This is a genomic window from Pseudomonas sp. NPDC098740 (assembly GCF_044760065.1).
Classification (GTDB): Bacteria; Pseudomonadota; Gammaproteobacteria; order Pseudomonadales; family Pseudomonadaceae; genus Aquipseudomonas; species Aquipseudomonas rossensis.
In genome coordinates this window covers 65,542-121,775 of record NZ_JBIWAM010000012.1, presented here as the reverse complement: position 1 = coordinate 121,775, position 56,234 = coordinate 65,542, and the positions used below count along the sequence as shown (strand labels likewise).

53 protein-coding genes and 1 pseudogene (1 of these 54 running past the window's edge) are annotated in these 56,234 nt (G+C 59.0%); 31 read left to right on the top strand and 23 right to left on the bottom strand.

The annotated features are described in order from the left end of the window. Positions 1-2,494 carry the 3' portion of an RNA polymerase-associated protein RapA gene (rapA, locus tag ACIQU2_RS16760; RefSeq protein ID WP_403142638.1) on the top strand. 353 nt of this gene lie to the left of the window's left edge, so the window shows 2,494 of its 2,847 coding nt (coding positions 354-2,847); its start codon lies off the left edge, out of view; the stop codon is at positions 2,492-2,494. A gap of 165 nt (positions 2,495-2,659) precedes the next feature. Here the strand turns inward: rapA and ACIQU2_RS16755 are convergent, their stop codons facing one another. Then, positions 2,660-4,012: an MFS transporter gene (locus ACIQU2_RS16755; RefSeq protein ID WP_347802824.1), complete on the bottom strand. Its 1,353-nt coding sequence runs from the start codon at positions 4,010-4,012 to the stop codon at positions 2,660-2,662. A gap of 288 nt (positions 4,013-4,300) precedes the next feature. On the opposite strand from ACIQU2_RS16755, the gene ACIQU2_RS16750 reads away from it, so the two are divergent. After that, entirely contained in the window at positions 4,301-6,583 is a 2,283-nt protein-coding gene (locus tag ACIQU2_RS16750) for a putative bifunctional diguanylate cyclase/phosphodiesterase (protein ID WP_403142635.1), read from the top strand. Here the strand turns inward: ACIQU2_RS16750 and ACIQU2_RS16745 are convergent. After that, entirely contained in the window at positions 6,474-7,370 is an 897-nt protein-coding gene (locus tag ACIQU2_RS16745; protein WP_403142632.1) for an NAD(P)-dependent oxidoreductase, read from the bottom strand. The genes ACIQU2_RS16750 and ACIQU2_RS16745 overlap by 110 nt on opposite strands. 197 nt (positions 7,371-7,567) lie before the next feature. Here ACIQU2_RS16745 and ACIQU2_RS16740 point away from each other — a divergent pair, with 197 nt between their 5' ends. Continuing rightward, on the top strand, positions 7,568-9,763 hold the full coding sequence (locus tag ACIQU2_RS16740) for a hypothetical protein (RefSeq protein WP_403142631.1): 2,196 nt from the start codon (positions 7,568-7,570) through the stop codon (positions 9,761-9,763). 298 nt (positions 9,764-10,061) lie between these two features. Here ACIQU2_RS16740 and ACIQU2_RS16735 read toward each other — a convergent pair whose 3' ends face one another. Continuing rightward, positions 10,062-10,367 (bottom strand): DUF2288 domain-containing protein, encoded by a 306-nt coding sequence (locus tag ACIQU2_RS16735; protein ID WP_403142629.1) that lies wholly within the window; start codon positions 10,365-10,367, stop codon positions 10,062-10,064. Positions 10,368-10,705: 338 nt separating this feature from the next. Here ACIQU2_RS16735 and ACIQU2_RS16730 point away from each other — a divergent pair, with 338 nt between their 5' ends. From ACIQU2_RS16730 to ACIQU2_RS16705, 6 genes are all read left to right on the top strand, one after another. Then, positions 10,706-11,833, top strand: coding sequence for a branched-chain amino acid ABC transporter substrate-binding protein (locus ACIQU2_RS16730; RefSeq protein WP_347802820.1), 1,128 nt, complete (start codon positions 10,706-10,708; stop codon positions 11,831-11,833). Positions 11,834-12,065: 232 nt separating this feature from the next. Next, on the top strand, positions 12,066-12,989 hold the full coding sequence (gene livH / locus ACIQU2_RS16725) for a high-affinity branched-chain amino acid ABC transporter permease LivH (RefSeq protein ID WP_347802819.1): 924 nt from the start codon (positions 12,066-12,068) through the stop codon (positions 12,987-12,989). Continuing rightward, positions 12,986-14,242 carry a high-affinity branched-chain amino acid ABC transporter permease LivM gene (locus ACIQU2_RS16720; protein ID WP_064676188.1) on the top strand — a complete coding sequence of 419 codons (1,257 nt, stop codon included), beginning with the start codon at positions 12,986-12,988 and terminating at the stop codon, positions 14,240-14,242. Before livH ends, ACIQU2_RS16720 begins: the two co-directional genes overlap by 4 nt. Next, the gene (gene livG, locus ACIQU2_RS16715; protein WP_129441792.1) at positions 14,239-15,006 is read left to right on the top strand and encodes a high-affinity branched-chain amino acid ABC transporter ATP-binding protein LivG; all 768 of its coding nucleotides are present in this window, start codon (positions 14,239-14,241) and stop codon (positions 15,004-15,006) included. The genes ACIQU2_RS16720 and livG overlap by 4 nt, the downstream gene beginning before the upstream one ends. Further along, positions 15,007-15,708, top strand: a complete 702-nt coding sequence (locus ACIQU2_RS16710; protein ID WP_046046223.1) for an ABC transporter ATP-binding protein — start codon at positions 15,007-15,009, stop codon at positions 15,706-15,708. A 449-nt stretch (positions 15,709-16,157) separates the two neighbouring features. Continuing rightward, positions 16,158-16,409, top strand: a complete 252-nt coding sequence (locus tag ACIQU2_RS16705; RefSeq protein WP_347802817.1) for a DUF6124 family protein — start codon at positions 16,158-16,160, stop codon at positions 16,407-16,409. A 110-nt stretch (positions 16,410-16,519) separates the two neighbouring features. On the opposite strand, the gene ACIQU2_RS16700 is transcribed toward ACIQU2_RS16705, so the two are convergent. Next, entirely contained in the window at positions 16,520-17,440 is a 921-nt protein-coding gene (locus tag ACIQU2_RS16700; protein WP_403142622.1) for a LysR family transcriptional regulator, read from the bottom strand. 105 nt (positions 17,441-17,545) lie between these two features. Between ACIQU2_RS16700 and ACIQU2_RS16695 the strand changes: the two genes are divergently transcribed. The 3 genes from ACIQU2_RS16695 (at position 17,546) to ACIQU2_RS16685 (ending at position 20,567) form a co-directional block, all read left to right on the top strand. Continuing rightward, positions 17,546-18,145 carry a short chain dehydrogenase gene (locus ACIQU2_RS16695; protein WP_403142619.1) on the top strand — a complete coding sequence of 200 codons (600 nt, stop codon included), beginning with the start codon at positions 17,546-17,548 and terminating at the stop codon, positions 18,143-18,145. Positions 18,146-18,204: 59 nt separating this feature from the next. Beyond that, the gene (locus ACIQU2_RS16690) at positions 18,205-18,858 is read left to right on the top strand and encodes a COG3650 family protein (protein WP_403142617.1); all 654 of its coding nucleotides are present in this window, start codon (positions 18,205-18,207) and stop codon (positions 18,856-18,858) included. A gap of 95 nt (positions 18,859-18,953) precedes the next feature. Further along, the gene (locus ACIQU2_RS16685) at positions 18,954-20,567 is read left to right on the top strand and encodes an NAD(P)/FAD-dependent oxidoreductase (protein ID WP_347802814.1); all 1,614 of its coding nucleotides are present in this window, start codon (positions 18,954-18,956) and stop codon (positions 20,565-20,567) included. Between the two features lie 96 nt (positions 20,568-20,663). On the opposite strand, the gene ACIQU2_RS16680 is transcribed toward ACIQU2_RS16685, so the two are convergent. Beyond that, positions 20,664-21,758: a PLP-dependent cysteine synthase family protein gene (locus ACIQU2_RS16680; RefSeq protein ID WP_403142613.1), complete on the bottom strand. Its 1,095-nt coding sequence runs from the start codon at positions 21,756-21,758 to the stop codon at positions 20,664-20,666. 239 nt (positions 21,759-21,997) lie between these two features. On the opposite strand from ACIQU2_RS16680, the gene nhaA reads away from it, so the two are divergent. Together nhaA and ACIQU2_RS16670 are read left to right on the top strand one after the other, a co-directional pair. Beyond that, the gene (nhaA, locus tag ACIQU2_RS16675; RefSeq protein WP_403142611.1) at positions 21,998-23,185 is read left to right on the top strand and encodes a Na+/H+ antiporter NhaA; all 1,188 of its coding nucleotides are present in this window, start codon (positions 21,998-22,000) and stop codon (positions 23,183-23,185) included. A 228-nt stretch (positions 23,186-23,413) separates the two neighbouring features. Continuing rightward, positions 23,414-23,647: a pyocin S6 family toxin immunity protein gene (locus ACIQU2_RS16670; protein ID WP_347802811.1), complete on the top strand. Its 234-nt coding sequence runs from the start codon at positions 23,414-23,416 to the stop codon at positions 23,645-23,647. Between the two features lie 628 nt (positions 23,648-24,275). Here the strand turns inward: ACIQU2_RS16670 and ACIQU2_RS16665 are convergent. Together ACIQU2_RS16665 and ACIQU2_RS16660 are read right to left on the bottom strand one after the other, a co-directional pair. Further along, a pseudogene (locus ACIQU2_RS16665) lies at positions 24,276-24,563 on the bottom strand (transposase domain-containing protein); the annotation flags it as partial. Positions 24,564-24,685: 122 nt separating this feature from the next. Continuing rightward, complete coding sequence (locus tag ACIQU2_RS16660; RefSeq protein ID WP_347802810.1) at positions 24,686-25,654, bottom strand: helix-turn-helix domain-containing protein; 969 nt, start codon at positions 25,652-25,654, stop codon at positions 24,686-24,688. A gap of 87 nt (positions 25,655-25,741) precedes the next feature. Between ACIQU2_RS16660 and ACIQU2_RS16655 the strand changes: the two genes are divergently transcribed. Next, on the top strand, positions 25,742-26,527 hold the full coding sequence (locus ACIQU2_RS16655; protein WP_347802809.1) for an MBL fold metallo-hydrolase: 786 nt from the start codon (positions 25,742-25,744) through the stop codon (positions 26,525-26,527). A 66-nt stretch (positions 26,528-26,593) separates the two neighbouring features. On the opposite strand, the gene ACIQU2_RS16650 is transcribed toward ACIQU2_RS16655, so the two are convergent. The 3 genes from ACIQU2_RS16650 to ACIQU2_RS16640 are packed head-to-tail and all read right to left on the bottom strand — an operon-like array spanning position 26,594 to position 28,496. Beyond that, positions 26,594-27,418 carry a DUF3618 domain-containing protein gene (locus tag ACIQU2_RS16650; protein WP_403142608.1) on the bottom strand — a complete coding sequence of 275 codons (825 nt, stop codon included), beginning with the start codon at positions 27,416-27,418 and terminating at the stop codon, positions 26,594-26,596. Continuing rightward, positions 27,415-27,846, bottom strand: a complete 432-nt coding sequence (locus ACIQU2_RS16645; RefSeq protein ID WP_347802807.1) for a phage holin family protein — start codon at positions 27,844-27,846, stop codon at positions 27,415-27,417. Before ACIQU2_RS16645 ends, ACIQU2_RS16650 begins: the two co-directional genes overlap by 4 nt. Continuing rightward, positions 27,846-28,496, bottom strand: coding sequence for a hypothetical protein (locus tag ACIQU2_RS16640; protein WP_347802806.1), 651 nt, complete (start codon positions 28,494-28,496; stop codon positions 27,846-27,848). The genes ACIQU2_RS16645 and ACIQU2_RS16640 overlap by 1 nt, the downstream gene beginning before the upstream one ends. A gap of 398 nt (positions 28,497-28,894) precedes the next feature. Between ACIQU2_RS16640 and ACIQU2_RS16635 the strand changes: the two genes are divergently transcribed. Beyond that, positions 28,895-29,149, top strand: coding sequence for a DUF1652 domain-containing protein (locus ACIQU2_RS16635; protein WP_403142605.1), 255 nt, complete (start codon positions 28,895-28,897; stop codon positions 29,147-29,149). Positions 29,150-29,179: 30 nt separating this feature from the next. On the opposite strand, the gene ACIQU2_RS16630 is transcribed toward ACIQU2_RS16635, so the two are convergent. After that, positions 29,180-29,644 carry a glycine zipper 2TM domain-containing protein gene (locus ACIQU2_RS16630; protein ID WP_017336812.1) on the bottom strand — a complete coding sequence of 155 codons (465 nt, stop codon included), beginning with the start codon at positions 29,642-29,644 and terminating at the stop codon, positions 29,180-29,182. 169 nt (positions 29,645-29,813) lie between these two features. Between ACIQU2_RS16630 and ACIQU2_RS16625 the strand changes: the two genes are divergently transcribed. Next, a complete protein-coding gene (locus tag ACIQU2_RS16625) occupies positions 29,814-30,050 on the top strand; it encodes a hypothetical protein (protein WP_347802805.1) in 237 nt (78 codons plus the stop codon). Between the two features lie 5 nt (positions 30,051-30,055). Here the strand turns inward: ACIQU2_RS16625 and pdxH are convergent, their stop codons facing one another. The 5 genes from pdxH to dinG form a co-directional block, all read right to left on the bottom strand. Beyond that, positions 30,056-30,703 (bottom strand): pyridoxamine 5'-phosphate oxidase, encoded by a 648-nt coding sequence (gene pdxH, locus ACIQU2_RS16620; RefSeq protein WP_347802804.1) that lies wholly within the window; start codon positions 30,701-30,703, stop codon positions 30,056-30,058. Between the two features lie 24 nt (positions 30,704-30,727). Continuing rightward, positions 30,728-31,846 carry an OmpA family protein gene (locus ACIQU2_RS16615; protein ID WP_403142602.1) on the bottom strand — a complete coding sequence of 373 codons (1,119 nt, stop codon included), beginning with the start codon at positions 31,844-31,846 and terminating at the stop codon, positions 30,728-30,730. Between the two features lie 113 nt (positions 31,847-31,959). Continuing rightward, entirely contained in the window at positions 31,960-33,105 is a 1,146-nt protein-coding gene (locus ACIQU2_RS16610; protein WP_403142599.1) for a serine hydrolase domain-containing protein, read from the bottom strand. Positions 33,106-33,244: 139 nt separating this feature from the next. Beyond that, a complete protein-coding gene (locus tag ACIQU2_RS16605; RefSeq protein ID WP_403142597.1) occupies positions 33,245-35,773 on the bottom strand; it encodes a beta-galactosidase in 2,529 nt (842 codons plus the stop codon). 97 nt (positions 35,774-35,870) lie between these two features. Next, entirely contained in the window at positions 35,871-38,015 is a 2,145-nt protein-coding gene (gene dinG / locus ACIQU2_RS16600) for an ATP-dependent DNA helicase DinG (protein WP_347804926.1), read from the bottom strand. Positions 38,016-38,114: 99 nt separating this feature from the next. Between dinG and ACIQU2_RS16595 the strand changes: the two genes are divergently transcribed. After that, positions 38,115-38,579 carry a CopD family protein gene (locus tag ACIQU2_RS16595; protein ID WP_403142595.1) on the top strand — a complete coding sequence of 155 codons (465 nt, stop codon included), beginning with the start codon at positions 38,115-38,117 and terminating at the stop codon, positions 38,577-38,579. A 106-nt stretch (positions 38,580-38,685) separates the two neighbouring features. Here the strand turns inward: ACIQU2_RS16595 and ACIQU2_RS16590 are convergent, their stop codons facing one another. From ACIQU2_RS16590 to ACIQU2_RS16575, 4 genes are all read right to left on the bottom strand, one after another. Further along, positions 38,686-39,444, bottom strand: a complete 759-nt coding sequence (locus ACIQU2_RS16590) for a collagen-like protein (RefSeq protein ID WP_403142592.1) — start codon at positions 39,442-39,444, stop codon at positions 38,686-38,688. After that, entirely contained in the window at positions 39,437-39,715 is a 279-nt protein-coding gene (locus ACIQU2_RS16585) for a DUF1145 domain-containing protein (protein WP_283183272.1), read from the bottom strand. The genes ACIQU2_RS16590 and ACIQU2_RS16585 overlap by 8 nt, the downstream gene beginning before the upstream one ends. Before the next feature lie 148 nt (positions 39,716-39,863). Next, the gene (locus tag ACIQU2_RS16580; RefSeq protein WP_403142590.1) at positions 39,864-40,580 is read right to left on the bottom strand and encodes an OmpA family protein; all 717 of its coding nucleotides are present in this window, start codon (positions 40,578-40,580) and stop codon (positions 39,864-39,866) included. A gap of 90 nt (positions 40,581-40,670) precedes the next feature. Next, positions 40,671-41,366, bottom strand: coding sequence for an OmpA family protein (locus tag ACIQU2_RS16575; protein ID WP_347804921.1), 696 nt, complete (start codon positions 41,364-41,366; stop codon positions 40,671-40,673). Positions 41,367-41,558: 192 nt separating this feature from the next. Here ACIQU2_RS16575 and ACIQU2_RS16570 point away from each other — a divergent pair, with 192 nt between their 5' ends. The 4 genes from ACIQU2_RS16570 to ACIQU2_RS16555 all read left to right on the top strand — a co-directional run bounded on the left by ACIQU2_RS16570 (position 41,559) and on the right by ACIQU2_RS16555 (position 43,387). Next, positions 41,559-42,056: a DUF6231 family protein gene (locus ACIQU2_RS16570; RefSeq protein WP_403142586.1), complete on the top strand. Its 498-nt coding sequence runs from the start codon at positions 41,559-41,561 to the stop codon at positions 42,054-42,056. A 4-nt stretch (positions 42,057-42,060) separates the two neighbouring features. Further along, complete coding sequence (locus ACIQU2_RS16565) at positions 42,061-42,537, top strand: YchJ family protein (protein ID WP_347804919.1); 477 nt, start codon at positions 42,061-42,063, stop codon at positions 42,535-42,537. 149 nt (positions 42,538-42,686) lie between these two features. After that, entirely contained in the window at positions 42,687-43,181 is a 495-nt protein-coding gene (locus tag ACIQU2_RS16560) for an LEA type 2 family protein (RefSeq protein ID WP_347804918.1), read from the top strand. Further along, the gene (locus tag ACIQU2_RS16555) at positions 43,178-43,387 is read left to right on the top strand and encodes an SEC-C metal-binding domain-containing protein (RefSeq protein WP_007906737.1); all 210 of its coding nucleotides are present in this window, start codon (positions 43,178-43,180) and stop codon (positions 43,385-43,387) included. Before ACIQU2_RS16560 ends, ACIQU2_RS16555 begins: the two co-directional genes overlap by 4 nt. A gap of 138 nt (positions 43,388-43,525) precedes the next feature. Here ACIQU2_RS16555 and ACIQU2_RS16550 read toward each other — a convergent pair whose 3' ends face one another. Further along, positions 43,526-44,077, bottom strand: coding sequence for a cysteine hydrolase family protein (locus ACIQU2_RS16550; RefSeq protein WP_403142582.1), 552 nt, complete (start codon positions 44,075-44,077; stop codon positions 43,526-43,528). A 146-nt stretch (positions 44,078-44,223) separates the two neighbouring features. On the opposite strand from ACIQU2_RS16550, the gene ACIQU2_RS16545 reads away from it, so the two are divergent. From ACIQU2_RS16545 to ACIQU2_RS16505, 9 genes are all read left to right on the top strand, one after another. Next, complete coding sequence (locus ACIQU2_RS16545; protein ID WP_403142580.1) at positions 44,224-44,868, top strand: glutathione S-transferase N-terminal domain-containing protein; 645 nt, start codon at positions 44,224-44,226, stop codon at positions 44,866-44,868. Between the two features lie 208 nt (positions 44,869-45,076). Next, positions 45,077-47,527, top strand: a complete 2,451-nt coding sequence (locus tag ACIQU2_RS16540; protein ID WP_403142577.1) for a penicillin acylase family protein — start codon at positions 45,077-45,079, stop codon at positions 47,525-47,527. Between the two features lie 177 nt (positions 47,528-47,704). Beyond that, entirely contained in the window at positions 47,705-48,739 is a 1,035-nt protein-coding gene (locus ACIQU2_RS16535) for a ligase-associated DNA damage response exonuclease (RefSeq protein WP_403142575.1), read from the top strand. Next, positions 48,736-50,424, top strand: a complete 1,689-nt coding sequence (locus tag ACIQU2_RS16530) for an ATP-dependent DNA ligase (RefSeq protein WP_403142573.1) — start codon at positions 48,736-48,738, stop codon at positions 50,422-50,424. The genes ACIQU2_RS16535 and ACIQU2_RS16530 overlap by 4 nt, the downstream gene beginning before the upstream one ends. A gap of 245 nt (positions 50,425-50,669) precedes the next feature. Beyond that, positions 50,670-51,452, top strand: coding sequence for a transporter substrate-binding domain-containing protein (locus ACIQU2_RS16525; RefSeq protein ID WP_347804913.1), 783 nt, complete (start codon positions 50,670-50,672; stop codon positions 51,450-51,452). Positions 51,453-51,508: 56 nt separating this feature from the next. Further along, positions 51,509-52,237 carry an ABC transporter permease gene (locus ACIQU2_RS16520; RefSeq protein ID WP_008153927.1) on the top strand — a complete coding sequence of 243 codons (729 nt, stop codon included), beginning with the start codon at positions 51,509-51,511 and terminating at the stop codon, positions 52,235-52,237. Next, complete coding sequence (locus tag ACIQU2_RS16515) at positions 52,234-52,944, top strand: ABC transporter permease (protein ID WP_347804912.1); 711 nt, start codon at positions 52,234-52,236, stop codon at positions 52,942-52,944. The genes ACIQU2_RS16520 and ACIQU2_RS16515 overlap by 4 nt, the downstream gene beginning before the upstream one ends. A gap of 24 nt (positions 52,945-52,968) precedes the next feature. Next, positions 52,969-54,087 carry a succinylglutamate desuccinylase/aspartoacylase family protein gene (locus ACIQU2_RS16510; protein WP_403142569.1) on the top strand — a complete coding sequence of 373 codons (1,119 nt, stop codon included), beginning with the start codon at positions 52,969-52,971 and terminating at the stop codon, positions 54,085-54,087. 13 nt (positions 54,088-54,100) lie between these two features. Further along, on the top strand, positions 54,101-54,865 hold the full coding sequence (locus ACIQU2_RS16505) for an ATP-binding cassette domain-containing protein (protein ID WP_347804910.1): 765 nt from the start codon (positions 54,101-54,103) through the stop codon (positions 54,863-54,865). 110 nt (positions 54,866-54,975) lie between these two features. On the opposite strand, the gene ACIQU2_RS16500 is transcribed toward ACIQU2_RS16505, so the two are convergent. Together ACIQU2_RS16500 and dcd are read right to left on the bottom strand one after the other, a co-directional pair. Continuing rightward, on the bottom strand, positions 54,976-55,185 hold the full coding sequence (locus tag ACIQU2_RS16500; protein WP_403142566.1) for a hypothetical protein: 210 nt from the start codon (positions 55,183-55,185) through the stop codon (positions 54,976-54,978). A gap of 105 nt (positions 55,186-55,290) precedes the next feature. Next, complete coding sequence (gene dcd / locus ACIQU2_RS16495; protein WP_007904652.1) at positions 55,291-55,857, bottom strand: dCTP deaminase; 567 nt, start codon at positions 55,855-55,857, stop codon at positions 55,291-55,293. Between the last annotated feature and the right edge of the window lie 377 nt (positions 55,858-56,234).

Genomic DNA, 56,234 nt, shown 5'->3' with positions numbered 1-56,234 from the left:
GCAGATCGACCCTCTGGCCTGGTTCTCCCTGCGATACAACACCCTCGAACACACCAGCCGCCAGTTGCAGTCCGCGCTTTGGGGCCTCGGTGGCGTGCGTGCGCAACCGATCGCGCACCAGCTGCACATCGCCCGTGAAGTCGCCGACCGCATTGCACCGCGGGTTTTGCTGGCAGACGAAGTGGGCCTGGGCAAAACCATCGAAGCCGGTCTGGTGATCCATCGCCAACTGCTCTCGGGCCGCGCCAACCGCGTGCTGATCCTGGTTCCGGAGAACCTGCAGCACCAGTGGCTGGTGGAGATGCGCCGCCGCTTCAACCTGCAAGTCGCGCTGTTCGACGAAGAACGCTTCATCGAAAGCGATGCTGCCAACCCGTTTGAAGACACCCAGCTCGCGCTGGTTGCACTCGAGTGGCTGGTGGAAGACGAGAAGGCCCAGGACGCACTGTTCGCCGCCGGTTGGGACCTGATGGTCGTCGACGAAGCCCACCACCTGGTGTGGCACGAAGACAAGGCCAGCCCCGAATACTCGCTGGTCGAGCAACTGGCCGAAGTCATTCCCGGCGTCCTGCTGCTGACCGCGACCCCGGAACAACTGGGTCAGGACAGCCACTTTGCGCGTCTGCGCCTGCTCGACCCAAACCGTTTCCATGACCTGCACGCCTTCCGCGCCGAGAGCGAAAACTATCGCCCGGTGGCCGAAGCCGTTCAGGAGTTGCTGGACAAGGGGCGCCTGTCGCCTGAAGCGCACAAGACCATTCACGGTTTCCTCGGCAACGAAGGCGAAGCCTTGCTGGCTGCGGTCAACGATGGCGATATCGAAGCCAGCGCCCGTCTGGTCCGCGAACTGCTGGACCGCCACGGCACAGGCCGCGTGCTGTTTCGCAACACCCGCGCCGCCGTGCAAGGTTTCCCGGAGCGCAAACTGCACCCGTACCCGCTGCCGTGCCCGGACGAATACCTCGAACTGCCGTTGGGCGATCACGCCGAGCTGTACCCGGAAGTCAGCTTCCAGGCCCAGCCGGACGCCAACGAAGAAGAACGCTGGTGGACATTCGACCCGCGCGTCGAGTGGCTGATCGATCAGCTGAAGATGCTCAAGCGCACCAAAGTGCTGGTGATCTGCGCCCACGCCGAAACCGCCATGGACATGGAAGACGCCCTGCGCGTGCGCTCCGGCATCCCGGCCACGGTCTTCCACGAAGGCATGAACATCCTCGAGCGTGACCGCGCCGCTGCCTACTTCGCCGACGAAGAATTTGGCGCGCAAGTGTTGATCTGCTCGGAAATCGGCAGTGAAGGTCGTAACTTCCAGTTCTCGCACCACTTGGTGCTGTTTGATCTGCCGGCCCACCCGGACCTGCTGGAGCAGCGTATCGGTCGTCTGGACCGGATCGGCCAGAAGCACATCATCGAACTGCACGTGCCGTACCTGGAAACCAGCCCGCAAGAGCGCCTGTTCCAGTGGTACCACGAAGCGCTGAACGCGTTCCTCAACACCTGCCCGACCGGTAACGCCCTGCAGCATCAGTTCGGCCCGCGCCTGCTGCCGCTACTGGAAAATGCCGACGACGGCGAGTGGCAAGCGCTGATCGACGAAGCCCGCGCCGAGCGCGAACGTCTGGAAGCCGAGCTGCACACCGGCCGCGACCGCTTGCTGGAACTCAATTCCGGCGGTGCCGGCGAAGGTGATGCACTGGTCGAGGACATCCTTGAGCAAGACGACCAGTTCGCCCTGCCGATCTACATGGAAACCCTGTTCGACGCCTTCGGCATCGACAGCGAAGACCACTCGGAAAACGCGTTGATCCTCAAGCCGAGCGAAAAAATGCTCGACGCCAGCTTCCCGCTGGGCGACGACGAAGGCGTGACCATCACTTACGACCGCAACCAGGCGCTGTCTCGCGAAGACATGCAGTTCATTACCTGGGAACACCCGATGGTTCAGGGCGGCATGGACCTGGTCTTGTCCGGCTCCATGGGCAACACCGCCGTGGCGCTGATCAAGAACAAGGCGCTGAAACCTGGCACCGTGTTGCTCGAACTGCTCTACGTCAGCGAAGTGGTTGCCCCGCGCTCGCTGCAACTGGGCCGTTACCTGCCACCGGCCGCCCTGCGCTGCCTGCTCGATGCCAATGGCAACGACCTGTCGGCCCGCGTGTCGTTCGAAACCCTTAACGATCAGCTGGAAAGCGTGCCGCGTGCCAGCGCCAACAAGTTCATCCAGGCCCAGCGCGATCAGCTGACGCCACGGATCAACGCCGGCGAAGAGAAGATCTTCCCGCGTCACGCCGAGCGCGTGGCTGAGGCGCAGCGTCGTCTGGCCGCCGACACCGATGAAGAACTGGCGCGCCTGACCGCGTTGCAAGCGGTCAACCCGACCGTGCGTGACAGCGAACTGGTGGCCCTGCGCAAGCAACGCGAGCAAGGCCTGGCCATGCTCGACAAGGCTGCGCTGCGACTGGAAGCGATTCGGGTGTTGGTGGCGGGTTAACTCTCCTGCTCCACCGCTAAAACAAAAGGCCCGCAGTGATGCGGGCCTTTTTGCATTCTGTAGGTCTGTGGTTATACCGATGACGCCAAGATCGCAGCCTTCGGCAGCTCCTACGGGTGTACGCATTCCAAGGTAGGAGCTGCCGAAGGCTGCGATCTTTTGATCTTAAACCGCGGGCGCTACAGAAACCCCAGGCTCAACCACCGCCACCAACCCTTCCTTCATCCGCTTGGCATCGCGCACAAAACAACGCGAAGCCAGGAACAGAAACACCATGGTGAAAAACAGCGCCACCGGGATCAAATACATCGCGTCATGCAAGCCGACAGCCTTGAACGCCTCGGTCATCTGTCCAGCGCCGGCCGAGAGCATCGCCGTATGTGCAAAGTGGTCGGACAATGCGCCCACTACCACCGGCCCCAAACCACCACCCAGCAAATACAATCCGGCAAAGAACAGCGCCATGGCCGTAGCCCGCAAGCGCGGCTCGACTACGTCCTGAATGGCGGTATAAACGCAGGTGTAGAAGTTGTAGGCAAACAACCAGCCCACACTGAACACCGCCACAAATACCCCGATCTCGATCCGCCCGGAATGCAGCGCCCAAGCCGTGCACACCGTCGAGATGATCAAGCTGAACGCGGCAAACAGCAGTCGCCCATTGGCCACCCGCTGGTGAATCTTGTCCGCGACCCAACCGCCCAGTGTCAGGCCGAACAACCCGGTCACGCCGACGATCACCCCGGTCGCCACCGCCGCTTCCTGTAACGGCATCAGGAAATAGCGCTGCAGCATCGGCACCAGAAACGAGTTGCAGGCATACGTGGCGAAATTGAAGCACAGCCCCGCCATCACCAGCCACAGGAAAGTCGGCACCGCCAGCACCCGACGGATCGGCCGGTCTACGCGCTCCTGCGAGACTTGCACACTCTCTGCGGCGCCGCGTTTCGGTTCTTTGATGTAGAACATGAAGATCGCAAGGATCAGCCCCGGCACTGCCGCGATAAAGAACGGCGCGCGCCAGCTGTCGAAGGCCTTGACCATGGCACCGATGGTGAAGAACGCCAGCAGCAGCCCCAACGGCAGTCCCAGCATGAAGATACCCATCGCCCGTGCCCGGCGGTGGGCCGGGAACAGGTCGCCGATCAGCGAGTTGGCAGCCGGTGCGTAACTGGCTTCACCGATGCCGACGCCCATGCGCACGATCAGGAAAGCCCAGAAACTCCCCACCAGTCCGTTGACTGCTGTCAGCCCGCTCCATGCCGCCAGGCCCCAGCCCATCAATTTACTGCGCGAACCGGTATCGGCCATCCGTCCCAGAGGCAGGCCGGCAATGGCATAAACGAGGGTGAATGCGGTACCGATGATCCCCAGCTGAAAGTCACTGAGGTGCCATTCCATGCGGATCGGTTCGATGATGATGGCCGGAATGGTGCGGTCGAAGAAGTTGAACAGGTTGGCCAGGAACAGCAGGAACAGAATGCGCCAGGCATTCGCCGCTTGGGTCGAGTTCTGCATGGGTCCGTCTCTTTTATTGTTATTGGGGCTTCACTGCCTGCGCATCCGAGCCCGGAACCTGCAATCTAGTCAGGCGCGCCAGAGCTGTCTGTCATTATTTGTAAAGCTGATATCCGCCCATGGAGGATGTCGCAGCTGATACAACATTTATTTCCAAACGCTCTAACGCTAATTCAAAAATGGTTAGGGCCGATGTGCCACTATCGTTTGCACTCTAAACATGCCTTCTATACTCCAAAGCATTCGCCAGCGTTCATGGCGCCAGCCAGGATGACAATGGGGCATGCTATGGAGTGGCTTGGTTTGAATTTCATTACCGAGCTGACGGCGAACGGCCAGGTAATACTCAACTGCACACATGACCCTTTTCTGGTACTGCTGGCGTATTTGGTCGCCTGTGTCGGCAGCTTTGCCACATTGGACATGGCCGAACGGGTCGGTCACGTGGAAAAACCCGCCTCGCAGCGGCTCTGGCGCTGGGTCGGCGCCAGTTGCCTGGCGGGCGGTATCTGGGCCATGCACTTCATTGGCATGCTAGCGTTTCAGGCTCCGATCGACATTCAATATGAATTACCCATCACTCTCCTTTCTCTGTTGATCGCCCTGCTCGCCTCGTGGCTGACCATGCATACTCTCAGTCATCCCCACCTGAGTTTTTGGCAATATCTCCAGGCTTCGATCTGCATTGGCCTGGGCATCGCCACCATGCATTACGTGGGCATGACCGCCATGCGTTCGAGTGCGATGGCCTATTACCAACCCACGCTATTCGCCCTCTCCATTGTGATCGCCATCGGTGCCAGCCTTGCAGCCCTGCTGATATCAAGTCATCTGCGCGACGGCACCGGTCTGTTCCATCAACTGCTCAAATACAGCGCCAGTCTGGTGCTCGGGGCAGGCATCATCAGCATGCACTTCACCGGCATGGCCGCCTTCAATCTGGTGCTGCCCGCCGACAGCCTCCAGCCGCTGCCCGGCGTAAACAATCATCTGCAACTGGGTCTGACGGTGGCGATCATGACGCTGCTGATCATCGGCAGCAGCATCAGCGCGGCGATGGCGGACAAGAAGCTGCAAAACAAGGAACACGATCTGCAACGGGTCAACGCCCTGCTCAGTCAACTGGACCAGGCGAGAATGTCGTTACAACAGGTGGCGCACTACGACCCACTGACCAACCTGATCAACCGCCGTGGCTTCAACCAGATTTTTGCCGAGAAGCTCATGGAGAAAACCAACGAAGGCGGCATGCTGGCGGTGCTGTTCCTGGACATCGACCATTTCAAGCGGATCAACGACAGCCTCGGCCATGATGCCGGCGACGAATTGCTCAAAGTCCTGGCTGACCACATAAAGTGTTCGGTGCGCAGCCACGAAGATGTGGTTGCGCGCTTCGGAGGCGACGAGTTTTGCATCCTCATCGGCCTGCATGATCGTGATGAAGCGCGGCACATGGCCCAGCGCATCATGGCGAAAATGAAGGAGCCCATCGAGCTGTCCGGGCGGCGCATGGTCATGACCACCAGTATCGGCATCAGCTTGTTTCCGCAAGATGGCAAGACCTGTGAAGAGTTGCTGAAAAACGCTGACCTGGCGCTGTATCAGTCCAAGGACAGCGGGCGCAATGGCCTGAATTTCTTCAGCGAAGACCTGAAAACCCGCGCGACGCTGGAACTGCAACTGGAAGAAGAACTGCGCCACGCCCTGCGCGAAAACACCGGACTGATGCTCTATTACCAACCGATCTATGACCTGAAAACCGCTCAGGTCAGCAAGCTTGAAGCGCTGGTCCGCTGGCAACATCCGGTTCACGGACTGCTGGTACCGGACCGGTTCATTGCCATCGCCGAGGCCAACGGCCTGATCGCCGAACTGGACAACTGGGTCCTGCGCAAAGCCTGTGAGGATCTGGGCGAGTTGTCGCGTCAGGGTTGCGAAGAACTCCACATCGCCGTGAACTGCTCGCCCCTGAACCTGGCGCGCGAAGAATTGGCCGATGAAATCGAACACGCGCTGCGGGTTGCCGGAGTGACGCCGCAGCGACTGGAACTGGAAGTGACCGAAAATGCGCTGATGGGCAACATCGCCGATACGCTGGTGTTGCTGCGCCAGATTCGTGCCCTCGGCGTGTCGCTGTCGATTGATGACTTCGGCACCGGTTACTCATCACTGGCCTATCTCAAACGGCTGCCACTCAACACGCTGAAGATCGACCGCTCGTTCATCCAGGACATTCCCAAGGCCACCCAGGACATGGAAATCGTTCAAGCGATCATCGTCATGGCCCACACGCTGCATTTGCAGGTGGTGACCGAAGGCGTCGAAACCCTTGAGCAATACGAGTTTCTGGAGCGTAACGGCTGCGACTTCGTGCAGGGCTACCTGCTCAGTCGTCCGGTACCGCTGGCGGAATTGCGTCCCGTGCTGAGCGAAATCAACCAGCGCAAGCACCCGCACATTGTCAGCCCTTTGAGTCTGGCTCGCGGTACAACTGCACTAGCGTCGACGGATCTTTTTCCAGGAATCCCTGGCTCCCATGCAGTCGCATCAGTTGTGCGGCCAGTCCACTGATCGGGGTGGCCGAGCCTTGCTCACGGGAAAACTTCACCGCGGTGTCGAGGTCCTTGAGCAGCGTGCGCACATGCCATTTCACCGGTTCGAAACGGCTTTCGGCCATTTGCGGACCCAGGATCTGCAAGGGCTTTGAATCGGCAAACCCGCCTGCCAGCGCCTCGGCGATCAGACTGGCCTGCACCCCGGAACGCTCGGCCAACGCCACGACTTCAGCGATAACCAGCGCGTTGCAGGCGACGATCATCTGATTGCAGGCCTTGGTCACCTGCCCCGCTCCGACGGCGCCCATGTGAGTCACACGCTGGCCGAGGCTCAACAGCACAGGCCTGACGCGCTCAAGATCCTCCGCTTCTCCGCCCACCATGATCGCCAGGCTGCCAGCCTCGGCCCCGACCACTCCGCCGGACACTGGTGCATCCAGCCAGCTCATACCGGTTTGGCTGACCAGCGCCGTTGCCATTTCCCGCGTCGCGGTAGGTTCCAGGCTGGAAAAATCCACCAGCAGTTGACCGCTTTTCGCACCTTGCGCAATCCCTGCCGCACCAAACACCACCTCACGAACCACCGACGTGTTCGCCAGGCACAACATCACCACGTCGGCGTGCTGGCACAGCTCAGCCGGCGTGGCGACCTGTCGAGCACCGGCGTCGACCAGCGGCGCGCACTTGGCTGGATTACGGTTCCACACCGTCAGCGGATAACCCGCTGCCAGCAGACGCCGGCACATCGGCAAGCCCATCAGGCCGACCCCCGCAAACCCGAGTGAAGGTAACGCTGCCATCATTTGGCCTCCTTTTGATTAAAGATCGGTAAATATTGGCCGATTCATCATGACTTAGGAAAGGATTCCCCCGAGTGATGCTCAGGCCAAGGCCCTGACGCTTGGGCCAAATACGCGCTAAAAAAAGACGCGAGATCCCATCCGTGATGGTTCGACGACATCGTGTCGCCCAACCAACCAGCCCAGGTACATGGCGCACAATGACTTCTAAAAACAATCCGGCCACTGCGATTTCCGATCTGACGTTGAGCCCCGCGGCAAACAGCTCCGCACCGTCGAAGCCATTGACGCCATCGCGCCCGTTGGCAACTCAGCAATACCTGTACTTCACCGAAACCAATACCGATCGTATCCTCGATAATCTCGACGGTCTGCGCGACATGGTGTTCCCACGCCCACCGCATCTGGAAGGAGACAGTGAACAGCACAGCGATCAGGAATTCCCGTCGGTGTGCCTGATCGGCCTGGGCCGCTGCGGTTCGAACATCGCGCTGGACGTCGCGGAGCTGGTGTACAACGCCCGCAAGTTCTACCTCAACGAATTCAATAACGAAGATCGCCTGTCGCCGGACAAGCGCTTCGCCGAAAAGGGCTACAGCCCGGCACAGTGGATTCGCAACAACTTGCGCCTGGGGCCGAACAAGGCCACCAAACCGGTGTTCCTGGTAGAACCGCTGGTCATGCTCGGCGACCTGGACAAAGACATCGCCGGCCGCATCCGTTTCTCGCGCAAGGGCGAAAAAAGCGGTTTCCTGCGCGACTACAGCAAAATGAAGATCATGGACTTGTCGGAAGTCCACGCCGGTGGCGCCGGTAACGCGCCGATCCTCGGCCAATACCTGGCCAAGATCATCCTGAACAAGGACACCCAGCGTTTCTCCAGCCCTGACTGGAAGATGATTCACTCGTACCTGATCGACAGCTGCGGGATCAAGGCCAACCAGTCGCGCCTGTACTTCTCGATCTTCAGTGCCGGTGGTGGTACCGGTTCGGGCATGGCCTCGGAATTCGGCCTGGCCCAGCAGCATTCGTACATGAACAAGACATTCGATACCAAGCCGATGGACGAGCACGACGGTAAGAGCGGTCATTCCTTCGTCTTCGAGCCAATCTTCACCAGCGGCATTTGCGTGTTGCCGAACATTTCCGATCACCGCAGTGAAATGTCTGAGGCGCTGCACATCAACGCCGGTCGCCTGCTGTGTAAATACCTGTCGGAAGAGTGGGACTTCTCCTACAACTTCGCCAACGAAGACAGCAGCGAAGCCAGTGTCATGGGTCGTATCCGCCCATGGAACGCCATGATGCTGATCTCCAACGACATCATGCGTTACGCCGAAGAAAGCGATGACGGCAACATCCAGAACATCGACGTCAACGCGATGGAAAAGCACGCTAACCAGTACATCTCACAGCAGATCTTCAACATTCTGACGGCGCAGGCGGTGACCACCGACTACGACCAGAACTATTTCCGTCGGGCTGGCATCGACATTGGCGAAACCATTCGCCTCGACGCCAATGACCTGTTCATGAGCCTGGCCGGCCCCGTAGCGATTGCCTACGCCGAGTCCGTGGTGCCGGAAACCCCGCCGCCGAGCAGCGACAAGTTCAAGGTGTTCGAGAAAGAACCGCAGCGCCTGAACATCGACGACCTGTTCTTCCGCTCCATCGACTTGCCGCACTTCAACAAAGTGACCCAGGCGATCGAAGGCATCAGCCTGTTGCCGATCGAATCCAAGCGCTATCGCGCCTCGCTGGAGCAGTACAAGAACTCGGGGTATGACGCGGCCGCCTTGCACGACCTGCACTTCTTCAAGAACTGCTCGTCGGTGGTCTCGATTGTTTCGCTGCCAAAGGACTACAAGCTGTCATACATGGACCTGAACCGGTTGAAGACCCACCTCAACAGCCTGTTCCCGAACACCACGCTCAAGCGTTATGCGCTGGTCATCGGCGCCTCGGCCAACCTGTCGCTGACCACCCTGATCGCCAAGAGCCCGTGCCTGTCGGACGATTTCCTGACGCTGATCGTGGCCTTCATCAAGCGGTGCTTCGCGAAAAACCCGTACCGCTTTGACGAGACCCTGGATAACTCGATCCTGGACTTCATCATTCATGAAGATTTCGACGAGGACCGTATCGACGAGCTGCTAAATGAGTTCGAGAACCCGGCGAAGATCCTCGACACCAACTGGTACGCGATCAAACCGATGTACGAGAAGAAGTACCGCGAGCTGATCAACGACAAAGACAAGTTCGTCTCGATCAATGACATTCGTCTGTCCCGGGATTGCGTGAAGAAGGCGATCAAGTACTTGCGCGAGATTTATCGTCACCGGATTGGCAAGACCAAGGTTATTTCGCTGAACAACCATACTGGCAAGACCGCTTAATCAGCAGCGCCCCAATCGCGAGCAAGCTCGCTCCCACAGGGGCCCGCGTTCTTTCAGGAAGAATGCGATCACATTGTGGGAGCGAGCCTGCTCGCGATGGCGGCATCAGATTCACCACAAATCCCAACATCCCGAAACAATTAAGCAGCCATCAGGCTGCTCAATAAACTGTTCCCGTTACGTTTACGTCACCCTCGCCAAGACCCTTCTGTGGCCTTTCTCTACGGCAACATGCCATCACGCTACTCGGCTACACACTTTTGCCCGACAAAGGCGCGCACCAATCAAGTGCACGACTTCAGCTCGTCGCCCTTTCCTGGATCAAAATCCACGGCGAAACGACCACTGCCCACAGCTGCGGATCACGTTCAAAAAGATCCAGCGCCCGCGTTTCAGACAGCTTGGCGACCTTGTCGGCGGCCAGCCAGGCAGCCACTTTCTCGCCTTCGTCAGTCGCGACTGCCTCCGCTGCAGCAATCAAATCCAGATCGGGATCGACCCACAATAGGGCACCCCTGGCGAAGAACGGCTCAAGCTCCTTCCAGGTAATAGATGCGGTTTCACCAAGCAGCTTGGCATAGAGGGTGCTAGGTTCTTGAGTCATGGGTCCTGTCCGGAAAAGAAATCGACGTAATCATAACGTTGGTGGTCTGGCAGAAAAACCCGGATGCAATTGAGTTACCGATTGAAAACAGCAGGAAAGCCAAGGATTGCTGATATTTCAGCTATAACCCCCGCCGCCATTCTGTCTTTTTCTTTCAATAAAGCGACACCCTCAGGTTTTGCCCCCTGGCGCTAGCTTCCCAGGCTAACAATTGGCGCTCTACACTGTACCGGTACAGTTGCCGGGGGCATTTTCCGGAGGATATCGAAGATATCTGACCCGGTTCTGCTGCTACGGCGCCAGGACTATAAAAACTACAACAGTAAGAGTGGAGCACTATGACTAAGGCTACTAAGCAGATTTCCAAACTGTTTGCCGCTATGGTTCTGGCCGGGGTTGCCAGCCATTCGTTCGCAGCTGACACCATCAAGATCGGCATCGCCGGCCCTAAAACCGGCCCTGTAGCCCAATACGGCGACATGCAGTTCAGTGGCGCAAAAATGGCCATCGAACAGATCAACGCCAAAGGCGGCGTAGACGGCAAGAAACTCGAAGCCGTTGAATACGATGACGCCTGTGATCCAAAACAAGCGGTAGCGGTCGCGAACAAAGTCGTCAACGACGGCGTCAAGTTCGTGGTCGGTCACCTGTGCTCCAGCTCCACCCAACCGGCTTCGGACATTTACGAAGACGAAGGCGTGATCATGATCACCCCGGCTGCCACCAGCCCGGACATCACCACTCGTGGTTACAAAATGGTGTTCCGCACCATCGGTCTGGACAGCGCCCAAGGCCCTGCCGCCGGTAACTACATTGCCGACTTCGTAAAACCGAAAATCGTTGCCGTTCTGCACGACAAACAGCAATACGGTGAAGGCATCGCCAGCGCCGTGAAGAAAACCCTGGAAGGCAAAGGCGTCAAGGTTGCCGTGTTCGAAGGCATCAACGCCGGCGACAAAGACTTCTCGTCGATGATCGCCAAGCTCAAGCAAGCCAACGTCGACTTCGTCTACTACGGCGGCTACCACCCGGAACTGGGTCTGATCCTGCGTCAAGCCAGTGAAAAAGGCCTGAAAGCCAAGTTCATGGGTCCGGAAGGCGTGGGTAACGACTCCATTTCGCAGATCGCCAAAGACGCTTCCGAAGGTCTGCTGGTGACCCTGCCGAAATCCTTCGACCAGGATCCGGCCAACATCGCCCTGGCTGACGCGTTCAAAGCCAAGAAAGAAGATCCAAGTGGTCCGTTCGTGTTCCCGGCCTACTCCGCTGTGACCGTCATCGCCGACGGCATCAAGGCTGCCAAGTCCGAAGACACTGCCAAAGTGGCTGAAGCCATCCACAAAGGCACCTTCAAGACTCCAACTGGCGACCTGAGCTTCGACGACAAGGGCGACTTGAAAGACTTCAAATTTGTGGTTTACGAGTGGCACTTCGGCAAACCAAAAACTGAAGCCAAGCCTCAGTAAGGCGTTGCCTGACTGACTGCCAATAAAGCCCACGGCGTGCCGTGGGCTTTGTTTTACGAACGTATTGGGCCGCGCTGGCGTGATCCGCCAGTCTCCCCACCTGAAAATCTCAAAACCGTCATCAGCGGTTCGCTGGCAAACCTCGCGTTCGAAGTGGATGCAGATCCACGGGGCTCGAGCGGGAAAATGACTCCACCAGTGAAATGCGTATCAGGTTTTTAGGAGCGCTGTAATGCCTGACATCTATCACTTCTTCCAACAGCTGGTTAATGGTCTGACCATTGGCAGCACGTATGCCCTGATCGCCATCGGCTATACGATGGTTTACGGCATCATTGGAATGATCAACTTCGCCCATGGCGAGGTGTACATGATCGGCTCTTACGTGGCGTTCATCGCCATCGCCGGGCTGGCCATGATGGGACTCGACAGTGTTCCACTGTTGATGACCGCCGCTTTCATCGCGACCATTGTCGTGACCAGTGCCTACGGTTACAGCATCGAACGGATCGCCTACCGCCCTTTGCGCGGCAGCAACCGTCTGATCCCGCTGATTTCCGCCATCGGCATGTCGATTTTCCTGCAGAACACGGTTCTGCTGGCGCAAGACTCCAAGGACAAATCCATCCCCAACCTGATCCCCGGCAACTTCTCCATCGGGCCAGGTGGCGCACATGAAGTGCTGATTTCCTACATGCAAATCGTGGTGTTCGTGGTGACGCTGGTCGCCATGCTCGGCCTGACGCTGTTCATCTCCCGCTCTCGCCTGGGTCGCGCCTGCCGCGCCTGTGCCGAAGACATCAAGATGGCCAATCTGCTGGGTATCAACACCAACAACATCATCGCCCTGACCTTCGTCATCGGTGCCGCACTGGCGGCCATCGCGGCCGTGCTGCTGAGCATGCAATACGGCGTGATCAACCCCAACGCCGGCTTCCTTGTCGGCCTCAAGGCCTTCACCGCAGCGGTACTGGGCGGTATTGGCAGCATCCCCGGAGCCATGCTCGGCGGGATCGTGCTTGGGGTGGCGGAAGCCTTTGGTGCCGATATCTTCGGCGACCAGTACAAGGACGTCGTGGCGTTCGGTCTATTGGTCCTGGTGTTGTTGTTCCGGCCAACCGGCCTGTTGGGCCGTCCGGAGGTTGAGAAAGTATGACTAGGAATCTTAAACAGGCGTTGTTCAGCGCCTTGCTGGTGTGGGCCGTTGCCTACCCGGTACTCGGTCTGAAACTGACCATTGTCGGCATCAACCTCGAAGTCCATGGCACCAGTGACGCCACACTGATCACCATCGCCGTTTGCTCGGTGCTGATGTTCCTGCGGGTGCTGTTCGACCAGCAGATCAGCTCGGCCTGGCGCTCCTCGCCAAGCATGCCGCTGATTCCGGCCAAGGCCAGTAACTTCCTGACCCTGCCGACCACCCAACGCTGGATCATCATTGCGTTGATCGCCGGTGCGCTGGTCTGGCCGTTCTTCGGTTCTCGCGGGGCGGTGGATATTGCCACCCTGGTGCTGATCTACGTGATGCTCGGCCTGGGCTTGAACATCGTGGTCGGCCTGGCCGGTCTGTTGGACTTGGGTTACGTCGGCTTCTACGCCGTCGGTGCCTATAGTTATGCGTTGCTGTCGCATTACTACGGCCTGAGCTTCTGGATCTGCCTGCCGATCGCCGGTTTGATGGCGGCCACCTTCGGCTTCCTGCTCGGGTTCCCGGTACTGCGTCTGCGCGGTGACTACCTGGCGATCGTGACGTTGGGCTTCGGTGAAATCATCCGTCTGTTCCTGCGTAACCTGACCGGTCTCACGGGCGGTCCGAACGGTATCAGCAACATCGAGAAACCAACGTTCTTCGGCCTGACCTTCGAACGTAAAGCCGCCGAAGGCATGCAAACCTTCCACGAGTACTTCGGCCTGGCCTACAACTCGATCAACAAGGTGATCTTCCTTTACCTGGTCGCGTTGTTCCTGGCACTGGCGGCACTGTTTGTCATCAACCGCTTGCTGCGCATGCCTCTGGGCCGCGCGTGGGAAGCATTGCGTGAAGACGAAATCGCCTGCCGTGCACTGGGTCTCAACCCTACGGTCATCAAGCTTTCGGCCTTCACCCTCGGCGCCAGCTTCGCCGGTTTTGCCGGTAGCTTCTTTGCCGCCCGCCAGGGTCTGGTGACACCGGAGTCCTTCACCTTCATCGAGTCGGCGATCATTCTCGCCATCGTCGTGTTGGGTGGCATGGGCTCGCAGCTGGGCGTGATCCTGGCAGCCGTGGTAATGATCCTGCTGCCGGAAATGATGCGTGAGTTCAGTGAATACCGCATGTTGATGTTCGGCGCCTTGATGGTGCTGATGATGATCTGGCGCCCTCAGGGTCTGCTGCCCATGCAACGTCCTCACATGGAGCTGCGCAAATGAGCCGCGAGATCCTTAAAGTCGAAAATCTGAGCATGCGCTTCGGCGGCTTGCTAGCGGTCAACGGCGTAGCCCTGAGCGTGAAGGAAAAACAGGTCGTGGCACTGATCGGCCCCAACGGCGCCGGCAAGACCACCGTGTTCAACTGCCTGACCGGTTTCTACCAGCCGAGTGGCGGCAGCATCCTGCTGGACGGCGAGCCGATCCAGGGCCTGCCCGGCCACAAGATTGCCCTCAAAGGCGTGGTGCGCACCTTTCAGAACGTGCGGTTGTTCAAGGACATGACGGCGGTCGAGAACCTCTTGATCGCCCAGCACCGTCACCTGAACACCAACTTCCTGGCCGGTCTGTTCAAGACCCCGGCGTTCCGCAAGAGCGAGCGCGAGGCCATGGAGTTCGCCGAGTTCTGGCTGGACAAGGTCAACCTCAAGGCGTTCGCCAACCGGCCGGCCGGCACCCTGGCCTACGGTCAGCAACGTCGTCTGGAAATCGCTCGCTGCATGATGACCCGTCCGCGGATCCTCATGCTCGACGAACCGGCCGCCGGCCTGAACCCGAAGGAAACCGAAGACCTGAAGGCGCTGATCAGCATGTTGCGTGAAGAGCACAATGTCACCGTGCTGCTGATCGAACACGACATGAAACTGGTCATGAGCATTTCCGACCACATCGTCGTGATCAACCAGGGCACGCCTCTGGCCAACGGCACGCCGGAACAGATCCGCGACAATCCCGAAGTGATCAAAGCCTACCTGGGGGAAGCGTAAATGCTGCAATTCGAAAACGTTTCCACCTTCTACGGCAAGATCCAGGCCCTGCACAGCGTCAATGTGGAAATCCGTCAGGGCGAAATCGTCACCCTGATCGGTGCCAACGGCGCGGGCAAATCCACCTTGCTGATGACGCTTTGCGGTTCGCCGCAAGCCCACAGCGGCAGCATCAAGTACATGGGTGAAGAGCTCGTGGGGCAGACCTCGGCGCAGATCATGCGCAAGAGCATCGCCGTGGTTCCGGAAGGTCGTCGGGTGTTTGCCCGACTGACCGTGGAAGAAAACCTCGCCATGGGCGGGTTCTTCACCGACAAGGGCGATTATCAGGAACAGATGGACAAGGTTCTCGGACTTTTCCCACGCCTGAAAGAGCGCTTTGCCCAACGCGGCGGCACCATGTCCGGCGGCGAACAGCAAATGCTCGCCATCGGCCGTGCGCTGATGAGCAAGCCCAAGCTGTTGCTGCTCGACGAACCTTCGTTGGGCCTGGCACCGATCATCATCCAGCAGATCTTCGACATCATCGAACAGCTGCGCAAGGACGGTGTGACGGTGTTCCTGGTGGAGCAGAACGCCAACCAGGCGCTGAAAATCGCTGACCGTGCGTACGTTCTGGAGAACGGCCGGGTGGTGATGACAGGCACTGGGGAAGCGCTGCTGACCGACCCGAAAGTACGTGAAGCGTACCTGGGTGGTTGAGTCTTCGCGGTAAACAAAAAACGGCCTTCGGGCCGTTTTTTGTGCCTGTCACACATCTCATAACAATGAAGATCTCCCCGTAGGAGATTTTGGGTGTTTTGGAGAGCGTGTTTAATCAGTGTCTGTGTTACTTCCTGCAAGCTACAACGCCTTGCGTCGTTGCCTACAGCTACGCCAGAATCCGCCGGCTTGTGCGCCTGGGGACCGGCCTCTATCGTTTCCCCGCCACTGCCCATCAGTGGTCGGGTTTAGTCGCTCGGTTGTTTTGCACAGAAACGCATAAGCGCCAAAAAGTCAGGTATCCCTTTCCTGCACTTGATGGCGGCTGTGTGCAGGGCGCCTTCGGGCGCGCCGAGTTTCTGTGCTCATCGGTCGACTAACCTGCATACAGCTGCCACCCATTCGTTTAGTCGCGAACCGGGCGTAGCCCTTACAGCGAGCACAAACTTATGTTCAAGAACTCACCCAATCCCCCGCACAATCCCAGCCCGATGTTTGTCGTCGCGCCCGGTATCGATGTGCAAACCCTGCTGGGCCATGCCAGCGAATCACTAGCGTCGGCGAGTGTGATGGCCAGCAATTTCGCCGCTTTCCTGGAAGGTTCGCACCGCAACATGCTGCTCGGTATCCAGCAAAGCATCATGCTGGGCGAACTGGCGGTGAATCGGGCGCTGGATCAAATCGACCCCCAAGAATCCTGACCACGAAGATCACCCTGTGGGAGCGAGCCTGCTCGCGAATGCAATTTCACATTCAACAGAAATGTTGTCTGCCCTACCGCTTTCGCGAGCAGGCTCGCTCCCACAGGGATCTATGTGGTGTGCTGGAGCCGATCCAGTGCCTCGCCACTGCGCTTGAACCAGCCAATCAAATAGTCCGCCAACACCTGGGTGCGCTTCGGCAAACCGCCCTGATACGGGTGAACCAGGTACATCGGCATGCGGCGGGTCTGATAGTCACGCAGGAGCCAGCGCAAACGGCCGTCAGCCAATTCCGCTTGCAGCAGGTAGGACGGCAACCGCGCAATACCGGCGCCAGCCAGCGCGGCTTTTTTCAACAGGCTGTAATGGTTGCTGGCGAACGGTCCCGACACGCGAACCCGCAGCAACTCGTGTTGCTGGTGATAGAGCCACTCTTCGCGGCCGCTGTAATGACTGTTGAGCAGACAGCGATGTTCAGCGAGGGCCTGCGGTGTCAGCGGTTCGCCGTATTGCTCAAGGTAAGCCGGGCTGGCGCAGGTCATTTCGTGCCAGGCTAATAGCGGTCGGGCCACCAGGCGCTCGTCATTGCCCACCTCGGAGCGAACCGCGAGATCAAACCCGTCACGGGACAAATCACGGTAGCTGTTGCTCAGGTCCAGCTCGATCTGCACCTCGGGATATTTGCCGGAGAACTCCAGCAACAAGCCATCGAAGAAGGTTTCCCCCAGCGAAACCGGAACCGTCATACGCACCGGCCCGGCCATGTCGTCCTTCAGCCGCGCCAATGCCTGACGCGCCCTCTCGACTTGGACTACGAGCGCCTGGGCTTGCGGCAACAGCGCCGCACCTGCGGCCGTCAGGCTCAAACGGCGGGTGGTGCGTTGCAGCAGCACCACAGAAAACCGCGATTCCAGTTGGCTGATGCGCTTGGATAACTGCCCCTTGCTGCACCCCAATTGCTGCGCCGCCAGGGTAAAACTCCCCGCCTCGATCAACACCGCAAACGCTGCCAGATCATCCATTTCGCTCATGGATTGTTTCCATTTGAAAACCAAAGGTTGCCTATTAGCACGCTTATCGATGAAAAAAACCACTCTAGACTGAAGCCTCTTTCAACCCACTCAAGGAACAGCAGCATGAAAATTCTTTTGATAGGCGCAGGCGGCACCATCGGTTCGGCGGTCGACAAGGAGCTGTCCGAGCGTCACGAGATCATCCGCATCGGCCGCAACAGCGGTGATTTCCATGTGGATATCAGCGACAGCGCTTCGATTCGCAAGCTGTTCGAGAAAACCGGCAAGTTCGATGCACTGGTCTGCGCCGCTGGCAACGTGACATTCGCACCCCTCGGTGAAATGACCGAAGAAAGCTTCGCGCTGGGCCTGAAAGACAAGTTGATGGGCCAGGTCAATCTGCTGCTGATCGGCCGCGAGTTCGCCAATGACGGCGCCTCGTTCACCTTCACCACCGGCGTGCTCAGCCACGACCCGATTCGCAGCGGCGCCTCGGCAGCGCTGGTCAACGGCGCCCTTGACAGTTTCGTCCGCGCCGCCGCCATCGAACTGCCTCGTGGTCTACGCGTTAATTCGGTGAGCCCGAACGTACTGGTCGAAGCCATGGGCAGCTACGCGCCGTACTTCCGCGGCTACAAACCGGTTCCGGCAGCGGATGTGGCATTGGCCTACGCCAAAAGCGTCGAGGGCCTGCAAACAGGTCAGACCTTTCACGTGGGCTAAACCCTTGTGATGAACGGTCAGGCTGCGTAACGTGGCGGCACTTGTCTGGAGACTCAAAGATGCGTGTTGCCCGTTCCTTAGTCCTTGTTGCCCTGCTTCCGTTGTTTGCCGCCTGCCAACTGCTTGAGGGCCCGCGTGAAAGTGCCTCCCACGTGGGCCAGACCCGCATGCAAGGCCAGTTGACGGCGGCGGACGGCAAGTTGCAGTTCCAGCCATGCAATGAACAACGCAGTTACGTCGTCAACGACACCGGCGGCACCAGCGTCCTGCAAGAGGCCGCCACCCTCGCCGATGCTCAGGGCAAGCTGTTCGCCGACGTGCGCGGGCGAATCGTCGACAACCGCCTCGATCTGGCACAGCTGTACCGCGTCGAGCGCTCGGGCACCGCGTGCAACGATCCGAACTTCAAATTGCTTATCCTGCGCGCCGCCGGCCATGGGCCTGAGTGGAACGTGAAAGTCAGCGGCAAAGGCATGGTCATCGAGCGCGCCGGTCAGCCGCCATTGGCCGTGCCCTACGTTGAAGAGCAACTGGGCGATGGCCGCTTCAACCTCAGCACCGAAGCCAATAACCAGCAAATCGAATTGTGGGTTGCACCGCAACGTTGCGTCGACAGCACCACCGGCAGTGTCCAGCACATGAGCGCCGAACTGCGCGTAGACGGCCAAGTTCAGCGTGGCTGCGGGTATTTCGGCGGATCGCGTAACGACTGATCGTTTTAGCCTCACGGGAATCATTCTTTGAGGCTTATAATCGCGGGCTTCAAACGCCTTGGCGCAGTTGTGCGCCCCGCGAACCGGATCCTGTCATGTTACGAATCACCGAACTCAAGCTGCCGATCGACCATCCCGAAGAAGACCTGCGCCCTGCCATCGTGCAGCGCCTGGGCATCACCAGTGATGACCTGCTCGATTTCACCTTGTTCAAGCGCAGCTACGATGCGCGCAAAAAGTCCTCCGAACTGTGCTTCATCTACACCATCGACCTCAACGTTCGCGATGAGGCGACGGTGCTGCACACGTTCGTCGATGACCGTAACGTCAACGTGGCGCCGGATGTCAGCTACAAAGCGGTCGGCCAGGCGCCGGCTGATCTTGAGCAACGTCCTGTCGTCGTGGGCTTCGGTCCGTGCGGGATTTTCGCCGGGCTGCTGCTCGCGCAAATGGGCTTCAAGCCGATCATCCTCGAGCGCGGCACCGAAGTGCGCCAGCGCACCAAGGACACCTGGGGCCTGTGGCGTAAAAGCGTGCTTAACCCCGAATCCAACGTGCAGTTCGGTGAAGGTGGCGCGGGGACGTTCTCTGACGGCAAGCTTTACAGCCAGATCAAGGACCCGAAATTCATCGGTCGCAAAGTCCTGCACGAGTTCGTCAAAGCGGGTGCGCCGGAAGAAATTCTCTACGTCAGCAAACCGCACATCGGTACGTTCCGTCTGACCGGTGTTGTGGAAAACATGCGTGAGCAGATTCGTGCGCTGGGTGGCGAAGTGCGCTTCCAGCAGCGGGTGACCGATGTGTTGATCGAGGACGGCCAACTGGTCGGCGTCGAGCTCAATGGCGGCGAGCAGATCCATTCGAAACACGTGATTCTGGCCCTCGGCCACAGCGCCCGGGACACTTTCCGCATGCTGCATGGCCGTGGCGTGTTCATGGAAGCCAAGCCGTTTTCGGTGGGTTTTCGCATCGAACACCCGCAGTCGCTGATCGACCGCGCACGCTTGGGCAAGTACGCCGGCCACCCGAAACTCGGGGCCGCCGACTACAAACTGGTGCACCACGCCAGCAACGGACGTTCGGTCTACAGCTTCTGCATGTGCCCGGGCGGCACCGTGGTGGCCGCGACGTCCGAGCCGGGCCGCGTGGTCACCAACGGCATGAGCCAGTACTCGCGTAACGAGCGCAACGCCAACTCCGGGATCGTCGTCGGGATCACCCCGGAAGTCGATTATCCGGGCGGCCCGCTGGCGGGTATCGAGTTGCAGGAACGCCTGGAATCCCACGCCTTTGTGCTGGGCGGCAGCAACTACGAAGCGCCGGCGCAACTGGTCGGCGACTTCATTGCCGGCAAGCCGTCCACCGAGTTGGGCAGCGTAGAACCGTCTTACAAACCGGGGGTTGCCTTGGGTGATTTGGCGTTGGCCTTGCCGGCGTTTGCCATCGAAGCCATTCGCGAAGCCTTGCCTGCGTTCGAGAAGCAGATTCGCGGTTACTCGCTGCACGACGCCGTGTTGACCGGGATCGAGACACGTACGTCGTCGCCGCTGCGGATTACCCGTGACGAGTCGATGCAGAGCCTGAACGTGAAAGGCTTGTTCCCGGCGGGTGAAGGCGCGGGTTATGCGGGCGGGATTCTGTCGGCGGGTGTCGACGGGATTCGGATTGCAGAAGCCGTGGCCCGCGACATCCTCGGTCTCGAGGCTTAAGCCTTAACATCAAAAGATCGCAGCCTTCGGCAGCTCCTACAGGGTGTTCACCGTCCTATGTAGGGGCTGCCGAAGGCTGCGATCTTTTTGCTGTTGTCAGATATTGGCGCGTAGAACGGTGGCCGGCAGCGGCTCACCGCGCTCAATACTCCCCGCCACGGCATCCATCAAACCACTCAACTCATACCCCTGGGCCTTGAGCCAAGCCTCATCGTAATAAGTGGTGGCATAGCGCTCGCCGCCATCACACAGAATCGCCACGATTGACCCCGACTCCCCCGCCGCCGCCATCTGCTGGGCCGCCATCAAGGCGCCGATCAGGTTAGTCCCGCTCGACCCGCCAACCCGACGTCCCAAACGCTGCGCCAGGTAATGCATGGCCGCCAGAGACAACGCGTCCGGCACTTTGACCATCGCATCGATCACTTTGGGCAGGAACGACGCTTCTACCCGAGGCCGACCAATGCCTTCAATCCGCGAACCGCAATCCAGGCGCAGACTGGCGTCGCCGGTCTGGTAGTAATCGAAGAACACCGAGCGCTCGGCATCGGCGCAGAGCACGCGGGTGCAATGCTGGCGGTAACGCACGTAACGGCCCAGCGTCGCGGTGGTGCCGCCGGTGCCGGGGCTGGAGATCAGCCAGCTCGGCTCGGGGTGCAGCTCGAAACGCATTTGCTGGAAGATCGACTCGGCGATGTTGTTGTTCGCCCGCCAGTCGGTAGCGCGCTCGGCATAGGTGAACTGGTCGATGAAATGCCCATCGTGTTCGCGAGCCAACCGCTCGGATTCGGCGTAGATCTGCGTCGGATCATCGACCAAATGGCTCTTGCCGCCGTAGAAAGCGATCTGCGCGATCTTCTCTTTGGACGTGCTCGCCGGCATCACCGCAATAAACGGCAAGCCCAGCAAACTGGCGAAGTACGCCTCGGAAATCGCCGTCGAACCGCTGGACGCTTCAATCACCGGCGCACCGGGTTTGAGCCAGCCATTACACAGCGCATACAGAAACAGCGAACGCGCCAACCGGTGCTTCAGGCTGCCGGTGGGATGGCTGGACTCATCCTTGAAATACAACTCGATGCCCGGAAAACCCGGCAGCGGCAAGGGAATCAGGTGGGTGTCGGCGCTGCGCTGGAAGTCGGCTTCGATGATCCGGATGGCTTCGCGGGCCCACTGTCGATGGTCGCTCATGGTGTTTTTCTCGTTGAGTCGGCCTTGTTGCAAGGCTCAGCTAACAAGCTTAGGAAAAAACCTACATCACGCACAGGTACAGCTGAGGTTCAATACGCCCGACAACTGCTAGGCTCAGGTCCCTGCTGATCGTTCACGCTGTAACGGTATATAACAAAAAAGAATATAACTTTTGTTTTAACAACTAACGGTACGGGTTAGGGTGTGCCACCTTTTGAATTCATCGATGGAGAGCGACCTTGCCTCTGCGTAGCACTTTCACGCGTTTCTTCCAGTTGGAAGCTGCCAGCGGTCTGTTATTGATCGCCGCCGCTGCTCTGGCTTTGATCATCAACAATTCCCCGCTGTCGTGGCTTTACAGCAGCTTTCTGGACACGCCGGTCGTGGCGCAGGTCGGCGCGTTGCAGATCGCCAAACCGGCGCTGCTGTGGATCAACGACGGCCTGATGGCCCTGTTCTTCCTGCTGATCGGGCTGGAAGTGAAGCGCGAAGTCCTTGACGGTCAACTGTCGAAACCGTCGCAAATCGTCCTGCCCGGCGCAGCGGCGATTGGCGGCATGGTGGTTCCGGCGCTGGTCTACTGGTTTCTGAACCGCGAGGACCCGGCAGCCCTGAGCGGCTGGGCCATCCCGATGGCCACCGACATCGCCTTCGCCCTCGGCGTACTGGCCTTGCTGGGTAAGCGGGTACCGGTGTCGCTGAAGCTTTTCCTGATGACTTTGGCGATTATTGACGACCTCGGCGCAATCATCGTCATTGCGATCTTCTACTCGGGTACGCTCTCGACCCTTTCGCTGACTCTGGCCGCGACGTGCATCGTGGCACTGATCGCGATGAACCGCCTCGGGGTGGTCAAGCTCGGGCCGTACATGATCATCGGCCTGATCCTTTGGGTTTGCGTGCTCAAGAGCGGCGTCCACGCGACACTGGCCGGTGTGACCCTGGCCTTCTGCATTCCCCTGCGCACGAAAAACGCCGAACCTTCGCCGCTGCTGACCCTCGAACACGCCCTGCATCCATGGGTGGCCTACGGCATCCTGCCGCTGTTCGCCTTCGCCAACGCAGGCCTGTCCCTGAGCGGCGTAACGGTCGAAAGCTTCACCCACCACGTGCCGATGGGCATCGCGGTCGGCCTGCTGCTGGGCAAGACCCTCGGCGTCTTCGGCCTGACCTGGCTGGCGGTGAAAATCGGCATTGCCGCCCTGCCCCAAGGCGCCAACTGGGGCCAGGTATTGGGCGTGGCAATCCTCTGCGGCATCGGCTTCACCATGAGCCTGTTTGTCGGCTCCCTGGCCTTCGTGCCCGGCGCCAGTGAATACGCCGGGATGGATCGGATGGGGATTTTGACCGGCTCGATACTGGCGGCATTGATTGGTTATGCGGTGACGGCGGCGGCGAGTCGCAAGAGCACTGCGCTGCAATCCTGATAAACAGAGACAACTCTTAGAGTCATTCAAGACTCGTCCTACAGCCACGATCAGCCTCGTTCGTTAACGTCGCACAGCCCCTTTTTCGGGGGTTGTCGACGTACGAACGCAAGGAAGATCAGTGGCTGGCAATAAGGACATTCCCCGGGTTCAGAACCCACCGTCAGGCGACGGACATCAGGTCACTCACCGCTTCATGACGGAAGAACCGCGATTGGGAGATGGTTGATGTCGTGCAGTTCAGCTTGCGCGGTAGTCTTTGAAGATAGCTCGCTGAAATATGAGCTTGATGTAGATACTGCCTTTAACGACCAGATTGTGCAGCTCCTCGGCCATAAAAGCCTAAACGAAATGGCAAGCGGAGAATGGCTATTAACAGCTGAGCAAGCCCAGCAAATTGGTGCTTTGATCAATCAACCCATCCCCCGAGACCTTGAAATATTTATCGGAGTTGAGGCGTAGCTCCACGGGCACCGAGACCACTAAGGCGAGTTCGACGAGCCCTGGAAAATTCGATCAACTTTGCAAACGACTGATTCGTGGTCTGAGAAAGTATGCTCAACAAAAGGACCTACTGAATTACCAACACTATCGAACTCTCCCAGCAATTTTGAAGACTAGTCCTACAGCCACGATTGACCTCGTTCGTTAACGTCGCACAGCTCCTTTTTTGGACCTTCGACGGACGAACACGAGGAAACAACGCAGGCGCTGGAAGGATTCAAGGAAAGTAGAGAAATGAAACGTTTCATAGAGGTCTTCGACAAACAGATCGAGAAACTACTCCTGAGTGCGCAGATCCCCGACAACCGTCTCGACGAACTAAGAGAACTGATGAACTGATGAACTGATGAACTGGCTACAGCATGACGACGAATTCGACGGCTACGATCTGTCTCCAGAGCAAGTGAAGATACTGGAAGGATGGACCGGTAGAACCTGGCAGGATGTAAACCACCTCGTACAACTGGTATGCACGGAATAACCCACGTCTACCAAATTCACCAAGGGTCTGCGCGGGTGCCTATCAGGATTTGATACGCATCAGACGCCAGATAAAAGAAGCGTCCGGGCATCCCGTGTTGCCCAACTAAATCGGTTGCCATCGATGCGGCAGAAGCTCGTCGATTTCATTGGCCCGCTGCGTCGGCAATCGAACCAGCACATCTTTTAAATAAGTATACGGATCATGCCCGTTGAGCTTCGCCAACTAGATCAAACTCATGTTCGCTGCGGCCCTTTTGCCGCTACGCAGGGACCCCGCCAACAATCAGTTTGAGCGTCCGATTGCCCAGGGCCGGTTCTATGTCCTATGTCCTATGTCCTCCACCCATTTATTATCAATGCGCACTGCCCCGTCATCGAGATAGCGCGACATGAGCCACTACCCGATCAGCCTCTTCTGATTAGGGTCTTCCATTGATTGCGGACTGCACTCAACAGCGCTCCCATCAGGCATGTTATGGGTAACTTTTATGCGCCATGTATTTCAGAAATGCCCTAGTAACAGCCAAATTTCTGTCGGTACTCTACAGGCGTAAGACCGGTCAATTCCTTGAACATACGTCGCATATTTGAGTCGCTGCTAAATCCGAGTTCCACACTGATTGTGCTGACAGGTACTGAGGTAAGAGCAATGCGTTCACTGACTTGGTTCAGCTTGACACGCCGGGCATAAGATCCCACTGCAAGGCCAGTTTCCTCTCTTACCTTACGAGCGAGTGTACGTTCAGACATTCCGAGCTTTCCCGCCAATACCTTCACCGTGATCTGTTCAGCCGGCATCTGCTCAATCAGAGCATGCAGCTTTCGCAGGAGCTTGCCGGACTGCTCTATCAGGCTCATGGCCTGGAAGGCAGTGTGAGAGAGTGCGGGACGAGGGAGCACCATCAACTTGATTAAGTCGCGAAAGACTTCGGGACTGACATTCCGCTCTATCAGCGTCTGGGCAATAGGCAGATAGCCGTTTACGCCCGAAGCGGTGGAGGTTCGCTCATTGAAGACGCAGTTCTGCTCGCTCCGCCAGTGCACCTTCTTGTAGCGCTGTACCATCGCTTCAGCGAGCCACCAAGTCACCGTCGCCGGCTGGTCTCTCAACTGGCCGCTGGCAGCCAGCAGACAAACTCCCGTGCAGTAACTCCAAAGCTGACATCGCCTGGAATGGCTCGACAGGGACGCCACTAAGTTTGCATGGTTAGCCAGAGTCTTTTCCACCTGCTCTGCGGATTCCGCCCAGAAACCTGGCACGAGGATGGCGTCTAACTCGCTATTGGCGAGGGTGTACTTCGCTTGCAATGTTACGTCATTAGCACATTCCACTGGCCCTGCCTGCAGTGCCACATAGCAGGTTTCAAAAATCTCGCGCCCCGTGCGCCGGTTAGTGGCGTGCAGTAGATCGGCGAAGGAGAGCAGACCTGCGGGCATGCACTGGGGATACAAAAGGAGGCCAACTCGTAAGGTTTTAGACATGGCTTAAATTGAATCAATTATGACTAATTCTGCCATTATGGCCGCAGAATCAGGCGTGCACAATGAAGCCACTCCCTAAGAGGCTTCATGATGAAAATTCGGCAAATACGCAACGCTACGATAATTCTCGAATTCGGCCTCACCCGTATCCTCGTCGATCCTATGCTCGCGCCGAAAGGTGCGCTTCCACCTCTACGCTTGTTCGGCGCCAGATTGCGAAACCCGTTGGTTGACTTGCCTGAGTCAGCTGCCAACGCCCTTGAATCGGTGACGCATTGCCTGATCACGCATTGTCAGAAGGGGCACTTTGATCACCTGGATCGGGCAGCGACGCGCTGGCTGAGGGAAAAGCAGATTCCAGTGATCTGTACCCCCCGCGATGCTCCATATCTGGCCAAGCGTGGCTTAAACATCCGACCGCTTACGAACGACCACGAGCAGGGTATCCCCTTCCTTGGCGGCACGATTCACACGGTCAAATGTACCCATGGAGAAGGCTTTATTGGCAAATTGATGGAGCATGGTGTCGGTTACTTCATTGAGATGCCGGGGGAACCCAGTATCTACCTGAGTGGCGATACGATTCTTTCACCTGCTGTACGGGAGTTCGTTTTACGCCATCAGCCCCAAGTTAGCGTAGTGCCAGCCGGTGGTGCACAGTTCGATATCGGTGGCGAAATCATCATGGGAATTGAAGAGGTTGTTGAGTTCACAAGAATATCCAAAGGTACAGTTGTAGCGAACCATTTAGAGGCGGTGGGTCATTGCCCGGTATCCCGTACTGATCTTTCAGCGGCAGCAATTCGTGCAAATATCGAATCGAGACTGCGTATTCCCGCAGATGGCGAAACCTTAGAGCTGACTAGGTGTTAATACTGTTTCCCTACCGGAGAGCAGCGGGAGGTCAGTGTTGAACCTCCCGCCTTTCATGCAACCCCTTTATGACGTACCCATTCCTCGAGACAGATCGGCGGACGTATCGGATGCTGCTCGGTGCTCCCCTTCCGGTTTCACGGCCACGTCCGAGTGATCAGTCGTTTTTGTCACCGTATCGCGTACCGCTTCAAAGCCTTCCCGTGCCTGTTGTTTTACCTTGTCGGCCAGGCCTGCGCTGGTTTTGCCCATATAGCGTTGCTCAGTCGCTGACGAAGGGAATGCCGCCCCCAACATGGCCCCTAACGCGATACCCGCAGCGGCAACCATCAGGGGCTGCTCCTTCAGCAACTGGCTGAATTGATTGCTCATCACGTGTGTACCGCGCACTAAACGGTCGCTGGCGTCATGAACGGCATGGCTGATGTTTTCGGTGGCAACCCCCAAGTTGTCACCAAGGTTCGCCGCTTTGCCTTTAACGGTTTGGAAGCCCTCCTTAAGCGTGTCCGCAGTCTGGTGCAAATGGTCACGGGCGCTGTCGATACCATCAGCAAGGCCATCGGCCCATTCCCCTACTTTGTCCTGATCCGGGCCCACGCGATAACCTGGGTGAGCGGATGGTGGACGGTTCTGGCTCATCATCAACCACAGCAAACCAACCGACGTCAGCACCGCAGGAACGGGATTATTACGAACGCTGGTTCCCAAGTTGGTCAGGAACGTCGTGCCGTTGCTCTGCATGAAGGACAACGCCTGATCGAACACCTGACCCGGCGTGAATTTGCTTTCCAGGGCATCAACGATGTTGCCTATGCTTGCCCGCTGCGCGTCTATTTCACGTTCGATGGCCTCGGGGCTTTTCTGCGACTCGGTTTCGAATTCACTGTTCATGAGACTTTCCTCCGCAGCGCTTCCTGGTCTTTATTCAAGGCATCCAGCGTGCGATCAGGCTTAAAGTGGGACGGCTCGAACTGTTTTTTCCCAGACTGCAGCATGGCGAACCCTACGATCATCACCACCGCACCGACAATCAGCGCTGCCAACCACGGTGCCATCACCGTGCTGAGGCCATACACGGCGGACATCAACAAAATGATGAACCCCGCCAGCAGCACAATCGCACCACCCGCGACACCGGCAATGCCTGCCTTGAGTGTCGTGAGACTGGCTTGAAACTCAGCTTTGGCCAAAGCGAGCTCCTTGGTGAACAGCGCGGGTACTTCGCGGGACAGCTGCCGTAACAACCCGACGACCGAAGCGTCAGAATCAGGCGCGAGCACCGGTCTTACCTCCGGCAAATCTTGATCTTCTCTGTTCATCACAGCGCTCCTTTGAAGGATGTAGAACCGGGTGTCGAGTTTGTCGCGACGTCCGAAGGATGGTCTTGCTCATTTGGCGAAGCCGGGGTGATGCCAGTGGCCAGACCGGGGCTTTGATCGGTGCGAGATGGAACGGAGGTTTCATAGGGTCGTTGAGCGCCAAAACCACCTGATGGAGGCATTGAGTTACCTGCTGCCGGGTCGCTAGAGTCGGTGAAGGTCGCCGCAGGGGTGCTACCGGCCTTCAGAAAGCGCGATAGGCCAAAACCCAGTGCAATGCTGCCAGCAATGAACAGTGTCGGGTTGTTACGAGCCAGGTCGGCGCCGTCATGGAGCAATTGTTCGGCACTTTTTCCACGCAGGTTCCCGGCTAGGCCGCTCATGGATTCCGCCATCTCAGCGAGGTAGTCGGACATGCCGAGCGCGTCTTTGCTTTCAAGTTCGGAAACGACGGATTTCGCTCCCTTTGCCAACGCCTCAATCTGGTCTGCTGCCTTATCTCGGTATTCACCGAACTGCGCGTCAGCCTGCTGTCTGGCGCCGCCAAGCGCCTCAGTTACGTTTTCTTTCAAGTGTTCGAAGTTCTGCTCTGACCCTGATGAGTCGGTTTTATCTGCCTGACTCCCAGTGGTGCTGTCTGTAGTATTCATGTCGTCCCTCGCCTTCTGAATGAAAAAGCGTTATCAGGGTTCGCCACGAAGTACCCGTAGCCCCCCTCATTCCAGATGACGGAGCAGCGTTATGGAGAGTTCCAACGGAATGATGAGTGATGCTCTCAGTCCGTCGCTTGGATGGCGGTGGACTCACTTACCTGCACCAGCTACGAGGAAAGAAGAGGTAACGGCTTAGGCGTTTCGCGGGCAATGCATGGTGAACCGTGGCTCGAGCGCGAAAGGGTCTAAGGATTAGGGACGTAAAGGTCTACTATCGGGGGCGAGCCCCTAGCCAATGAATTAGGTTAACCCTATCAAACGCGTACTTCCACGACGCTTCCTCAAGATCCTTCAGACAAAAGTCATTTGGCTGGCTCCCGTCGAGACGACCAAGCATGCTGTCGACTTTAGAAATACGCCATTTAGTAGAGCAAAGTTTTCTACCAACTCGTTGTGAATGCACTGTCGATCCGGGAACGGTATTGACGGTAAGATTTTTCCACGCCCACATGCAAACACGATTATGGAACTGGTCAGCGACCCATTCAGAGCCGATTTGGTGTGCTACATGGGACTTTGTCGAGATTAACTATATTGAATCAGACAAAACTGAAAGCTACATACATAAAAAACCCCGACCAGTCACCTGATCGGGGTTTTGCTTTACTACCCGTTCCCGCTTAATGCGAAACGCGGCTAGTACCATCCACAGTAGCAATCCGCACCCGCTCGCCAACACGGAACACTTCATTCTCCTGAACCTGTTGCACGTAGGCGCGCATGCTGCCGTCGTCTTCGCGAACGGTGATTTCCACGCCTTGGGCGCGGGTCAGGCCTTCTTCTGTGGCCGAGCCGATCAGGCCGCCAGCAACGGCGCCGATAACTGCAGCAACGATGCTGCCACGACCGCCACCGATAGCGCTGCCGCCAACACCACCCACCGCCGCACCGGCTAGGCCGCCGATTGGGGTTTTGGTGCCTTCGATTTTCACCGGACGCAGGGATTCGATGGTGCCCATGCGAACGGTCTGCACGCGACGCGCTTCGTCACGGGAGTAGGAGTCACCGGTCAGGCTGGACTGGCAACCAGTGAGCAACATCGCCATCGTGGAAAAAGAAGCAACCAGCAGAACAGACTTACGCATAGCATCAACTCCAAAGGACAGGTATTCATTAAACTCCGCAGCTTGACGCCTGTCACGTCATCGCCCGGATAAAATTGGTTTGATTCAGGCCCGGTACAGGCGCCTCCACGAACTCACCACACAGTAACGGCAAATTCCGGAATCTGCGCCGCCGCCTCCAAGGATTGTCATGGATTACTTCATCATTGTCGTCACTACTGTTGCCGGATTGTATTTCCACTGGTGGCTATACGTGCGGATCAAACGCTGGATGGACCGCGATCTGGCGTTGGCACTGGCGGGTAAAGACGAGCAGAAAAAGGCTTTCATGCTCCAGCAACTGGCGAACGCTCAAGCGCAGAGGATCAAGCGTCGAGACCTGCCGCAGTGGCTGGAAGCCGCTGCGGCAGGCTATCTTGATCGGTAGACTGTTTAGGGTGCCAGACGTTCAAGAATCCAGTTAGCGCCCTGCAAACGGTAGTTGAGGCGATCGTGCAGGCGGCTCGGACGACCCTGCCAGAACTCGATGCGCTCCGGTAACAAACGGTAACCACCCCAGTGCTCAGGGCAATGAGGTTGCGTGTCGCTGAAACGTTGCTCGGTGTTCTTGAGCAGCGCTTCCAGCTCGGCACGATCGGCGATCACCCGGCTCTGGGGCGAAGCCCAGGCACCGAGGCGACTGCCCAGCGGCCGGACCTGGAAATAGGCGTCGGACTCCTCGGGCGTAACCTTCACCACCCGCCCTTCGATGCGCACCTGGCGCTCAAGGGCCGGCCAGAAAAAGGTCATCGCCGCGAACGGATTCGCGGCCAGATGCTGGCCCTTGGCGCTGTCGTAGTTGGTGAAGAAGGTGAAACCCTGCTCGTCCAGCCCCTTGAGCAGCAGAATGCGGCAATGCGGCCGACCGTCCTGATCGACGGTGGCCAGGGTCATGGCGTTGGCTTCCACCGGCACCTGCTCGGTTTTCACCGCATCGGCGAACCACTGATGGAACAGCGCGAATGGCTCGGCCGGGGCTTGTGCCTCGGTCAGGCCATCACGGGTGTAGTCGCGACGCATATCAGCCAGGCCCTGGGTCATGGCGCATTCCTTTTGGTTAACGAATCACTTTTTTACAGTATCGGCGGCGGCAGCGTCTTTTTTCGTGTCGGCAGCGGCTTTGACCGGAGCAGTCTTCTTCGCCGGAGTCGCAGTTTTAGCCGGCGCTTTCTTTGCAGCGGCTTTCTTGGCCGGGGCCTTTTTCGCGGCAGGCACAGCGGCTTTCTTCGCAGCAGGCGCAGGGGCGACCGGTTTGACCACTGGCTTGACGTCCTGAGCAACGACCACCTTCACTGGCGCCGGGGCTGGCATGTTGTACTTGCTCAGCAACGCGACCATGGTGTTTTGCGGGGTCACCAGCAGTTCGACGCGACGGTTCAAGGCGCGGCCTTCATTGCTGTCGTTGGCAGCACGCGGAGCTTCACCACCCATACCGCGCAGCATCAGGCGATCACGCTGCAGACCGCTGAGGCGGAAAATCGCTGCCACGGCCTGGGCACGCTCCTGGCTCAGTTTCACGTTGGCCGGTGCGGCGCCCGACGTATCACTGTGGCCGAGCACCAGCACGGCAGTCTTTGGATCAACTTCAAGGATTTTCGCGACGCGAGTGAACGGGCCGAGGGTCACCGGCAGCAGCATTGCCGGACGGTCAGGGTTGAACGAGCCTTCTACCGGCGCGGTCACCACCAATACGTTTTCACGGCGCTCGAGTTGCAGGTTGCTGCCCTTGATCGCTTCGCGCAGGCGCGGTTCGTAGTCGTCGAGCCAGGCCTGGGTGACTTTCGGATCAGGCATCGGCACGGCTTTGGCGGTGCTTTGCTCTTTACCACCGAACGGCCACCACCATTTGCCACCTGCATCGGCCTCAGCCTTGGCCACAGCGGCAGGTTTGGCTTCAGGTTTTACCTCTGGTTTTACTTCTGGCTTGGCCGGGGTCTTGTCGGCGGCATCATCGGAGCCGAACGGCCAGTACCAGGGGCTGGAGCTTTCAGTCTTGGCTACCGGAGCCGTCGCGGCAGGCTTCAGGGGTGCTGGGGCCGAAGCCGGAGCCGGGTTTTTAGCGGCGACTTTGTCGGAGGAACCGAACGGCCACCAGCTGCTGCCATCCGAGTCATTTTGTGGAGTTTGTGCGCAACCGGTAATAGCGAAGCACAGGGCCAAAGCGAGAGTTTTATTGGAAGACATTGGATATCCACAAAATGAAGTAATGAAAAATCAGGCCGGATTGACCCGGAAAAACAGACGCTTGGAAACCATAAAGGCCTTGGGGTTCCGGCCCTGGAACCCCTGAGCGCGATTTACAGACAAGTGGCCAGTACCCGCACAAGCTTTTGCGCGCGCGGATCCATCAAGACGTACGGCCCTAAGGTATTTGTCACAAAGCCGAAGGCCACATCGTGTTCCGGGTCAGCAAAACCGATGGAACCGCCGGCTCCCGGATGGCCAAACGCACGAGGGCCGAGGCCGTACGTGGCGTTGGGAACGTCCGGTTGATCGAGCATGCAACCCAGGCCAAAACGGGTCCGGGTCAGTAAAGTCTTGTCCTCGCCGAGGCTGTGCTCGCGCGTCATTTCGTCGAGCATTTCGCTTTCCAGCAAGCTGCCATCGAGCAGACCGGCATAGAACCCGGCCAGGCTGCGGGCATTGCCGTGGCCATTGGCGGCCGGCTGCTGCATGCGTCGCCACTCGGGTTTGTTGGTGCTCGTCATGATCGACGGCGGGTTAGTGAACGCCCTCGTGGTCATGGCCGCCGGCTCGCGCATCGTCACTTGCAGCAAACGCTGGGCGGCGGCGTCGCCGACATTGCCCTTGCCACGGGCGATGTGCGCCACGCGATGAAACTCCTGGTCCGCCAGGCCGACGTGGAAATCCAGCCCCAAAGGCTTCGCGACCCGCGCCACGATGGACTCACCCGGACCGCGACCGTCGGCACGACGCAGCAACTCGCCGACCAGCCAGCCGTAGGTGATCGCGGCATAACCGTGGCCTTGACCGGGCGTCCACCAAGGCGTTTCAGCCGCCAGGGCGTCAACCATGGTTTGCCAGTCGTAAAGGGCTTCCGGGGCCAACAGCTCACGCAGCGCCGGCAGACCGGCCTGATGGCAGAGCAATTGACGCAGGGTCACGGACTCTTTGCCGGCGGTGGCGAACTCGGGCCAGTAACGGGCAACCGGTGCATCCAGTTGCAGCTTGCCTTCGGCCACCAGTTGCAGGGCGGTCACCGCGGTGAAGGTCTTGGTGCAGGAGAACAGATTGGCGATGGTGTCGCTGTGCCAGGCTTCGGTGCCGTCCTTGTCAGCGCTGCCGGCCCAAAGGTCGACCACGGTTTCACCGCCGATCTGGATGCACAACGCTGCGCCACGTTCCTGAGGATCGTCGAACAGCGCCGCGAAAGCCTCACGCACCGCTTCAAACTTCAGCTCGTAAAAACCCTGAATCTGCACCTGCAACTCCTCTGGATAAACGCTCTACAAAGTGGCCGCATTGTTCCAGCCATTGACAGTTTTGGGAACAGGGCCGGGCCGGGCGGTCGCCATCCCGCCCGGGTGAAACACTCAAAAAATCTTACGTGCCTGTCAGCACTCAGTGGCCATTGCCGGAATGCCCACCCGCATGGCCAGCGCCCTGCCCTGCGCCTTTGCCAGCCTCGCCTTTTCTGCCGCCCTCAGCTTCATGACCGGCGTTATCCGCCTCAGCCTTGGCCTTCTCGGCTTCTTTACCGAGCTGATCGACGGTCTGCAAATTACTCTTGCGAACGCTGTCGACGAACCCCTGGAACGGCAGATCGGTGATACCCACCAGACCAAAATGACCGTTCTCGCCATCCAGCAGACGACCGGTCACCGGTTGGTCAAGGTATTGGAACCAGTGCACGCCGACGATCGACGGTTCGCTCATCGCCTGTTTGAGGAAATTGGCGTAAGCGGACCCACGGTCTTCTTCCTTCGCCAATTGCGTCACGCCGCCCCAGAACGGGCCGCGATCCGCGGAGCCGAAGTTGAACTCGGTGATCAGCACCGGTTTGTCCAGACTGCGCAGCGTGGCGAAGTCGTAACCGTCCTGCGGTTGCAGGGTGTACATGTTGAAGCTCAGCACGTCGCAATACTGGGCGCAGGACTCAACCGCTTCCGGGGTGCTGATGGCAAACCGGCCACCCAGCAACAGCTGATTCGGCGCGTGCCATTTGAGCGAGTCGGAGAGGGTCTTGAAGTACGTGTCGGCGAAAACCTTCTGGAAGTATTTGAAGTCGGCTTCGATTTCCGGGTGTTCGGCGCTTGGCAGCGGCGGCACGAAGCCCGGGTCTTCCATCAATTCCCAGGCCGGCAAATCAATACCCCAGGCTTTGGAAAGGCCCGCCTGATTGCGGTACTTGTCCCGCAATTGCTTGAGGAATGCGCGCTTGGCCGGCACGTCGGTGGTCATTTTCAAGGTGCCGTAGGCCAAGGCGTAACGGGCTTTCGGGTCGTCGCCGGGACCGGCCCAGGCCAATTCGTTGTCGGCAAAGTAGCCGATCAGCCATGGATCGTCGCGATGGTCGCGCGCGGCGATGGCCACGGCACGTTCGGTGGCCATGGCGAATCGTGGGTCGAACGGATCGGGCATGCCGCCCCACCAGTCGTTGCCGGTGCTGATGCTGGCGTAATCGCCGACGATCGACAGCGGCAAGGTGTACGGCACGCGATCAGCGTTGGCCAGCGCTGAGGCACTCCAGTTGCCGATAGTGTTGAAGCCCCAGGCTTGCAGGCGATCAAGGGTGTGGCTGGCCCAGCGCTGTTCATCAACCACCGCTTTGCAGGGTTCGGCAGGTGTTTGCTCAGCTGCTTTCGCGGCGGTCGCTTCAACGGCGCCGGTCTTGGCGGCTTCGGCGACACCGGATTCGGCCGTCGAAGGAACGACTGGTTGCTCAGCAGCCTTCTCCACCGTTGCCGTTGCCGCAACCGCGTCAGCCTTGGCCGCTTCGGCGACACCGGCCTTGGTGTCGCTGGTCACCACACACGGCGGACCATACAGACGCTGCAAGTTGGCGCCATAGAAGTCGTACCAGCGACCGGCATTGTAGCCTCGACCCTGATCGGCGCCGTTGCCACCACGGCTATCGCCTTCGCCATAATGGCTGGCCAGCGGTTCGTCGGGTTTGGGCAGCGATTCAAACATCCACTCGCGGCCGGCGACGTAGGTCTGGTCGACGTCCGGGGTGACGGTGTTGACCCCGAGCGAATAGAACGGATGCCCTTCCGGCGTCACCAGGTACCAGCGACCGTCGCGTTTTTCGGTGCGGAAAAAGCCGCTGGCCCTGAATGCCGGGCCTTTGTTCCAGCCACCGAACTTGTCCAGTGACGACTTCTCGCGCTCGGCCAGCCAGGTTTTCAGTTGCTGATGTTCCTTGGCAGCGGCGCTTTTCATCTGCTCGTCGCTGCTGACTTTCTCTGGCCATTTGGCCCGGGTCGACTGGCCGTAAGCGTCTACAAGACCGCCAAAAGCCGCTTGGGTAACCGCATCGCCGTCCTGCACGCCAAAGCGCTCAAGCAGAATGCTTTGCGCGACTTTCGGCTGATCCATCGACAAGGTCACCGACACCACATGGCTGCGCTCCAGCTCACCGGCGCTGCTGGCCAACAATACGCGCTGACCCTCAAACGTCATCGGCATTGGTGGGCCGGCTTTCAGGCCCAGGCTCAATGGCGTAAAGGGCTGCAGCGGCACCAATAAGGTTTGCGCAGGGCCGGCCGGCAAGTCGACGCGGCTGACCAGCGTCTTGCCATCATTGCTCTGGATTTTCACGTACAGGGTCACAGCCCAGTTCATTGCGCTCTGAATCCGCAAACTCATGAAGCCCGACTGGGACCAGTCCCAGGCGCCCGTCTGCGGGGTCAGACGCAAGGTCGGTTGTGCCACCGGGTTGAACGTCACCCGACGCAGCACTTCGCCTTCGGCCGTTTGCTCGGCGTTGGATTGCGGCAGGCTGGCGTCCTGAGTCGCCACCTGGACCACATCGGCGGGGCGCACAAAGTTGAACAGCGTCTGTTGGCCGGCAGGGGCTGCCAGCAAAGGGGCTGCGAACATCAGAGCGAAAACGGCAGGTAACGAACGGCGCAGCGAACGGCGAATCATAGGAACGAGGTTCTCCCTAACGACCTTCAATGGGGCCAGTGGAAAAGCGATGGTTGAGAGATAGACAACGCGGTGGGCAAATTTGCCCACCGGTGTATCAGGAAATTTCACGCCGGAAGGGTGGCAACGCATTGAGGATTGCCTTGCCGTAACGCTGGGTGACCAGGCGTCGATCGAGCAAGGTGATGGTCCCGCGGTCTTCTTCGGTGCGCAGCAAGCGACCGCAGGCCTGAACCAGCTTCAGCGAAGCGTCCGGCACGGAGATTTCCATGAACGGATTGCCACCTCGAGCCTCGATCCACTCGGCCAGGGCCGCTTCGACCGGATCATCCGGCACCGAGAATGGAATCTTCGCGATCACCACGTGTTCGCAGTACGCACCGGGCAAGTCGACCCCTTCGGCAAAACTCGCCAGGCCGAACAGCACGCTGGAATCGCCGCCATCGACCCGCGCCTTGTGCTTGTTCAGGGTTTCCTGTTTCGACAGGTTGCCTTGAATGAACACTTGCTTGCGCCAGTCGCGGTCGAGGCCGTCGAACACGTCCTGCATCTGTTTGCGCGAGGAGAACAGCACCAGGGTGCCGCGCGAACCTTCCACCAATGCCGGCAAGTCGCGGATGATCGCTGCGGTGTGGGCCGGCGCATCACGCGGATCGGCCTTCAGGTCCGGCACCCGCAGCACGCCAGCGTCAGCATGATGAAACGGGCTTGGGACCACCGCGGTCACGGCTTTTTTCGGCAGACCGGCGCGCATGCGAAAGCGATCGAAGGTGCCGAGCGCGGTCAGGGTCGCGGAGGTCACCAGAGCGCCGTAAGCCACGTTCCACAAATTGCGACGGAGCATTTCCGCCGCGAGGATCGGGCTGGCGTTGACCTCGATGTCGAACAGCGAGCCGCTTTCGGCCAGGGTCAGCCAGCGGGCCATCGGCGGGTTGTCTTCCGGGTCTTCGACGGTGAACGCAGTCCACAACTCCCAATTGCCCGAAGAACGGGACAACAGGCTACCGAACAGCGGATACCACTCTTCGGCCTGGTTGCTGGCGATGCCGATGTTGACCTCGCCGTCCATGCCTTCCTTGAGCAGTTCGGTCAGTCGGGTAAAGACATCGGTCAGACGGGCAAAGCCCTTCTTCAGCTCGATGCCCATTTCGCGCATGTGCTCGGGAATCACCCCGCCGACGAAGCGATGACGCGGCCGCTCGCGACCTTCGACGTCTTCGCCCGGTTTGAAATCGGCGACCTGCTCGCAGGCGCTGAACATGAATTGCTGCTGGGTTTTGATCTCCCGCGCGAGTTCCGGCACCTGCTCGATCAACTTGCCCAGGTCGCCTGGCAGCGGATGTTGGGCCAGCAACTTGGTGAGGTTCTTGGCGGTGGTTTCCAGCCAGTCGGCGGTGGACCGCAGACGCGTGTAATGGGCGAAATGGCCGATGGCCTTGTCCGGCAGGTGGTGGCCTTCGTCGAACACGTAGATGGTGTCGCGCGGGTCCGGCAGCACGGCGCCGCCGCCCAGTGCCAGGTCGGCCAGGACCATGTCGTGGTTGGTGACGATCACGTCGACCTTGCCCATGCCTTCGCGGGCCTTGTAGAAGGCGCACTGGCCGAAGTTAGGGCAATGGCGATTGGTGCATTGGCTGTGATCGGTGGTCAGGCGTGCCCAGTCGGCATCTTCCAGAGCGGTGGACCAACTGTCGCGGTCGCCGTCCCACTTATTGCCGGCGAGTTTCTCGATCATGCTGGTGAACAGCTTCTGACTGGCCTCGTCGACCTCGATCTTGAAGCCTTCTTCTTCAAACAACTGCGCCGTGGCAGTTTGCGCGTGACCTTCCTGGAGCAACATGTCGAGCTTGGACAGGCACATGTAGCGCCCGCGCCCCTTGGCCAGGGCAAAGCTGAAATTCAGCCCGCTGTTGCGCATCAGGTCGGGCAAATCCTTGTAGACGATCTGCTCTTGCAGGGCCACGGTGGCCGTGGCAATCACCAAGCGTTTGCCGGCGGCCTTGGCCGTGGGGATGGCGGCCAGGCTGTAGGCCACGGTTTTGCCGGTACCGGTGCCGGCTTCCACCGCGACAATCGCGGGGTCGCCACTGCGCCGGCCTTCGTCGTCGGTGTCGATGTCACCGAGGACCTTGGCAATTTCGGCGATCATCAGGCGTTGGCCGTAGCGCGGCTTGAGGCTCTTGGCTTCGAGAAAACGCGAGTAGGCGCCCTGGATCGTGGTTTTGAGTTCGGTGCTGATCATGGATTGTCGGGCGCGAAAAACGCTGGATAAATTTTCAGTGGTTCGGATGGGCCGCTATCATACCCCGCTAATTAATCCCGCGCAGAACGGAGTACCTCAATGACACCTTTTGGCCTTGTTTATACCCTGCATGTCCTGTCCGCCCTGGTGTGGGTGGGCGGCATGTTTTTCGCGTGGATGGTCTTGCGCCCCGCGGCGATGAAGGCGTTGGAGGGCCCTGCCCGGCTAAAGCTGTGGGTTGAAGTGTTTCAAGGTTTTTTCCGCTGGGTCTGGGTCGCGGTGGTGCTGTTGCCAATCAGCGGTGTGGGCATGATTCATTTGCAGTACAGCGGTTTTGAAGCGGCGCCGCGGTATGTGCAGGTGATGATGGGGTTGTACGTGGTGATGACGGCGCTGTTTATCCGGATTCAGGCGTTGTTGTTGCCAGAGTTGCGCACGGCGGTGGCGGCGCAAGATTGGCCGACCGGGGCTGCGACGCTTGGGAAAATTCGCAAGTTGGTGGGGATCAATCTGATTGTCGGGTTGGTGCTGGTGGCGATTGCTGCGGCTCGGCCGATGTTCTAAAAGCATCGCGAGCAAGCTCGCTCCCACAATGGATCAGTGCAATCCCTGTGGGAGCGAGCTTGCTCGCGATAGCGATCGATCTGGCGACCAAAACCTCGGAAATTGCTTACAACCGCTGAACGGTTACCGAACCCGCCGCACCCGCGGACCCCGGCTGACCGTCAGCGCCAGGGCGGCCGCTCTTGCCGCCATCGGCCTTGTAAACGAAACAGCCCTTGGCCTTGCCACCCGCGCCCGGTTTACCGCCAGGCCCGGCCACACCACCGTCACCACCAGCCACCTGAACCTTGATCAGTTCCGACGGGAAATCACGCGGCACTTCCAACCGAACCAGTGCACCCGGCGCGCCCGGCTGACCGTCGTTTCCATCACTGCCATCGGCACCACGACCGGCCTGGCCCCAGGTACAACCCGGGGCCTGACCGTTGGCCCCATCGAGACCGACGAAACCCGGTGCGCCCACGCCGCCGCGAGCGTCCACCAACAATTGCGGTGCACTCAGTGCCTTGATCTGCAAGTTCAGGTTACGCCCGGAGCGGGCTGCCTTGAGGTAAGTTCCCGGCGCGCCGCGAGCCGTGATCTGGCTGCCTTCCGACAACTGCGCACGACTGACCTTCAGCTCAAGCGGCTGTTCGCCGGGTACGATGGCGATCCGCGCTTCACGACCCAGACGCAATTCACCGACGGATACCTCGGTCACATTCGAGGGAATCAACAACGTGCCGTAGTCGGCCACTTCCAGGCGTTCCAGCTGCAAGGTGCTGGCGGTGTTGGGCAAACGCATCAGTGAGTTGGTTTCGACGCTCACCACCTGGGCGCAGGCCAACGGGCTGATGAGTGCAGCGAGCAGACAGAGTTTACGCATGGGAAGCCTTAGACGCGGTCGGAGCCGGGATGGTTTGCAGGTGGAAAACGCCGAAAAAGAGGATCTTCAGGCGATCAAGCCAAGGATGAGCGCGACCTCTGAGGCTGCGGAAACAGAACACCGCCTCAAGAAGATGAAGGCATGCCAGCAGGCTGCCGGCCAGATCGACCAGCAGGTGCAGAGGATTGACAAACGGCATGAGCTGATTGACCAGCACCACCAGCCAGAACAGCAGGGTCAACAACTTCCCCAACCCCCAAAACACGTTCATACGCTCCCCCGTTGAGAATTATTCTTTGCGCGCACAGTACCGGCTTCCACGCGGGATAAGCCAGAGGGCAACGGAAAATTCTTCATGAAGGCCGCCGAATGGCCGCCGGACTGACTTCAATTGTGGTCCGACGGCTCTATCACGGGGCTCAGCGATTGATGTGCAACTCCACCCGACGGTTTTTCGCCCGTCCTTCTTCCGTTTCGTTATCGGCCACCGGCTGACTTTGGCCCTTGCCCTCGCTGGTGAGCTTGTTCGGCGCCAGGCCCTGGCTCAACAGGTAGGCCGCCACGCTACTGGCGCGACGTTCCGAGAGTGCCTGGTTATAGGTGTCCGAGCCGATGCTGTCGGTATGACCGATAACCTTGATGCTCACCACATCGGCGCTTTGCAGTTTGGGCATCAGCGAATCCAGCTTGCTCTGCGCGGCAGGGGTCAGTTCGGATTGGTTGAAGGCAAACAGTACGTCGCCCGCGTCGCTCAGGGTGATGACCTCCGATTGAGCAAGTTCAGGTTTCACGCTGGCCGGGTACTGCGGCAATGGGCAACCATGATGTTCCACGGGGGTATTGGCTGGCGTATCAGGGCAGCGATCGCGTCGATCGAAGACACCATCGTCGTCTTCGTCGCCATCCTGGGCGTAACAGATCAAACCACCGGTCAAGATACCAAGCGCCGCCCCACCGGCCGCCCAACCGCTACTTTGGAGAGCGCCCAGACCGCCACCGACCAGGCCGCCGATAACGCTGCAGATTGGCCAGGTTCGTTGATTGAGGGGGGCGGTGCCATCGCTGTGAGTAGCGCAACCGGTCAACAGGCTGCCCAGCAGCACAACCGGCAAGACGGTCCGTGTGAGAACACTCATGGTGAAAGCTCCTGTGTTACCGGCCAATGCCGGTCACACAGGAGTAAAGACCCGCATCCGCGACTGCACAAGCCGCGGAGTATGAGGTGTTTAGCGGTTGATTTTGATTTCCGTGCGACGGTTCATCGAGCGGCCGTCAGCGGTGGAGTTATCGGCAACCGGCTGGCTTTCACCGGCACCGGTGACAGAGACGAAGCTGCTGCGTGGTACACCTTGGGAAATCAGGTATTCAACTACCGAGTGCGCACGACGATCCGACAGTTTCTGGTTATAGGTATCGCTGCCCACGCTGTCGGTGTGACCGGTTACAGTCAGTTGGGCGTTAGGCGCTTCCCCTTTCAAGCGAGTGGCGATTTTATCGAGTACCACTTTGTCGGCAGGGGTCAGTGTGGCCTTGTCGAACTGGAAGTGAACATCGCGAATGACGATGACTTCTTCTCTAACCACGGCCGCTTCTTCGACCACTGGCGCAGGCACCGGTGGAGGGCAACCGTCGGCATCGACGCGCACGCCTCTAGGTGTACCCGGGCACTTGTCGCGGCTATCCGGCACGCCATCGCCGTCTTCGTCGCCATCACCGTGAACCCAGCAATAGGCCGCAGCCGTGCCGCCGACGAGCAGCGCGCCATACCCCGCCCATGCCGAGCTCTCGGTCGCACCGAGACCTGCACCCACGACACCACCGACCGCCGCACAGGTCGGCCAGTCGGTTTTCTGCAAACCTGCGCAACCAGTCAACACACTGGTTAGCAGAACCAAGGGTAATGCTGTGCGAACTATGCTCATCGAGTTTTCTCCTGAGGGGATCGGCTTAGAACCGATTCAGGTAGTAAAGACCCGAGTTTTAATCTCCGCCAGCAATAGGCCATTGCAGTTTTAACCCCGTGTTCACGGCACATCGGCGCTTTTGGGACAAACCACCTCTAGGCCCGGCCCTTTGAGCAGGCTAGTCTTGGCAGCTCTGATTGAGGATCTTCGATGATTGCAGGTATTTCTTCGCGCACGCCCCAGCAGGCGTTGGCCGCTTTGCTGGATCGTTATGCCCCCGGGCGCCTGTTGCTGATTGGCGCCAGCGAGTTCCCCGCGCTTGAGGCCTTCAAGCTGGCGCACCCGGACACTTGTGTGGCCCATGCGGCACCCGGGGTGTTGCCGGCCGAGTTGGCGGCGCGCCGGTTTGACCTGGCGCTGGTGGTCGATTGCCTCGAACACTTGCCCAAACGCGATGGCCTGAACCTGCTTGGCGGGATCCGTAACCTCAACGCCAGTCGCATCGCGGTGCTGGCGGACTTGCCGGCCAGCGGTTGGCAGGAGACCGATTTTTTCTCCCTGGCCCTGCAAGCCAGCGAACGCTTCCAGCGCGACGATCAAGTGCTGACCCTGTTCACCTATGATCTGCTTGACTACAAACAAGTCCCCGACTGGCTCAACTCACGGTTCTGGGCCAATCCGGAAAACTTCGGGAAATATTGGTGGTAACGCAATGAGTACATCCATTTGCCCCTGCGGTAGCGGCACCCCGCTTGATGCCTGCTGCGGTCATTACCATGCCGGTCATCCGGCGCCGTGTGCCGAAGCCTTGATGCGTTCGCGCTACAGCGCCTACGTACTGGGGCTGATCGATTATCTGGTGGCGACCACCCTGCCCGCACAACAGGCAGGCCTCGATCGACAGTCCATCAGCGACTGGAGCGCCCAAAGCACCTGGCTGGGCCTTGAAGTGGAAAGCTCCGAGGTCTTGGGCGGCCAGCCGGAACACGCCTTCGTGACGTTCACTGCGCGCTGGCACGACGGCGGCGGTGAACACAGCCACCGCGAGCGCTCGTCGTTCGTGCAGAACGCCGGCCACTGGTACTTCATTGACCCCACCGTACAACTCAAGGCCGGGCGCAATGATGCGTGCCCTTGCGCCAGCGGGCAGAAGTTCAAGAAGTGTTGTGCGGGTTATTTCAGCAGTTGAAGTGACGTCAAAAGATCGTCCGAACGCGGCCCGAGCCTTCGGCAGCTCCTACGGGTTTACGCCGATCCAGTGTAGGAGCTGCCGAAGGCTCGGGCCGCGTTCGGACGATCTTTTAGGGCTAGACTGGTGCTCAAGGGAGAAACCCGACCATGACCACCCGACGGCTCGTACTACATCTGCTCACCCTGCTCCTGTTTCTGGGGCTTGGCGGCTGTGCGTCCTGGTTCGGCGATGATCTGCCGGATCCGCAGGTGCATCTGGTCAAGGTCGAAGTCGTCCAGGCCAAACTGATGCAGCAGCGATTCCTGCTGCACTTTCGCGTCGACAACCCCAACGACAGTGACCTGACGGTGCGGGGCATCGAGTACCGCATTCATTTGGGCGACATGCTGCTGACTGAAGGTGAGCACGAACACTGGTTCACCGTCGGTCCCAAGCGCAGTGCCTACTTTAAAGTGCCGATCCGCACCAACCTGTGGCCCAAGGTGCGGGATCTGGTGAAACTGCTGAAAAAACCCGACCAGCCGATTCCCTATCGTCTGGAAGGTGAACTGGAAACCGGTTTATTCATCGCGCACTACGTGCACCTGGCGCGCAATGGCGTGATAATCCCCGCCGATTTAATTCCGGAGCAAAACCGATGACCCAGCAACCCCATGTCCATGGCCCTGACTGCAACCACGATCATGACCATCACGACCACCATGATCACGACCATGGCCATGTCCACGGCCCGAACTGCGGCCACGCCCACCAGGAACCGGTGCGCAACGCCCTGAAAGACGTCGGCCGCAACGACCCTTGCCCCTGCGGCAACGGCAAGAAATTCAAGAAGTGCCACGGCGCTTGATGCTTCAGGCGAAGAACTTCTTCGCCTGTTGAATCGCCTTCGCGAGCAGGCTCGCTCCCACATTAGATCGCATTCTCAAGGTAGATGCGGTCAAGTGTGGGAGCGAGCCCGCTCGCGAAGAGGCCCTCAAAGTCACCCTCACTTCAGGATCTGCGCAGTGCTCACGACCGTCGCATATTCCCCCTGCAAATTACCCAGCGACATCGCATGCACTTCCTCGGCTGAATGGGCTTTACCAAAGTAGTCAGCCTTGTCGAACGTAAAGCACGCATCCTCCGCCACCCACGCATCAAACCCCAGATTACCGGCCGTTCGCGCCGTGGATTCCACTGAGTTGTTGGTCGCTACGCCGACAATGACCAACTGATCGATCCCCGCCTCTCGCAAACTTTTCTCAAGCCCCGTCGCACAAAACGCATCCGGCACCTGCTTTTGAATAAGCTGCTCACCGGTCTGTGGCTGAAACCGCTCCTGAAACTCCACCCCCGATTGCTGCGGCCAGAACACCGAGTCAGGTGAACGGGACAAGTGCTGCACGTGAATGATGGGTCGTCCGGTTCGACGCCAATTCCCTAGCAAATCGAGGATTCGCTGCTCGGCCTGAAGATTATTTCGGCGACCGAGTTTGGGATGCAGGATGCCTTTTTGTTGATCGATGATGATCAGCGCCGCGTTTGTCTTGAGCTCCATGCCGGTTTTTCTCATGCGGGGTCATTGAATTTCCCGCACTTCAGCATCACCTGTTCCTACAGGCAAGCTATCGAACGCAAACAGGACGACCTGATGCCGGCGTTTGCTGTCCGCAAGTAACGACGTCTCTAGATTTGGAGTACTCCATGATCGACCTGTATTACTGGACCACCCCCAACGGCCACAAAATCTCGATATTCCTGGAAGAAGCCGGCCTGCCCTACAACGTGCACCCGATCAACATCAGCCAGAACGACCAGTTCAAACCCGAATTTCTGAAAATCTCCCCGAACAACAAAATTCCGGCCATCGTTGATCCCGAACCGGCCGATGGCGGTGAGCCATTGGCACTGTTCGAGTCCGGGGCAATTCTGTTGTACCTGGCAGAGAAAACCGGCAAGTTCCTGCCCAAAGACCTGCGCGGTCGCCAACAAGCGCTGCAATGGTTGTTCTGGCAGATGGGCGGCCTGGGGCCGATGGCCGGGCAGAATCATCACTTCAGCCAGTTCGCGCCGGAGAAGATCCCTTACGCAATCAAGCGCTACATCGACGAGACCGCCCGCCTCTACGGGGTACTCGACAAGCAGCTGGCCGATCAAGACTTCGTCGCCGGCAGCGAATACAGCATTGCCGACATGGCGATCTACCCGTGGATCGTTTCCCACAAATGGCAGAGCCAGAACCTGGAAGACTTCCCCAGCGTGCTGCGCTGGTTCAACCACATCCAGAACCGTCCGGCGACGGTGAAGGCGTATGCCCTGGTGGCCAAGATCAATCCGCCTAAATCCTGATGGAAGATCAAAAGATCGCAGCCTCGTTTCACTCGACAGCTCCTACAGGGAATGCAAAACCGTGTAGGAGCTGTCGAGTGAAACGAGGCTGCGATCTTTTTGCGTTCCACAGCCAAATCCTGAAATAACCTGATACCCCGCTTGCGCGGGCACCTCCTGCTCACTAACGTAGCGCCTTTAATGACGCTACCCCCGCAGGAGCTTTGCCATGGCCTCGCCAGCCCTTACACATTTTCTTCCCCGGTTCGGCGTTGCCGCAGCAGTGGCCGGTGTTTTGAGCCTGACCGGTTGTCAGACCTGGAACACCCAGGACACCCTCCCGCCGACCACCGGCGTACAGCCGCTCAAGGGCCTGGCGCAGAACGTTTCGGTACGTCGCAATGCCATGGGCATGCCGTTGATCGAAAGCAACACCTTTCACGACGCGCTGTTCACCCTGGGTTACGTCCACGCCACCGACCGCATCACGCAAATGGTCACCCTGCGCCTGTTGGCTCAGGGCCGCTTGTCGGAGATGTCCGGTTCGGACCTGCTGGACGCTGACCGCTACATGCGCGCCGTCAATCTGAAGAAAAGCGCCGGCGAGCTGTACAAGGCGTCTTCGCCGCGCCTCAAACGCTTCTTCGAAGTCTATGCCCGCGGCGTCAACGCCTACCTGTTCCGCTATCGCGACAAACTGCCAGCGGATTTCGCGGCCACCGGCTACAAGCCTGAATACTGGAAGCCGGAAGACTCGGCGCTGATTTTCTGCCTGCTGAACTTCAGCCAGTCGGCCAACCTGCCGGAAGAAATTTCCTCACTGATGCTGGCCCAGACCGTCAGCACCGACAAACTCCCGTGGCTGACACCATCCGCTCCTGATGAAAAACTGCCGCTGGCCGAAGCTGAAAAACTTCAGGGCATCAAGCTCAACGGGCAAATCCCGGGCCTGGCCGAGATCAGCAAAGCCACGAGCCAACTGTCCGACCTGAATCTGCTGGGCGCCACTTCGTCGAACAACTGGGCGATCGGCCCGCAACGCAGCCGCAGCGGCAAAAGCCTGCTGGCCAGCGACAGCCATGGACCACTGGGCGTGCCGTCGTTGTTCAGTTACGTACAGATTCGCGCGCCGAAGTACCAGGCTTCTGGTGTGACGATTGCCGGTTTGCCGATGGTGCTCGGCGGTTTCAACGGCAAAGTGGCGTGGAGCATGGCCACCGTCATGGGCGACAACCAGGACCTGTTCCTGGAAAAAATCAAACGCCAGGGCAACGGACTTTCCTACGAAGTTGGTGGCAAATGGCAGCCGGCGATCGTGCGCAACGAAACCTACTTCGTCAAAGGCCAGCGGCCGATTCGCGAAGTGGTGTACGAAACCCGCCATGGCCCGTTGCTCAACAGTGCCCAAGGCACGACGCTGGCTAACGGTTTTGGCCTGGCCTTGCAGACGCCAAACTTCACCGATGACAAGACCCTGGATGCGTTTTTCGACCTGTCCCGCGCCCAGACCGTCGAGAAAGCCTCGGACGCCAGCCGTGAAATCCGCGCCATCGCGCTGAACCTGGTATTTGCCGACGCCAGCAACATCGGCTGGCAAGTCACCGGTCGCTTCCCGAACCGTCGCGAAGGCGAAGGCCTGTTGCCGTCGCCGGGCTGGGAAGGTCGTTACGATTGGGATGGTTACGCCGACCCGATGCTCCATCCCTATGACCAGGATCCGGCCCAAGGCTGGCTCGGCACCGCCAACCAGCGAGTCATTCCGCATGGCTACGGCATGCAGTTGTCCAACTCCTGGTCGGCGCCGGAGCGTGGCGAACGCCTGGCCGAACTGGCAGGTGTGGGCAAACACGACACGCGCAGCCTGATCGCCATGCAATACGACCAGACCACCACTTTCGCTGCCAAGCTGAAGAAGATGTTTGAAGCGCCGGGCATGTCCCAGCCGCTCAAGCAGGCCATTGAAGCGTTGCCTGTGGCGGATCGTGGCAAGGCTCGCGAGGCGTATACCCGCCTGATGGCCTTCGACGGAAAACTCAGCCCGACCTCCGCTGATGCAGCGATTTACGAGTTGTTCCTGCAGCAAAGCACCCAGCAAATCTTCCTCGACGAACTGGGCCCGGAAAGCAGCCCGGCGTGGAAAGCCTTTATCGCCAACGGCAAGTTGTCCTACGCGGCCCAGGCCGATCACCTGCTGGGGCGTGAGGACAGTCCGTTCTGGGATGACGCTCGCACGCCGCAGAAAGAAGATAAACCGGCGATCCTCGCCCGCAGCCTGGCAGCCGCGATCAGCGCGGGCGACAGCCAGTTGGGCGGCGATCACAAAGCCTGGCAGTGGGGCAAACTGCACCGCTACGAGTGGAAAAACGCCAGTGGCCAGACAGTACGCGGTCCGCTCGCGGCCGGTGGCGACCACACCACGCTGAATACCGCAGCGTTCGCCTGGGGTCAGGACTTCAACACCACCCTGGCACCGGCCATGCGCTTTATCGTCGACTTCGGCCAGGCCGAACCGCTGATGGGGCAGAACGGTACGGGGCAATCCGGTAATCCGGCGAGTCCGAACTACCTCGACAGCATTGATCCGTGGCTGAAGGGGCAATACATGAGTTTGCCGATGCAGCCGCAGAACTTTGACAAGGTGTATGGGAAGACGCGTTTGACGCTGACACCTGGCAAGTAAGTCAAAAAGACAAGATCAAAAGATCGCAGCCTGCGGCAGCTCCTACAGTGGATTCGCGTTCATCTGTAGGAGCTGCCGAAGGCTGCGATCTTTGTTTTTGATCTCTGAAAAGATCAATAGAACTTCTAGCCTCGCGCAAACCTCATAGCTAACAACTCCCTCCATTTTGGTAACAACGTGGATCTTGTTATCGCGCGTCCTGAAGGTTTGTACTGCCCGGCCGGGGATTTCTACATCGACCCGTGGCGGCCGGTCGAGCGTTCAGTCATTACCCACGCTCACGGCGACCATGCCCGCACCGGCAATCAGCATTATCTGGCGGCCGCTCCCGGCGAAGGGATTTTGCGTGCGCGATTGGGCCAGGATATCAACCTGCAAACCCTGCCTTACGGGCAACCCCTGACCCACCATGGCGTTACTTTGAGTTTTCACCCCGCCGGCCACGTCCTCGGCTCGGCACAGGTGCGTCTGGAATATGGCGGCGAAGTCTGGGTTGCGTCGGGCGACTACAAGATCGAACCCGACGGCACCTGCGCGGCGTTCGAACCCGTGCGCTGCGATACCTTCATCACTGAATCGACCTTCGGCCTGCCGATTTATCGCTGGCAACCCCAGGCGCACGTCTTTGCCGAGATCAATCAGTGGTGGCAAGCCAACGCCGCCGTCGACAAAACCAGCGTGTTGTTCTGCTATGCGTTCGGCAAGGCGCAGCGAATTCTCCACGGCATCGATGCCAGCCTCGGCCCCATTCTGGTGCATGGCGCCGTGGAACCGCTCAATCAGGTTTATCGCGAAGGTGGTATTTATTTACCGCCAACGATCTATGCCGGCGAAGTAAAAAAGAGCGACCCCATGATGCGCAAGGCGTTGGTCCTCGCCCCGCCTTCGGCTGGCGGCAGCACCTGGATGCGTCGCTTCGGCGACTACAGCGATGGCTTCGCCAGCGGCTGGATGCGTTTGCGTGGCACGCGGCGGCGACGTGGCGTGGATCGCGGCTTCGTACTGTCTGACCACGCCGACTGGCCCGGCCTGCTCTGGGCCATCGAACAGACCGGTGCTGAGCGAGTGATGGTGACCCACGGTTCGGTCGGAGTACTGGTGCGCCATCTGCGCGAACAGGGCCTCGATACCATGAGTTTCAGCACCGAGTACGGCGACGATGAGGAAGAAAATGCAGCCGTCAACCCCGAGAGCGCCGAGGTGCTGCCATGAAGGCGTTCGCCGAGTTGTACGCCGAACTCGATGCCACGACGTCGAGCAACGCCAAACTGGCGGCGATGCAACACTACTTCGCCGAGGCCGCGCCGGAAGATGCCGCATGGGCTGTTTACTTTTTGTCCGGCGGGCGGCCTCGGCAACTGGTGCCGGTGCGCATCCTGCGAGAGCTGGCGGTGGAGATCTCCGGCCTCTCGCCGTGGCTGTTCGAAGAGAGTTATCAGGCGGTCGGCGATCTGGCGGAAACCATTTCGCTGGTACTGCCCGAAACGCTTCACAGCTCCAACGATGGATTGGCGGTCTGGATTGAACACAAACTGCTGCCGCTGCGCGGTGAAACCCCGCAAGTCCTCGCCGAGCGACTGCCTGCCCTGTGGTCGCAACTGGACCGCCAGAGCCTGATGCTCTGCATCAAACTGATCACCGGCAGCTTCCGCGTCGGGGTCTCCAAGTTGCTGGTCACCCGCGCCTTGGCGGCCATGGCCGGGCTCGACAGCAAACGCGTCGCCCAGCGACTGGTGGGTTACACCGACCTGTCCAACCGTCCAAGCGCGTCCAGTTACTTGAAGCTGATTGCCACTGAATCGTCTGACGAACATGCCCAACGGGGCGGTCAGCCCTACCCGTTTTTCCTCGCTCACGCGCTATCACAACCCGTTGAACAATTCGAAGCCCTGCTCGGCCCGGCCAGCCACTGGCAAGTGGAATGGAAGTGGGATGGCATCCGCGCCCAAGTGGTCAAACGCGAGGGGCGACTGTGGGTCTGGTCGCGAGGTGAAGAGCTGGTCACCGAGCGCTTCCCCGAACTCGACAGTCTGGTTCACTGCTTGCCCGAGGGTACGGTGATCGACGGTGAAATCGTCGCCTGGAAAACCGAACACTCCACCACCGAGGACGCCTTCAACCCTCATTCCCCGGCTTCACCCGCGGTAAAGCCTTTCGCGCTGCTGCAACAGCGGATCGGCCGTAAAACCCTAGACAAAAAAATCCTCGAAGAAGTGCCGGTGGTGGTCCTCGCCTACGACCTGCTGGAATGGCAGGGTGAAGACTGGCGCAACCAGCCTCAGTCCAGGCGTCGCACTCAACTGGAGCACGTCGTCGCCAGGAGCAACAACCCGGTGTTACTCCTTTCACCCCTGCTCACCGGCGAAGACTGGCTCGACCTCGCCCGACAACGACAGGCCTCCCGCAAGCTCGGTGTCGAAGGCATGATGCTCAAGGCCCGGGATGCGTTGTATGGCGTCGGGCGGACCAAGGACATGGGCGTCTGGTGGAAATGGAAAGTCGACCCGTTCAGCGTCGACGCGGTGCTGATTTATGCGCAACGCGGCCATGGTCGCCGCGCCAGTCTCTACAGCGATTACACCTTCGCCGTGTGGGACGGGCCGCCTGACGCAAGCGAACGGGTACTGGTGCCGTTCGCCAAGGCCTATTCAGGGCTGACAGACGAAGAAATGCGCCAGGTCGACAGCATCGTGCGCAAGACCACCGTAGAGAAATTCGGGCCGGTGAGCAGCGTGGCGCCGAGCCTGGTGTTTGAACTGGGATTTGAAGGCATCGCCCTGTCCAAGCGACACAAGAGCGGGATTGCGGTGCGGTTTCCGAGGATGCTGCGCTGGCGCCAGGATAAGTCGGTTGAGGACGCGGACAATCTGGGAACGTTGCAGGACCTGTTGAGCTAAACCAAATCCCTGTGGGAGCAAGCTCGCTCCCACAGGGTTTTGTGGTGATCCGATCTATATTGGTGCATCAAATTTTCAACGCCCGTTTTCGTGCACATATCCCTCCTTGCCATTTCTTGAATCACCTTTTAAAACACTTGTTCGGGACTATGGTTCGGAAATTGCTACTTTCATAAGGTCTTACGCTTTCCAGTAACAATAATTCTGCGCCACAAGCGCTCATATTTGTTTTTAGGGATTGAATAATGAAAAAAGCATTGCTGACCCTTTCTGCACTGGCGTTGTGCATGGCAGCCGGTTCCGCGCTGGCCAAGGAATACAAGGAATTGCGTTTTGGCGTTGATCCTTCCTACGCTCCGTTTGAGTCAAAAGCGGCTGACGGTAGCCTGGTAGGCTTCGACATCGATCTGGGTAACGCGATCTGCGCCGAGCTGAAGGTCAAGTGCAAATGGGTCGAAAGCGATTTCGACGGCATGATTCCGGGCCTGAAGGCCAATAAATTCGACGGTGTGATCTCTTCGATGACCGTCACCCCGGCCCGTGAAAAAGTCATCGACTTCTCCAACGAGCTGTTCTCCGGTCCAACTGCCTACGTATTCAAGAAAGGTTCCGGCCTGACCGAAGACGTCGCTTCGCTGAAGGGCAAGACCGTCGGCTACGAGCAAGGCACCATTCAGGAAGCCTATGCCAAAGCCGTTCTGGACAAGGCTGGCGTGAAAACCCAGGCCTATCAGAACCAGGATCAGGTGTATTCCGACCTGACTTCCGGTCGCCTCGATGCGGCGATCCAGGACATGCTGCAAGCCGAACTGGGCTTTTTGAAGTCGCCAAAAGGCGAGGGCTACGAAGTCAGCAAGCCAGTGGACAGCGAATTGCTTCCAGCCAAGACAGCTATCGGTATCTCTAAAGGTAACAAAGACCTTAAAGAGCTTTTGAATAAAGGTATCAAAGCGTTACACGACGATGGCACCTACGCCACCATTCAGAAGAAACACTTTGGCGATCTGAATCTGTACAGCGGCAAATAATGCCCGGCGCCCATCTTGCGATGGGCGCTTTTTTCACCCGATCAGGTTGCTGATTTATGTTCGAAAACCTACTACAAAACCTGGGGCTCTCAGCCTTCAGCCTCCAGGGCTTCGGTCCGTTGCTGATGGAAGGCACCTGGATGACCATCAAATTGTCGGTGTTGTCGCTGTTGGTGGCCGTTTTGCTCGGCTTGCTCGGTGCCAGCGCCAAGCTGTCAAAAGTCAAACTGGTGCGCGTACCGGCCCAGCTCTACACCACACTGATTCGCGGTGTGCCGGACCTGGTGCTGATGCTGTTGATCTTCTACAGCCTGCAAACCTGGCTGACGTCGTTTACCGATTTCATGGAATGGGAATACATCGAGATCAACCCGTTCAGCGCCGGGGTCATCACCCTGGGCTTCATTTATGGCGCGTATTTCACCGAAACCTTCCGTGGCGCGATTCTCGCGGTGCCACGGGGCCAGGTCGAAGCGGCAACCGCGTATGGCCTCAAGCGCGGCCAGCGTTTCTGGATCGTGGTGTTCCCGCAGATGATGCGTTTTGCCCTGCCGGGTATCGGTAACAACTGGATGGTGATGCTCAAGGCCACCGCACTGGTCTCGATCATCGGCCTCGCCGACCTGGTCAAGGCGGCGCAAGATGCCGGTAAAAGCACTTATCAGCTGTTCTACTTCCTGGTGCTTGCAGCGCTGATTTACCTGCTGATCACCAGCGCCTCCAACTTCGTCCTGCGCTGGCTCGAACGCCGCTACGCCGCCGGTTCCCGGGAGGCCGTACGATGATCGAACTCTTGCAGGAATACTGGAAACCTTTCCTTTATACCGACGGCTACAACATCACCGGCCTGGCCATGACCCTGTGGCTGCTCAGCGCGTCGATCTTCATCGGTTTCGTGGTGTCGGTCCCGCTGTCCATCGCCCGGGTTTCGCCGCACTTCTACATCCGCTGGCCGGTTCAGTTCTTCACCTACCTGTTCCGCGGTACGCCTCTCTATATTCAGCTGCTGATCTGCTACACCGGGATTTACAGTCTGGCCGCCGTGCGCGCCCAACCTGTGCTGGATGCGTTCTTTCGCGATGCGATGAACTGCACGATCCTGGCCTTCGCCCTGAACACCTGCGCCTACACCACGGAGATTTTTGCCGGGGCGATTCGCAGCATGGCGCATGGTGAAGTCGAAGCGGCCAAGGCTTATGGTCTGACAGGCTGGAAGCTTTATGCCTACGTGATCATGCCTTCGGCCCTGCGTCGTTCGTTGCCTTATTACAGCAACGAAGTGATTTTGATGCTGCACTCGACCACCGTGGCATTCACCGCGACCATCCCGGACATCTTGAAAGTCGCGCGGGACGCCAACTCGGCAACCTTTCTGACGTTCCAGTCGTTCGGTATCGCCGCGCTGATCTACCTGACCGTTACCTTTGCGCTGGTCGGCCTGTTCCGCCTCGCCGAACGCCGATGGCTGGCCTTCCTCGGGCCGACCCACTAGGACCCGCTTTAGGAATAAAGAGACATGCGCCACCAGATTCATGACCTGCTGGCCCCGCTGCCGGGGACCGCTCGACAGATTCACAGCTTTCACTTCGGCCCATCATCAGCCAAAGGCAAGATTTACATCCAGTCATCCCTGCATGCCGACGAAATGCCCGGCATGCTGGTTGCCTGGCACCTCAAGCAACGTCTGGCGGAGCTCGAAGCCGCCGGCCGTCTGCACAGCGAAATCGTGCTGGTGCCGGTGGCCAACCCGGTCGGCCTCGAACAAGTGCTGATGGATGTGCCGCTGGGCCGTTACGACCTCGAAAGCGGGCAGAACTTCAATCGCTGGTTCGTCGATCTGAGCGAAGCCGTTGGCAACGAGATCGAAGGCCGGCTCGGCGACGATCCGCAGCACAACCTCGAACTGATTCGCAGCAGCCTGCGCAATGCCCTCGCCCAACAGACTGCCAGCACGCAACTGCAATCCCAGCGCCTGGCTCTGCAACGGCTGGCCTGCGATGCCGACATGGTGCTGGACCTGCATTGCGATTTCGAAGCGGTCGCCCACCTTTACACCACGCCCGAGGCGTGGCCGCAGGTCGAGCCACTGGCGCGCTACATCGGTGCCGAAGCCAGCCTGCTGGCCACCGACTCCGGCGGGCACTCGTTCGATGAATGCTTCACCCTGCTCTGGTGGCAGTTGAAGGAACGCTTCGGCGAACACTTTGATATTCCGCTGGGCAGTTTTTCGGTCACCGTCGAATTGCGCGGTCAGGGTGACGTCAATCACCCGTTGGCCAGCCTCGATTGCCAGGCGCTGATCAATTACCTGATTCACTTCGGCGCCATTGCTGGCGAACCCGCGTCGCTGCCCGAGCTGCCTTACCCGGCCACGCCGCTAGCCGGTGTGGAACCGGTGGCAACACCGGTCGGCGGGCTGCTGGTGTTCACCGCGCTGCCAGGGGAATACCTCGAAGCCGGACAACTGATCGCTGAAATCATCGACCCGATCTTTGACCGCGTCACCCCCGTTCATTGCACCGTCGCCGGGTTGATGTACGCCCGTTCGCTACGGCGCATGGCCACTGCCGGCATGGTGATCGCCCACATTGCGGGCACCGAAGCCTATCGCAGCGGCTACCTACTTTCGCCTTGAGGATGCATGCCCCATGTACAAACTGACCATTGAAGGCCTGCATAAAAGCTATGGCGATCATCATGTGCTCAAAGGCGTTTCACTCAAGGCCAACACCGGCGACGTCATCAGCCTGATCGGCGCCAGCGGCTCGGGCAAAAGTACCTTCCTGCGCTGCATCAACTTTCTCGAACAGCCCAACGACGGCGCCATGAGCCTGGACGGCCAGAACATCCGCATGATCAAGGATCGCCACGGCATGCACGTGGCCGATGCCGACGAACTGCAACGGATCCGCACTCGCCTGGCCATGGTGTTCCAGCACTTCAACCTGTGGAGCCACATGACGGTGCTGGAAAACATCACCATGGCCCCGCGTCGGGTGCTGGGGTGCAGCAAGCAGGAAGCCGAAGACCGTGCCCGACGCTATCTCGACAAGGTGGGCCTGGCCTCGCGTGTGGCGGATCAATACCCGGCGTTTCTTTCCGGCGGTCAACAGCAACGCGTGGCGATTGCCCGGGCACTCGCCATGGAGCCGGAAGTGATGTTGTTCGACGAACCCACCTCGGCCCTCGATCCCGAACTGGTGGGTGAGGTGCTCAGGGTGATCCAGGGTCTGGCCGAAGAAGGCCGAACCATGATCATGGTGACCCACGAAATGAGCTTCGCCCGCAAAGTATCGAGCCAGGTGTTGTTTCTGCACCAGGGATTGGTCGAGGAAGAAGGCGCGCCGGAAGACGTGCTGGGCAACCCGAAAAGTGAGCGATTGAAGCAGTTCCTGAGCGGCAACCTCAAGTAACCCACCACCCGTAGGAGCAAAGCTTGCTCGCGATGAATGCGACGCGGTCCATTAACGACCGAGTTATCGTTCATCGCGAGCAAGCTTTGCTCCTGCACGCGTTTTGGGTATCAGGCTACAGGCGCGGGAGGCGGCTCATCCGGCAAGGTAGGTTCACCGGGCTCGGTGGGTTGTTCGTTGGGGGTATCGGGATCAGGCTGACCAGGGATGCCCCCTGCCATGCTGATAGGTGGATGTGCCAACAAGGACCAGGCCAAAACGCCAACCTGATTGGGCTCAAGCCTTGCCAGTTCGGCACTTACTCGCGGATCGATCTTCATAGGGCACTCCTGAGCGATGGCCCGTCCGCGTTGCGCGAACCGGGCAGTACACCCAATAGAGTGTCCACCCGCTCAAGAATTCCCACGACTTGCCTGACGAACGGATCAGGTGCGTGGCAGGGTAACGCCGCGCTGGCCCTGATACTTGCCGCCACGGTCCTTGTAGGACACTTCGCACTCTTCGTCGGATTCAAGGAACAGCATCTGTGCCACGCCTTCGTTCGCGTAGATTTTCGCCGGCAGATTGGTGGTGTTGGAGAACTCCAGGGTCACATGACCCTCCCACTCAGGCTCAAGCGGCGTGACGTTGACGATGATACCGCAGCGCGCATAGGTGCTTTTACCCAGGCAAATGGTCAAGACATTACGCGGAATGCGGAAATATTCGACGGTGCTGGCCAGGGCGAAGGAGTTCGGTGGAATGATGCACACGTCGCTGTGGATGTCGACGAAGCTGCCGGCATCGAAGTTTTTCGGGTCGACGATAGCCGAATTGATGTTGGTGAACACCTTGAAATGATTTGTGCAACGCACATCGTAGCCGTAGCTTGACACCCCGTAGGAGATCACCCGGCTATCGTCGCTGCCGCGCACCTGGCGCTCTACGAAGGGCTCGATCATGCCGTGCTCTTGCGCCATGCGGCGAATCCACTTGTCCGATTTGATGCTCATGGCGGGTGTCCTGAATAGCGAGGTGGAAAAATCTGTCCGGCATCTTACCGGGCGCGCGCTTCGGGTTCAAAGTCCGGGGCACAAATCTTGCCGATCCCCCGTAATTTCCGGGCCTTGCGGGAAAACCGGCGGACCGTCAGTCATGAAAACAGAGAAACCTTCGTCGCAAGCATTGGCACGTTCCGGAAAAAGGGTTAAGGTGGCGCCACTGTGCTGCTTGTGTCACTGAGAATCTCTACACGATATGTTGAATTTCGATCCAACCATCTACAAGAATTTTTCCTGCTCTTTGCACTCAGTCTCGGCCAGGGTTATTACTGCGTATGAGTTATCTTTGTTAATGTTTTTAAACTTTGTATATTGTATTAAGTTTTATT

Coding starts and splice junctions, on each gene's coding strand:
- ACIQU2_RS16755 (WP_347802824.1), bottom strand. CDS start 4,012: ATGCAGAACTCGACCCAAGCGGCGAATGCCTGGCGCATTCTGTTCCTG.
- ACIQU2_RS16750 (WP_403142635.1), top strand. CDS start 4,301: ATGGAGTGGCTTGGTTTGAATTTCATTACCGAGCTGACGGCGAACGGC.
- ACIQU2_RS16745 (WP_403142632.1), bottom strand. CDS start 7,370: ATGATGGCAGCGTTACCTTCACTCGGGTTTGCGGGGGTCGGCCTGATG.
- ACIQU2_RS16740 (WP_403142631.1), top strand. CDS start 7,568: ATGACTTCTAAAAACAATCCGGCCACTGCGATTTCCGATCTGACGTTG.
- ACIQU2_RS16735 (WP_403142629.1), bottom strand. CDS start 10,367: ATGACTCAAGAACCTAGCACCCTCTATGCCAAGCTGCTTGGTGAAACC.
- ACIQU2_RS16730 (WP_347802820.1), top strand. CDS start 10,706: ATGACTAAGGCTACTAAGCAGATTTCCAAACTGTTTGCCGCTATGGTT.
- livH (WP_347802819.1), top strand. CDS start 12,066: ATGCCTGACATCTATCACTTCTTCCAACAGCTGGTTAATGGTCTGACC.
- ACIQU2_RS16720 (WP_064676188.1), top strand. CDS start 12,986: ATGACTAGGAATCTTAAACAGGCGTTGTTCAGCGCCTTGCTGGTGTGG.
- livG (WP_129441792.1), top strand. CDS start 14,239: ATGAGCCGCGAGATCCTTAAAGTCGAAAATCTGAGCATGCGCTTCGGC.
- ACIQU2_RS16710 (WP_046046223.1), top strand. CDS start 15,007: ATGCTGCAATTCGAAAACGTTTCCACCTTCTACGGCAAGATCCAGGCC.
- ACIQU2_RS16705 (WP_347802817.1), top strand. CDS start 16,158: ATGTTCAAGAACTCACCCAATCCCCCGCACAATCCCAGCCCGATGTTT.
- ACIQU2_RS16700 (WP_403142622.1), bottom strand. CDS start 17,440: ATGAGCGAAATGGATGATCTGGCAGCGTTTGCGGTGTTGATCGAGGCG.
- ACIQU2_RS16695 (WP_403142619.1), top strand. CDS start 17,546: ATGAAAATTCTTTTGATAGGCGCAGGCGGCACCATCGGTTCGGCGGTC.
- ACIQU2_RS16690 (WP_403142617.1), top strand. CDS start 18,205: ATGCGTGTTGCCCGTTCCTTAGTCCTTGTTGCCCTGCTTCCGTTGTTT.
- ACIQU2_RS16685 (WP_347802814.1), top strand. CDS start 18,954: ATGTTACGAATCACCGAACTCAAGCTGCCGATCGACCATCCCGAAGAA.
- ACIQU2_RS16680 (WP_403142613.1), bottom strand. CDS start 21,758: ATGAGCGACCATCGACAGTGGGCCCGCGAAGCCATCCGGATCATCGAA.
- ACIQU2_RS16670 (WP_347802811.1), top strand. CDS start 23,414: ATGTCGTGCAGTTCAGCTTGCGCGGTAGTCTTTGAAGATAGCTCGCTG.
- ACIQU2_RS16660 (WP_347802810.1), bottom strand. CDS start 25,654: ATGTCTAAAACCTTACGAGTTGGCCTCCTTTTGTATCCCCAGTGCATG.
- ACIQU2_RS16655 (WP_347802809.1), top strand. CDS start 25,742: ATGATGAAAATTCGGCAAATACGCAACGCTACGATAATTCTCGAATTC.
- ACIQU2_RS16650 (WP_403142608.1), bottom strand. CDS start 27,418: ATGAACAGTGAATTCGAAACCGAGTCGCAGAAAAGCCCCGAGGCCATC.
- ACIQU2_RS16645 (WP_347802807.1), bottom strand. CDS start 27,846: ATGAACAGAGAAGATCAAGATTTGCCGGAGGTAAGACCGGTGCTCGCG.
- ACIQU2_RS16640 (WP_347802806.1), bottom strand. CDS start 28,496: ATGAATACTACAGACAGCACCACTGGGAGTCAGGCAGATAAAACCGAC.
- ACIQU2_RS16635 (WP_403142605.1), top strand. CDS start 28,895: ATGCTGTCGACTTTAGAAATACGCCATTTAGTAGAGCAAAGTTTTCTA.
- ACIQU2_RS16630 (WP_017336812.1), bottom strand. CDS start 29,644: ATGCGTAAGTCTGTTCTGCTGGTTGCTTCTTTTTCCACGATGGCGATG.
- ACIQU2_RS16625 (WP_347802805.1), top strand. CDS start 29,814: ATGGATTACTTCATCATTGTCGTCACTACTGTTGCCGGATTGTATTTC.
- pdxH (WP_347802804.1), bottom strand. CDS start 30,703: ATGACCCAGGGCCTGGCTGATATGCGTCGCGACTACACCCGTGATGGC.
- ACIQU2_RS16615 (WP_403142602.1), bottom strand. CDS start 31,846: ATGTCTTCCAATAAAACTCTCGCTTTGGCCCTGTGCTTCGCTATTACC.
- ACIQU2_RS16605 (WP_403142597.1), bottom strand. CDS start 35,773: ATGATTCGCCGTTCGCTGCGCCGTTCGTTACCTGCCGTTTTCGCTCTG.
- dinG (WP_347804926.1), bottom strand. CDS start 38,015: ATGATCAGCACCGAACTCAAAACCACGATCCAGGGCGCCTACTCGCGT.
- ACIQU2_RS16595 (WP_403142595.1), top strand. CDS start 38,115: ATGACACCTTTTGGCCTTGTTTATACCCTGCATGTCCTGTCCGCCCTG.
- ACIQU2_RS16590 (WP_403142592.1), bottom strand. CDS start 39,444: ATGCGTAAACTCTGTCTGCTCGCTGCACTCATCAGCCCGTTGGCCTGC.
- ACIQU2_RS16585 (WP_283183272.1), bottom strand. CDS start 39,715: ATGAACGTGTTTTGGGGGTTGGGGAAGTTGTTGACCCTGCTGTTCTGG.
- ACIQU2_RS16580 (WP_403142590.1), bottom strand. CDS start 40,580: ATGAGTGTTCTCACACGGACCGTCTTGCCGGTTGTGCTGCTGGGCAGC.
- ACIQU2_RS16575 (WP_347804921.1), bottom strand. CDS start 41,366: ATGAGCATAGTTCGCACAGCATTACCCTTGGTTCTGCTAACCAGTGTG.
- ACIQU2_RS16570 (WP_403142586.1), top strand. CDS start 41,559: ATGATTGCAGGTATTTCTTCGCGCACGCCCCAGCAGGCGTTGGCCGCT.
- ACIQU2_RS16565 (WP_347804919.1), top strand. CDS start 42,061: ATGAGTACATCCATTTGCCCCTGCGGTAGCGGCACCCCGCTTGATGCC.
- ACIQU2_RS16560 (WP_347804918.1), top strand. CDS start 42,687: ATGACCACCCGACGGCTCGTACTACATCTGCTCACCCTGCTCCTGTTT.
- ACIQU2_RS16555 (WP_007906737.1), top strand. CDS start 43,178: ATGACCCAGCAACCCCATGTCCATGGCCCTGACTGCAACCACGATCAT.
- ACIQU2_RS16550 (WP_403142582.1), bottom strand. CDS start 44,077: ATGGAGCTCAAGACAAACGCGGCGCTGATCATCATCGATCAACAAAAA.
- ACIQU2_RS16545 (WP_403142580.1), top strand. CDS start 44,224: ATGATCGACCTGTATTACTGGACCACCCCCAACGGCCACAAAATCTCG.
- ACIQU2_RS16540 (WP_403142577.1), top strand. CDS start 45,077: ATGGCCTCGCCAGCCCTTACACATTTTCTTCCCCGGTTCGGCGTTGCC.
- ACIQU2_RS16530 (WP_403142573.1), top strand. CDS start 48,736: ATGAAGGCGTTCGCCGAGTTGTACGCCGAACTCGATGCCACGACGTCG.
- ACIQU2_RS16525 (WP_347804913.1), top strand. CDS start 50,670: ATGAAAAAAGCATTGCTGACCCTTTCTGCACTGGCGTTGTGCATGGCA.
- ACIQU2_RS16520 (WP_008153927.1), top strand. CDS start 51,509: ATGTTCGAAAACCTACTACAAAACCTGGGGCTCTCAGCCTTCAGCCTC.
- ACIQU2_RS16515 (WP_347804912.1), top strand. CDS start 52,234: ATGATCGAACTCTTGCAGGAATACTGGAAACCTTTCCTTTATACCGAC.
- ACIQU2_RS16510 (WP_403142569.1), top strand. CDS start 52,969: ATGCGCCACCAGATTCATGACCTGCTGGCCCCGCTGCCGGGGACCGCT.
- ACIQU2_RS16505 (WP_347804910.1), top strand. CDS start 54,101: ATGTACAAACTGACCATTGAAGGCCTGCATAAAAGCTATGGCGATCAT.
- ACIQU2_RS16500 (WP_403142566.1), bottom strand. CDS start 55,185: ATGAAGATCGATCCGCGAGTAAGTGCCGAACTGGCAAGGCTTGAGCCC.
- dcd (WP_007904652.1), bottom strand. CDS start 55,857: ATGAGCATCAAATCGGACAAGTGGATTCGCCGCATGGCGCAAGAGCAC.